Origin of the sequence: Mycobacterium sp. 852013-51886_SCH5428379 (assembly GCF_001665575.1) — a bacterium.
Classification (GTDB): Bacteria; Actinomycetota; Actinomycetes; order Mycobacteriales; family Mycobacteriaceae; genus Mycobacterium.
This window is the reverse complement of record NZ_LZSU01000022.1, coordinates 1-56,099: the sequence shown is the minus strand read 5'-3', so window position 1 is coordinate 56,099 and position 56,099 is coordinate 1. Positions and strand designations below refer to the sequence as shown.

The 56,099-nt window shown below is 68.4% G+C and carries 57 protein-coding genes and 1 pseudogene (1 of these 58 running past the window's edge); 35 read left to right on the top strand and 23 right to left on the bottom strand.

Features of this window, described 5'->3' with window-relative positions; translation table 11 throughout:
- The 3 genes in view from A5757_RS10770 to A5757_RS10760 are tightly spaced (each overlapping or abutting the next) and all read left to right on the top strand, a layout consistent with a single transcriptional unit that may run on beyond the window.
- Positions 1–902, top strand: partial view of an acyl-CoA dehydrogenase family protein gene (locus A5757_RS10770; RefSeq protein ID WP_066833124.1) — the 3' portion only. 337 nt of this gene lie to the left of the window's left edge; the window shows 902 of its 1,239 coding nt (coding positions 338–1,239); its start codon lies off the left edge, out of view; the stop codon is at positions 900–902.
- Complete coding sequence (locus tag A5757_RS10765) at positions 899–1,867, top strand: phosphotransferase family protein (protein ID WP_066833123.1); 969 nt, start codon at positions 899–901, stop codon at positions 1,865–1,867. Before A5757_RS10770 ends, A5757_RS10765 begins: the two co-directional genes overlap by 4 nt.
- A complete protein-coding gene (locus A5757_RS10760) occupies positions 1,864–2,214 on the top strand; it encodes a DUF6285 domain-containing protein (RefSeq protein ID WP_066833122.1) in 351 nt (116 codons plus the stop codon). The genes A5757_RS10765 and A5757_RS10760 overlap by 4 nt, the downstream gene beginning before the upstream one ends.
- Before the next feature lie 11 nt (positions 2,215–2,225).
- Here A5757_RS10760 and A5757_RS10755 read toward each other — a convergent pair whose 3' ends face one another.
- On the bottom strand, positions 2,226–2,873 hold the full coding sequence (locus A5757_RS10755; protein ID WP_066833121.1) for a class I SAM-dependent methyltransferase: 648 nt from the start codon (positions 2,871–2,873) through the stop codon (positions 2,226–2,228).
- Between the two features lie 53 nt (positions 2,874–2,926).
- Here A5757_RS10755 and A5757_RS10750 point away from each other — a divergent pair, with 53 nt between their 5' ends.
- The 17 genes from A5757_RS10750 (at position 2,927) to A5757_RS10670 (ending at position 20,302) form a co-directional block, all read left to right on the top strand.
- Positions 2,927–3,328 (top strand): nuclear transport factor 2 family protein, encoded by a 402-nt coding sequence (locus A5757_RS10750; protein WP_066833120.1) that lies wholly within the window; start codon positions 2,927–2,929, stop codon positions 3,326–3,328.
- Positions 3,329–3,393: 65 nt separating this feature from the next.
- Complete coding sequence (locus A5757_RS10745) at positions 3,394–3,795, top strand: response regulator transcription factor (RefSeq protein ID WP_066833119.1); 402 nt, start codon at positions 3,394–3,396, stop codon at positions 3,793–3,795.
- Between the two features lie 167 nt (positions 3,796–3,962).
- The gene (locus A5757_RS10740; RefSeq protein WP_066833118.1) at positions 3,963–4,337 is read left to right on the top strand and encodes an NADH-quinone oxidoreductase subunit A; all 375 of its coding nucleotides are present in this window, start codon (positions 3,963–3,965) and stop codon (positions 4,335–4,337) included.
- Positions 4,328–4,882 carry an NADH-quinone oxidoreductase subunit B family protein gene (locus A5757_RS10735; protein ID WP_066833111.1) on the top strand — a complete coding sequence of 185 codons (555 nt, stop codon included), beginning with the start codon at positions 4,328–4,330 and terminating at the stop codon, positions 4,880–4,882. Before A5757_RS10740 ends, A5757_RS10735 begins: the two co-directional genes overlap by 10 nt.
- Entirely contained in the window at positions 4,879–5,586 is a 708-nt protein-coding gene (locus A5757_RS10730) for an NADH-quinone oxidoreductase subunit C (protein ID WP_066833110.1), read from the top strand. The genes A5757_RS10735 and A5757_RS10730 overlap by 4 nt, the downstream gene beginning before the upstream one ends.
- A complete protein-coding gene (gene nuoD, locus A5757_RS10725) occupies positions 5,586–6,926 on the top strand; it encodes an NADH dehydrogenase (quinone) subunit D (protein ID WP_066833108.1) in 1,341 nt (446 codons plus the stop codon). The genes A5757_RS10730 and nuoD overlap by 1 nt, the downstream gene beginning before the upstream one ends.
- A 28-nt stretch (positions 6,927–6,954) precedes the next feature.
- Positions 6,955–7,821 (top strand): NADH-quinone oxidoreductase subunit NuoE, encoded by an 867-nt coding sequence (nuoE, locus tag A5757_RS10720; protein WP_197497312.1) that lies wholly within the window; start codon positions 6,955–6,957, stop codon positions 7,819–7,821.
- Positions 7,818–9,137, top strand: a complete 1,320-nt coding sequence (nuoF, locus tag A5757_RS10715; protein ID WP_066833102.1) for an NADH-quinone oxidoreductase subunit NuoF — start codon at positions 7,818–7,820, stop codon at positions 9,135–9,137. Before nuoE ends, nuoF begins: the two co-directional genes overlap by 4 nt.
- The gene (locus A5757_RS10710; protein WP_066833099.1) at positions 9,134–11,521 is read left to right on the top strand and encodes an NADH-quinone oxidoreductase subunit G; all 2,388 of its coding nucleotides are present in this window, start codon (positions 9,134–9,136) and stop codon (positions 11,519–11,521) included. Before nuoF ends, A5757_RS10710 begins: the two co-directional genes overlap by 4 nt.
- Positions 11,518–12,771 (top strand): NADH-quinone oxidoreductase subunit NuoH, encoded by a 1,254-nt coding sequence (gene nuoH, locus A5757_RS10705; RefSeq protein ID WP_066833096.1) that lies wholly within the window; start codon positions 11,518–11,520, stop codon positions 12,769–12,771. Before A5757_RS10710 ends, nuoH begins: the two co-directional genes overlap by 4 nt.
- Positions 12,764–13,288: an NADH-quinone oxidoreductase subunit NuoI gene (gene nuoI / locus A5757_RS10700; protein WP_066833093.1), complete on the top strand. Its 525-nt coding sequence runs from the start codon at positions 12,764–12,766 to the stop codon at positions 13,286–13,288. The genes nuoH and nuoI overlap by 8 nt, the downstream gene beginning before the upstream one ends.
- A gap of 11 nt (positions 13,289–13,299) precedes the next feature.
- Entirely contained in the window at positions 13,300–14,055 is a 756-nt protein-coding gene (locus A5757_RS10695) for an NADH-quinone oxidoreductase subunit J (protein ID WP_066833254.1), read from the top strand.
- Positions 14,052–14,351 carry an NADH-quinone oxidoreductase subunit NuoK gene (gene nuoK / locus A5757_RS10690; protein ID WP_066833091.1) on the top strand — a complete coding sequence of 100 codons (300 nt, stop codon included), beginning with the start codon at positions 14,052–14,054 and terminating at the stop codon, positions 14,349–14,351. Before A5757_RS10695 ends, nuoK begins: the two co-directional genes overlap by 4 nt.
- 42 nt (positions 14,352–14,393) lie before the next feature.
- A complete protein-coding gene (nuoL, locus tag A5757_RS10685) occupies positions 14,394–16,307 on the top strand; it encodes an NADH-quinone oxidoreductase subunit L (RefSeq protein ID WP_066833089.1) in 1,914 nt (637 codons plus the stop codon).
- A complete protein-coding gene (locus tag A5757_RS10680) occupies positions 16,301–17,872 on the top strand; it encodes an NADH-quinone oxidoreductase subunit M (RefSeq protein ID WP_066833086.1) in 1,572 nt (523 codons plus the stop codon). The genes nuoL and A5757_RS10680 overlap by 7 nt, the downstream gene beginning before the upstream one ends.
- Complete coding sequence (gene nuoN, locus A5757_RS10675) at positions 17,869–19,443, top strand: NADH-quinone oxidoreductase subunit NuoN (protein ID WP_066833082.1); 1,575 nt, start codon at positions 17,869–17,871, stop codon at positions 19,441–19,443. Before A5757_RS10680 ends, nuoN begins: the two co-directional genes overlap by 4 nt.
- Positions 19,444–19,528: 85 nt before the next feature.
- Positions 19,529–20,302, top strand: a complete 774-nt coding sequence (locus A5757_RS10670; RefSeq protein ID WP_066833079.1) for an enoyl-CoA hydratase — start codon at positions 19,529–19,531, stop codon at positions 20,300–20,302.
- On the opposite strand, the gene A5757_RS10665 is transcribed toward A5757_RS10670, so the two are convergent.
- The 3 genes from A5757_RS10665 to A5757_RS10655 all read right to left on the bottom strand — a co-directional run bounded on the left by A5757_RS10665 (position 20,299) and on the right by A5757_RS10655 (position 22,529).
- The gene (locus tag A5757_RS10665; RefSeq protein ID WP_066833073.1) at positions 20,299–21,090 is read right to left on the bottom strand and encodes an ABC transporter ATP-binding protein; all 792 of its coding nucleotides are present in this window, start codon (positions 21,088–21,090) and stop codon (positions 20,299–20,301) included. The genes A5757_RS10670 and A5757_RS10665 overlap by 4 nt on opposite strands.
- Complete coding sequence (locus A5757_RS10660; RefSeq protein WP_066833070.1) at positions 21,087–21,773, bottom strand: PIG-L deacetylase family protein; 687 nt, start codon at positions 21,771–21,773, stop codon at positions 21,087–21,089. Before A5757_RS10660 ends, A5757_RS10665 begins: the two co-directional genes overlap by 4 nt.
- Positions 21,774–21,926: 153 nt before the next feature.
- Positions 21,927–22,529: a TetR/AcrR family transcriptional regulator gene (locus tag A5757_RS10655; protein WP_066833068.1), complete on the bottom strand. Its 603-nt coding sequence runs from the start codon at positions 22,527–22,529 to the stop codon at positions 21,927–21,929.
- 44 nt (positions 22,530–22,573) lie between these two features.
- Between A5757_RS10655 and A5757_RS10650 the strand changes: the two genes are divergently transcribed.
- Both A5757_RS10650 and A5757_RS10645 read left to right on the top strand, forming a co-directional pair.
- Positions 22,574–23,695 (top strand): phosphotransferase family protein, encoded by a 1,122-nt coding sequence (locus A5757_RS10650; protein WP_066833066.1) that lies wholly within the window; start codon positions 22,574–22,576, stop codon positions 23,693–23,695.
- Positions 23,695–24,834: a hypothetical protein gene (locus tag A5757_RS10645; RefSeq protein WP_066833063.1), complete on the top strand. Its 1,140-nt coding sequence runs from the start codon at positions 23,695–23,697 to the stop codon at positions 24,832–24,834. Before A5757_RS10650 ends, A5757_RS10645 begins: the two co-directional genes overlap by 1 nt.
- Before the next feature lie 22 nt (positions 24,835–24,856).
- Here A5757_RS10645 and A5757_RS10640 read toward each other — a convergent pair whose 3' ends face one another.
- Positions 24,857–26,362, bottom strand: a complete 1,506-nt coding sequence (locus A5757_RS10640; RefSeq protein ID WP_066833061.1) for an NAD(P)/FAD-dependent oxidoreductase — start codon at positions 26,360–26,362, stop codon at positions 24,857–24,859.
- A gap of 123 nt (positions 26,363–26,485) precedes the next feature.
- Between A5757_RS10640 and A5757_RS10635 the strand changes: the two genes are divergently transcribed.
- A complete protein-coding gene (locus A5757_RS10635) occupies positions 26,486–27,844 on the top strand; it encodes a flavin monoamine oxidase family protein (RefSeq protein WP_066833058.1) in 1,359 nt (452 codons plus the stop codon).
- A gap of 3 nt (positions 27,845–27,847) precedes the next feature.
- Here the strand turns inward: A5757_RS10635 and A5757_RS10630 are convergent, their stop codons facing one another.
- Together A5757_RS10630 and A5757_RS10625 are read right to left on the bottom strand one after the other, a co-directional pair.
- Positions 27,848–28,795, bottom strand: a complete 948-nt coding sequence (locus A5757_RS10630; RefSeq protein WP_066833055.1) for an alpha/beta fold hydrolase — start codon at positions 28,793–28,795, stop codon at positions 27,848–27,850.
- A gap of 94 nt (positions 28,796–28,889) precedes the next feature.
- Positions 28,890–29,984, bottom strand: a complete 1,095-nt coding sequence (locus tag A5757_RS10625; RefSeq protein WP_066833052.1) for an NAD(P)-dependent alcohol dehydrogenase — start codon at positions 29,982–29,984, stop codon at positions 28,890–28,892.
- A 42-nt stretch (positions 29,985–30,026) separates the two neighbouring features.
- On the opposite strand from A5757_RS10625, the gene A5757_RS10620 reads away from it, so the two are divergent.
- Entirely contained in the window at positions 30,027–30,998 is a 972-nt protein-coding gene (locus tag A5757_RS10620; RefSeq protein WP_066833049.1) for an NADPH:quinone oxidoreductase family protein, read from the top strand.
- A 2-nt stretch (positions 30,999–31,000) separates the two neighbouring features.
- On the opposite strand, the gene A5757_RS10615 is transcribed toward A5757_RS10620, so the two are convergent.
- Positions 31,001–31,390, bottom strand: a complete 390-nt coding sequence (locus A5757_RS10615) for a hypothetical protein (RefSeq protein WP_231983946.1) — start codon at positions 31,388–31,390, stop codon at positions 31,001–31,003.
- Between the two features lie 293 nt (positions 31,391–31,683).
- Here A5757_RS10615 and A5757_RS10610 point away from each other — a divergent pair, with 293 nt between their 5' ends.
- The gene (locus A5757_RS10610; protein ID WP_066833045.1) at positions 31,684–32,139 is read left to right on the top strand and encodes a Rieske 2Fe-2S domain-containing protein; all 456 of its coding nucleotides are present in this window, start codon (positions 31,684–31,686) and stop codon (positions 32,137–32,139) included.
- On the opposite strand, the gene A5757_RS10605 is transcribed toward A5757_RS10610, so the two are convergent.
- On the bottom strand, positions 32,060–33,307 hold the full coding sequence (locus tag A5757_RS10605; RefSeq protein WP_231983945.1) for an MFS transporter: 1,248 nt from the start codon (positions 33,305–33,307) through the stop codon (positions 32,060–32,062). The genes A5757_RS10610 and A5757_RS10605 overlap by 80 nt on opposite strands.
- Positions 33,308–33,366: 59 nt before the next feature.
- Between A5757_RS10605 and A5757_RS10600 the strand changes: the two genes are divergently transcribed.
- Positions 33,367–34,281, top strand: a complete 915-nt coding sequence (locus A5757_RS10600; protein WP_066833040.1) for a LysR family transcriptional regulator — start codon at positions 33,367–33,369, stop codon at positions 34,279–34,281.
- Here the strand turns inward: A5757_RS10600 and A5757_RS10595 are convergent.
- Entirely contained in the window at positions 34,248–35,216 is a 969-nt protein-coding gene (locus tag A5757_RS10595; RefSeq protein WP_066833037.1) for a GlxA family transcriptional regulator, read from the bottom strand. The genes A5757_RS10600 and A5757_RS10595 overlap by 34 nt on opposite strands.
- 109 nt (positions 35,217–35,325) lie before the next feature.
- Here A5757_RS10595 and A5757_RS10590 point away from each other — a divergent pair, with 109 nt between their 5' ends.
- From A5757_RS10590 to A5757_RS10580, 3 genes and pseudogenes are all read left to right on the top strand, one after another.
- Positions 35,326–35,979 (top strand): HD domain-containing protein, encoded by a 654-nt coding sequence (locus A5757_RS10590; protein WP_066833034.1) that lies wholly within the window; start codon positions 35,326–35,328, stop codon positions 35,977–35,979.
- A gap of 9 nt (positions 35,980–35,988) precedes the next feature.
- Positions 35,989–36,441, top strand: a complete 453-nt coding sequence (locus A5757_RS10585) for a universal stress protein (protein WP_066833031.1) — start codon at positions 35,989–35,991, stop codon at positions 36,439–36,441.
- A gap of 17 nt (positions 36,442–36,458) precedes the next feature.
- Positions 36,459–37,335, top strand: a pseudogene (locus tag A5757_RS10580) (adenylate/guanylate cyclase domain-containing protein).
- A gap of 48 nt (positions 37,336–37,383) precedes the next feature.
- Here A5757_RS10580 and A5757_RS10575 read toward each other — a convergent pair.
- The 10 genes from A5757_RS10575 to A5757_RS10530 form a co-directional block, all read right to left on the bottom strand.
- Positions 37,384–38,370, bottom strand: a complete 987-nt coding sequence (locus tag A5757_RS10575) for a xanthine dehydrogenase family protein subunit M (RefSeq protein WP_066833028.1) — start codon at positions 38,368–38,370, stop codon at positions 37,384–37,386.
- Entirely contained in the window at positions 38,367–38,912 is a 546-nt protein-coding gene (locus A5757_RS10570) for a (2Fe-2S)-binding protein (protein ID WP_066833025.1), read from the bottom strand. The genes A5757_RS10575 and A5757_RS10570 overlap by 4 nt, the downstream gene beginning before the upstream one ends.
- Positions 38,912–41,113 (bottom strand): xanthine dehydrogenase family protein molybdopterin-binding subunit, encoded by a 2,202-nt coding sequence (locus tag A5757_RS10565; protein WP_066833022.1) that lies wholly within the window; start codon positions 41,111–41,113, stop codon positions 38,912–38,914. Before A5757_RS10565 ends, A5757_RS10570 begins: the two co-directional genes overlap by 1 nt.
- A 77-nt stretch (positions 41,114–41,190) precedes the next feature.
- On the bottom strand, positions 41,191–41,631 hold the full coding sequence (locus A5757_RS10560) for a hypothetical protein (RefSeq protein ID WP_066833019.1): 441 nt from the start codon (positions 41,629–41,631) through the stop codon (positions 41,191–41,193).
- Positions 41,632–41,642: 11 nt separating this feature from the next.
- Positions 41,643–42,854 (bottom strand): FAD-dependent monooxygenase, encoded by a 1,212-nt coding sequence (locus A5757_RS10555; RefSeq protein ID WP_066833016.1) that lies wholly within the window; start codon positions 42,852–42,854, stop codon positions 41,643–41,645.
- Positions 42,847–43,833, bottom strand: coding sequence for an amidohydrolase family protein (locus A5757_RS10550; RefSeq protein WP_066833013.1), 987 nt, complete (start codon positions 43,831–43,833; stop codon positions 42,847–42,849). The genes A5757_RS10555 and A5757_RS10550 overlap by 8 nt, the downstream gene beginning before the upstream one ends.
- Positions 43,830–44,582: an ABC transporter ATP-binding protein gene (locus A5757_RS10545; protein WP_066833010.1), complete on the bottom strand. Its 753-nt coding sequence runs from the start codon at positions 44,580–44,582 to the stop codon at positions 43,830–43,832. The genes A5757_RS10550 and A5757_RS10545 overlap by 4 nt, the downstream gene beginning before the upstream one ends.
- Positions 44,583–44,636: 54 nt before the next feature.
- On the bottom strand, positions 44,637–45,434 hold the full coding sequence (locus tag A5757_RS10540) for an ABC transporter permease (RefSeq protein ID WP_066833006.1): 798 nt from the start codon (positions 45,432–45,434) through the stop codon (positions 44,637–44,639).
- Positions 45,431–46,270, bottom strand: a complete 840-nt coding sequence (locus A5757_RS10535) for an ABC transporter permease (RefSeq protein WP_231983944.1) — start codon at positions 46,268–46,270, stop codon at positions 45,431–45,433. The genes A5757_RS10540 and A5757_RS10535 overlap by 4 nt, the downstream gene beginning before the upstream one ends.
- Positions 46,267–47,313: an ABC transporter substrate-binding protein gene (locus tag A5757_RS10530; protein ID WP_231983943.1), complete on the bottom strand. Its 1,047-nt coding sequence runs from the start codon at positions 47,311–47,313 to the stop codon at positions 46,267–46,269. Before A5757_RS10530 ends, A5757_RS10535 begins: the two co-directional genes overlap by 4 nt.
- 105 nt (positions 47,314–47,418) lie before the next feature.
- Here A5757_RS10530 and A5757_RS10525 point away from each other — a divergent pair, with 105 nt between their 5' ends.
- On the top strand, positions 47,419–49,131 hold the full coding sequence (locus A5757_RS10525; protein WP_066833002.1) for a GAF domain-containing protein: 1,713 nt from the start codon (positions 47,419–47,421) through the stop codon (positions 49,129–49,131).
- Positions 49,132–49,139: 8 nt separating this feature from the next.
- Here A5757_RS10525 and A5757_RS10520 read toward each other — a convergent pair whose 3' ends face one another.
- Positions 49,140–50,780 carry a peptide chain release factor 3 gene (locus tag A5757_RS10520; protein WP_066833000.1) on the bottom strand — a complete coding sequence of 547 codons (1,641 nt, stop codon included), beginning with the start codon at positions 50,778–50,780 and terminating at the stop codon, positions 49,140–49,142.
- A 120-nt stretch (positions 50,781–50,900) separates the two neighbouring features.
- Between A5757_RS10520 and A5757_RS10515 the strand changes: the two genes are divergently transcribed.
- Entirely contained in the window at positions 50,901–51,314 is a 414-nt protein-coding gene (locus A5757_RS10515) for a PPOX class F420-dependent oxidoreductase (protein ID WP_066832998.1), read from the top strand.
- Here A5757_RS10515 and A5757_RS10510 read toward each other — a convergent pair.
- Positions 51,302–52,183 carry a carbon-nitrogen hydrolase family protein gene (locus tag A5757_RS10510; RefSeq protein WP_082929404.1) on the bottom strand — a complete coding sequence of 294 codons (882 nt, stop codon included), beginning with the start codon at positions 52,181–52,183 and terminating at the stop codon, positions 51,302–51,304. The genes A5757_RS10515 and A5757_RS10510 overlap by 13 nt on opposite strands.
- A gap of 116 nt (positions 52,184–52,299) precedes the next feature.
- Between A5757_RS10510 and A5757_RS10505 the strand changes: the two genes are divergently transcribed.
- From A5757_RS10505 to A5757_RS10490, 4 genes are read left to right on the top strand one after another with little or no spacing between them, the layout of a single operon-like run.
- Entirely contained in the window at positions 52,300–52,704 is a 405-nt protein-coding gene (locus A5757_RS10505) for a molybdopterin-binding protein (RefSeq protein ID WP_066832995.1), read from the top strand.
- A complete protein-coding gene (modA, locus tag A5757_RS10500) occupies positions 52,701–53,450 on the top strand; it encodes a molybdate ABC transporter substrate-binding protein (RefSeq protein WP_066832992.1) in 750 nt (249 codons plus the stop codon). Before A5757_RS10505 ends, modA begins: the two co-directional genes overlap by 4 nt.
- Positions 53,447–54,259, top strand: a complete 813-nt coding sequence (locus A5757_RS10495) for an ABC transporter permease (RefSeq protein WP_066832989.1) — start codon at positions 53,447–53,449, stop codon at positions 54,257–54,259. The genes modA and A5757_RS10495 overlap by 4 nt, the downstream gene beginning before the upstream one ends.
- On the top strand, positions 54,256–55,335 hold the full coding sequence (locus A5757_RS10490; protein ID WP_066832986.1) for a sulfate/molybdate ABC transporter ATP-binding protein: 1,080 nt from the start codon (positions 54,256–54,258) through the stop codon (positions 55,333–55,335). Before A5757_RS10495 ends, A5757_RS10490 begins: the two co-directional genes overlap by 4 nt.
- A 5-nt stretch (positions 55,336–55,340) precedes the next feature.
- Here the strand turns inward: A5757_RS10490 and A5757_RS10485 are convergent, their stop codons facing one another.
- Positions 55,341–55,958, bottom strand: a complete 618-nt coding sequence (locus A5757_RS10485) for a YigZ family protein (protein WP_066832983.1) — start codon at positions 55,956–55,958, stop codon at positions 55,341–55,343.
- Positions 55,959–56,099 lie beyond the last annotated feature (141 nt).

Genomic DNA, 56,099 nt, shown 5'->3' with positions numbered 1-56,099 from the left:
CATCGATCGTCGGCAACTTCCCGCAGGTCATCATGATGGACCGGTTCGGCACCGACGCGCAGAAGGCCGAGTGGATCGAGGCGATGCTCACCGGGCAGCGCTCGATGGCGTTCGGTCTGACCGAACCCGCCCACGGTTCGGACGCCACCTGGCTGGAGACCACGGCCCGACGCGACGGTGACGGCTGGGTCATCAACGGCACCAAACGTTGGAACACCGGCGTACACCGCGCCACCCACGACCTGATCTTCGCGCGCACGTCCGGCGAACCCGGTCAGGCCCGCGGCATCACGGCCTTCCTGGTACCCACGGACACACCGGGTTTTGAGGTGCCGTACTACTGGTGGACGTTCAACATGCCCACCGATCACGGCGAGGTCGTGCTGACTGATGTGCGAGTGCCCGACGACGCCGTACTCGGCGAGGTCGACCGTGGACTCGACGTCGGCCAGACGTTCCTGCACGAGAACCGGATCCGGCAGGCTGCCAGCAGCCTGGGCGCCGCGCAGTACTGCATCGACCGCGCCGTGACCTACGCCGGTGAACGGAACGTGTTCGGCAAGCCGCTCGCGGTCAACCAGGCCGTGCAGTGGCCACTGGTCGAGTTGCAGACCGAAGCGCAAATGGTGCGCCTGCTGGTGTACTACGCCGCCACCGAACTGGACCGCAGCCACCACATGGAGGTCTCGGACAAGGTGTCGATGGCCAACTACCGCGCCAACCGGCTGGTGTGCGACGCCGCCGACCGGGCCATGCAGGTCTACGGCGGTATCGGCTACAGCCGGCACGAACCGTTCGAACACATCTACCGCCACCACCGCCGCTACCGGATCACCGAGGGCGCCGAGGAGATCCAGATCCGTCGGGTCGCGCAGCGGCTGTTCGGATTCGGCCGCCGGTGAGGGAACAGCTGGAGACGGTGCTGCGCCCGGTGCTCGGGCCGGTCGCCGTGGAGAACCTGCATCAGCTGACCGGCGGCGCCAGCCGGACCACGTGGGCGTTCGACGCGGTCGGCGGAAATGCCGGCGCCACCCGCACGGCACTCATCCTCCGCACCGGGCCGCCCGAGGAAGCGCATGCGTCGATGGAGCTGGAGGCCCGCGCGCAGCAGCGGGCAGCAGCCGTCGGCGCCCCGGTCCCCCATATCCTGACGGCTGACAATTCGGTTGCAGCGCTGGGCAATCCGTATCTGATCTGCGAGACGATCGCCGGTGAGACGATCGTCCGCCGCATCTACCGCAGTCTCGACGACGCCGGCAGCACCCGGCTGCTGACGCAGTGCGCGCAGGCACTGGCCGCGATCCACCGCGCGGACCCGGTCGGCATCGGGCTCAGCGAATCCGATCAGCTCACCGAGTGGCACGGCCAGCTCGACGGGATGAACGACACCACCGCCACCTTCGAGTGGGCGTTCCGCTGGCTCGCCGCCCACCGTCCGGACCCGTCGCCACGCGTGCTCGTGCACGGCGACTTCCGGATGGGCAATCTGATCGTCGACGATCGAGGCCTGGCCGCCGTCCTGGACTGGGAGCTCGTCCACGTCGGCGAGTTCTACGAGGACCTCGCCTGGTTCTGCATCCGGGCCTGGCGCTTCGGGGCGCCCGAGGCCATGGGTGCCGGTGGGCTCGGCAGCGTCGAAGACTTCCTGCGCGCCTACGAGGCAGCGGCCGGCCGCGCCGTCGACCGGTCGGCCTTCCGGTGGTGGCTCGTCGTGGCGACGCTGCGCTGGGGTGTCATCTGTCGTTATCAGGCGGAGCGGCACCTGAGCGGCCAGCATCCGTCGGTCGAACTCGCCGCGATCGGACGACGGGTCTGTGAGACGGAGTGGGATCTGCTCGACCTCCTGGAGGGAGGGGGTCCACGATGAGCGGACCGGACTGGCTGTACGGCAGGCCCACGGCGGCCGAACTCGTCGCGGCGGTCGCCGATTTCCTCGACGTCGACGTCCGGGGCGCGACGGAGGGTCAGGTGAACTTTCACGCCCGGGTCGCGGCCAACGTGTTGCGCACCGTGGAACGCGAACTCCACGACGCCGCGTCCCCCGACGCCGTCGCGGCGCTGACCTCCCTCGGGTTCGACGACGAGATGCAGCTGGCGGCGGCGATCCGCGCGGGCGAGCTCGACGATCGCGACGCAGAGTTGCTTCCGGCGTTGAGGGCGGTGGTCCGACACCGGCTCGGCGTGGCACATCCGGGCTATGACAGGTCGAAGTGAGCGCGGTGGGCTCAGCTGCGCCGAACGCGGGCCAGCCACGCGGGCTCGTCGATGCGCTCACCGACCGGCAGCCCCAGCGCATCGGCGTGGGCGGGGCCGACCACGCCGGGGTAGGTGGCGGTGTCGACCGCTTCGACCCGCCAGCCCTCGGTGAACGCGGTACGGATATCGGCCTCGCTGACCTGCGGTCCGAATCCGCGTCCGGCGTCGGACAGCGCCAGGATGTGCAGCACGGCGCCGGGACGGCACACCGTGGCCAGGCTGTCGACGTAGCGCCGCCGGTCGACGTCGTCGAAGACGTGGAACAACGCGCTGTCGAGCACTGTGTCGAACCGCGGGCCGCCGTCCAGGCGGGTGGCGTCGGCGACTTCGAAACGGGCGCTCACCCCGCGGGCGGCAGCGTTGCCCCTGGCCAGTTCGACCGCTCGGGCGGAGAAGTCGATGCCCAGCACGTCGTAGCCGAGGCCGGCGAGCAGGATGGTGTGTTCCCCGGCGCCACAACCGGCGTCGAGAACCGCGCCGCCGATGGCGCCGCGGCGTTCGAGTTCGACGATCGCCCGTTGCGGCTCGCCGATCACCCAGGGCGCGGCACCACCGGCGTAGGCATCGTCGAACAGGGTCTTGGGAGGTGTGGATCTGGAAGGCGGGGTCTCAGGCATGTCGGCAGTGTCATCCCTCAACTGGACTTCAGGTCAAGCGGAAAGGAATCCACATGGTCGAGCCGTCGCGTGACACCGTGAACGAGGTGGCCGATCGGCTCTTCGGCGCCATCGAGCGCGGCGACGCCACTGCGGTCGCCGCGATGTGGGCCGACGACGTGCTGGTCTGGCATTCCGGCGACCGGCGGGACAATGAACGGGCCCGGGCGTTGCGCGTGATCGACTGGTTCATCGGCAGCACCGCGCAACGACGCTATGAGATTCTCGACCGTCGCATGTTCGGCGGCGGCTTCGTCCAGCAGCATGTCCTGCACGCCGTGGGCACGAACGGGAACGCCATCGCGTTGCGGGTGTGCATCGTGATCATCGTCGGCGACGACGGCCTGATCACCCGCATCGACGAGTACTTCGACCCCGCCGACATGGCCCCACTGCTGAGCGACACGCCCGAGTAGGACAGCGCAACAGTCATATCGCCGGAGTCCTCCGGCGCGGCGGGCGCAGCCGCTAGCATTCGGGCATGTCAGCTCCGCCCCGTGCGCTGCGGATCCTCGTCTACAGCGACAACCCGCAGACGCGGGAGGCGGTGCGGTTGGCGCTGGGCAGGCGGGTCCACCCGGAGTTGCCCGAGCTCGAGTACCTGGACGTGGCAACCGCACCGATGGTGATCAAACAGCTTGACGCAGGCGGTTTCGATCTGGCGATCCTCGACGGCGAAGCCGCCCCGGCAGGCGGTATGGGTGTGGCGAAACAGGTCAAGGACGAGATCGACGACGCACCGCCGATCCTGGTGCTGACCGGCAGGCCGGACGACGCCTGGCTGGCCACCTGGTCGCGCGCCGAAGCTGCCGTCCCGCACCCGATCGACCCGATCCGCCTCGGGGATGCGGTCGTGCCGCTGCTACGGCTCTCCGCCCAGTAGCAGAACCTGAAACCATCTGTCGCGCTGCGCCATTGACGCATGCGGGGCCGCGCCGCCGCGGCGCGTCACATTGGTGAACGATACTAATCAAAAGTGTGGCGTAGATCGCAAACATGGTTAGGCTGTGTGGCAGCTCACATCGACAGCCCGAGGGAGCGTTGGCCGGTATGGACCTGTACACGCCGATCCTGGTACTCGGCGCCATCGCGGCGGTGTTCGCGGTGGTGTCGGTCGTGATCGCCGGCGTGATCGGGCCGACCCGCTTCAACCGCGCCAAACTCGAGGCCTACGAATGCGGCATCGAACCGCTGTCACCGACGGGGGCCAACGCCCATGCGACCGGTCAGCGGTTCCCGATCAAGTACTACCTGACGGCGATGCTGTTCATCGTCTTCGACATCGAGATCGTGTTCCTCTATCCGTGGGCGGTCGCCTTCGACAGCCTGGGGCTGTTCGCCCTGGTCGAGATGCTGCTGTTCATGCTCACCGTGTTCGTGGCCTACGCCTACGTGTGGCGCCGGGGAGGGCTCAATTGGGACTAGAGGAACGCCTGCCGGGCGGCATCCTGCTGTCGACGGTCGAGAAGGTCGCGGGCTACGTCCGCGCCGGTTCGCTGTGGCCGGCTACGTTCGGGTTGGCCTGCTGCGCGATAGAGATGATGTCCACCGCCGGACCGCGGTTCGACATCTCCCGATTCGGTATGGAGCGCTTCTCGGCGACACCACGCCAGGCTGATCTGATGATCGTCGCCGGCCGCGTGAGCCAGAAGATGGCACCGGTGCTGCGGCAGATCTACGACCAGATGGCCGAACCGAAATGGGTGCTCGCCATGGGGGTGTGCGCCTCCTCGGGCGGCATGTTCAACAACTACGCGATCGTGCAGGGCGTCGATCACGTCGTCCCGGTGGACATCTACCTGCCCGGCTGCCCGCCGCGGCCGGAGATGCTGCTCCACGCAATCATCAAGTTGCACGAGAAGATTCAGCAGATGCCCTTGGGCGTCAACCGCGACGAGGCCGTCCGGGAAGCCGAACAGGCGGCGCTGGCGGTACCGTCCACGATTGAGCTGAAGGGTCTGCTGCGGTGACGGAGGGCAGCGACGTCACCCGCAGCGTCACCGACCCGCGCGCGCACGACCCGGAGATCATCGGCGTGCGCCGAGGGATGTTCGGCACCAGGGGCTCTGGTGACACCTCGGGTTACGGCGGTCTGATCCGACCGGTCGCTCTGCCCGGCGGTTCACCGCGGCCCTACGGCGGCTACTTCGACGCGGTCGTCGACGCCCTGGCCGCCGCACTGGGCCGCGACGGCTACGACGCGTCCGTCGAGCGCGTCGTCGTCTACCGCGACCAACTGACCCTGGAGATCGCCCGGGCCCAGCTACCCACCGTCGCCCAGGCATTGCGCGACGACGCGGCACTGCGATTCGAGCTGTGTCTGGGAGTCAGCGGCGTGCACTATCCCGGCGACGCGGGGCGGGAACTGCACGCGGTCTACCCGCTGATGTCGATCACGCACAACCGACGACTCCAGCTGGAAGTGACTGCACCGGACGAGGATCCGCACATCCCGTCGCTGTTCGCGGTGTATCCGACCACCGACTGGCATGAGCGGGAGACCTACGACTTCTTCGGCATCGTCTTCGACGGCCACCCGTCGCTCACCCGCATCGAGATGCCCGACGACTGGATCGGGCACCCGCAGCGCAAGGACTACCCGCTGGGCGGCATCCCGGTCGAGTACCACGGTGCCCGCATACCGCCGCCCGACGAGCGGAGGGCATACAACTGATGAACGCTCCCCCCAACCCGCCGGTAGCGGGCGGTGACGCGCGCAACGGCACGGAGACCGTGATCGTCGTCGGCGGTGAGGACTGGGAGCAGGTCGTGGCCGCCGCCGAACAGGCACAGGCCGGTGAACGCATCGTCGTCAACATGGGGCCGCAGCACCCCTCCACGCACGGGGTGCTGCGGTTGATCCTCGAGATCGAAGGCGAAACGATCACCGAAGCTCGTTGCGGTATCGGCTATCTACACACGGGCATCGAGAAGAACCTGGAGTACCGGAACTGGACGCAAGGCGTCACCTTCGTCACCCGGATGGACTATCTGTCCCCGTTCTTCAACGAGACCGCCTACTGCCTGGGCGTCGAGAAACTGCTCGGTGTCACCGACGCCATCCCTGAGCGCGCCAACGTGATCCGCGTGATGCTGATGGAGCTCAATCGCATCTCCTCGCACCTGGTCGCGCTGGCGACCGGCGGCATGGAACTCGGGGCGATGAGCGCGATGTTCTACGGCTTCCGGGAACGTGAAGAGATCCTGTCGGTGTTCGAGATGATCACCGGACTGCGGATGAACCACGCGTACATCAGGCCCGGTGGGCTGGCCGCCGACCTCCCCGACGGCGCCGAACAGCGCCTTCGCGAACTGCTCGCGCTGTTGCCCGGCCGACTGCGCGATCTGGAGAATCTGCTCAACGAGAACTACATCTGGAAGGCCCGCACGCAGGGAATCGGCTACCTCGACCTGGCCGGCTGCATGGCTCTCGGCATCACCGGGCCGGTGCTGCGCTCGACCGGACTGCCGCACGATCTGCGCCGAGCGCAACCGTACTGCGGTTACGAGAATTATGAATTCGACGTGATTACCGATGACGGCTGTGATGCCTACGGCCGCTACCTCATCCGGGTCAAGGAGATGCGCGAGTCGCTCAAGATCGTGGAACAGTGTGTGGACCGGCTCGCCCCCGGCCCGGTGATGATCGAGGACAAGAAGTTGGCCTGGCCGGCCGATCTCGAGCTGGGCCCCGACGGTCTGGGTAATTCTCCTGCTCACATCGCCCGCATCATGGGGCATTCGATGGAGGGGCTGATCCATCACTTCAAGCTGGTGACCGAGGGCATCCGGGTGCCGGCCGGGCAGGTGTACACCGCTGTCGAGTCGCCGCGCGGCGAACTGGGGGTGCACATGGTCTCTGACGGCGGGACGCGGCCCTACCGCGTCCACTACCGCGACCCGTCCTTCACGAATTTGCAGGCGGTGGCGGCGATGTGCGAGGGCGGGATGGTCGCCGACGCCATCTCGGCGGTGGCGTCGATCGACCCGGTCATGGGCGGGGTGGATCGCTGATGAGCGCTTGCGCGAAGAAGAAACAATCATGACGGAGACGGTGTTCCTGAACCTCGGCCAGCGCCCGGAGGAGCCCGGCCCGCCGGTCGGCGGACCCACGACCTACCCACCCGACGTCGCGGCCCGCCTGGCCGAGGACGCCGCCCAGATCGTCGCGCGCTATCCGCAAGCCAGGTCGGCGCTGCTGCCGCTGCTGCACCTGGTGCAGGCCGAGGACGGCTGCCTCACGTCGGCCGGAATCGCGTTCTGCGCCAGAAGACTCGGGTTGACCGACGCCGAGGTGACAGCGGTCGCCACGTTCTACTCGATGTACCGGCGCACGCCGACCGGCGACTACCTGGTCGGGGTCTGCACCAACACCCTCTGCGCGATCATGGGCGGCGACGAGATCCTCGACGCCCTGGAAGACCACCTCGGTGTGTCGGCCGGACAGACCACCGACCCCGCCGACGGACAGGCCGCGATCACTCTCGAGCACATCGAATGCAACGCCGCGTGCGACTACGCCCCGGTGGTGATGGTGAACTGGGAATTCTTCGACAACCAGACTCCCTCGTCAGCACGGGATCTCGTCGACTCGCTGCGCGCGGGTACGCCGACCACGCCCACCCGAGGCGCACCGCTGTGCACGTTCCGCGACACCGCGCGCACACTCGCCGGACTGGCCGATCGGCGCACGGCCACCAACCCCGGCGGCACGGGTGACGCGACACTGGCGGGTCTGCGGGTGGCACGGGCCAACGGTATGTCCGCACCCGATCCCGCGCAGACCGAAGGTGAGGGCACACAACCGGATCCGGACCTCACCGAGGCGGCCGACTCCACCAGGGACGAACCCGCGCCCGCTCCCACCGAGGACGTGCCGAACAAACCCGTGAACGGATCGGCGCCGTGACCGCGCTGACCCCGGTGCTCAGCCGATTCTGGGACGAGCCGGAACCGTGGACGCTGCAGACGTATCGGCGCCACGACGGATACCGCGCACTGGAGAAGGCCCTCAGCACAACCCCGGACGACGTCATCGCCACCGTCAAGGATTCGGGCCTGCGCGGTCGCGGTGGGGCAGGATTTCCGACGGGGACGAAGTGGTCGTTCATCCCGCAAGGTGAGGACGGGGCCGGCGCGAAGCCGCACTACCTCGTCGTCAACGCCGACGAGTCCGAACCCGGGACGTGCAAAGACATCCCACTGATGATGACCACACCGCACTTCCTGGTGGAGGGCGCGATCATCGCCGCGTACGCGATCCGCGCCCATCATGCGTTCATCTACGTCCGCGGTGAGGTCGTGCCGGTGCTGCGACGCCTGCAGGCTGCAGTCGCCGAAGCCTACGACGCCGGCTATCTCGGAACCGACATCCTCGGCTCCGGTTTCGACCTCGACCTGATCGTGCACGCCGGCGCCGGGGCCTATATCTGCGGTGAGGAGACGGCGCTGCTGGATTCGCTGGAAGGACGTCGCGGTCAGCCGCGGTTGCGTCCACCGTTTCCCGCCGTCGCCGGTCTGTACGCCTGCCCGACGGTGGTCAACAACGTCGAATCGATCGCGAGTGTGCCGCCGATTCTGCTCAACGGAATCGACTGGTTCCGGTCGATGGGGTCCGAGAAGTCGCCTGGCTTCACGCTGTATTCGCTGTCCGGTCACGTCACCCGCCCGGGGCAGTACGAGGCCCCGCTGGGCATCACGCTGCGCGAACTGCTGGAGTACGCCGGCGGGGTCCGTGCCGGTCACGAGCTGAAATTCTGGACGCCCGGCGGGTCGTCGACGCCGCTGCTGACCGGCGAACACCTCGACGTGCCACTGGATTACGAGGGGATGGCTTCGGTGGGGTCGATGCTCGGCACCAAGGCGCTGCAGATCTTCGACGAGACCACCTGCGTGGTGCGCGCCGTACGCCGGTGGACGCAGTTCTACGCCCACGAATCGTGCGGCAAATGCACCCCCTGCCGCGAAGGAACGTACTGGCTCGCGCAGATCTACGCGCGCCTCGAACGCGGTGACGCCACCGAGGCCGACGTCGGCAATTTGCTCGACATCTCCGACACAATCCTCGGAAAGTCGTTCTGCGCGTTGGGAGACGGTGCCGCCAGTCCGATCATCTCGTCGATCAGATTCTTCCGCGACGAATACCTCGCCCATCTCGGTGACGGGTGTCCGTTCGACCCGCACGCCTCGACCCTGATGGCAGGACAGGAGGTGGGCGCGCCATGACACAAACCGCGCAGCCGGCCGATCAGGCACCGCCGGTCGACATGGTCGACCTCACCATCGACGGCGTCACGGTCAGCGTGCCGAAGGGCACGTTGGTGATCCGGGCCGCCGAACTGATCGGCGTCCAGATCCCCCGCTTCTGTGACCACCCGCTTCTCGACCCGGTCGGGGCGTGCCGGCAATGCCTCGTCGACGTCGAGGGGCAACGTAAACCGATGGCGTCGTGCACCACCTCGGTGACCCAGGACATGGTGGTGCGCACGCAGTTCACCTCCGAAGCGGCCGACAAGGCGCAGCGCGGCGTGATGGAACTCCTGCTGATCAACCATCCGCTGGACTGCCCGGTCTGCGACAAGGGCGGCGAGTGCCCGCTGCAGAACCAGGCGATGTCCAACGGCCGCGCCGAAACCCGGTTCACCGACGTCAAACGCACGTTCCCGAAGCCCATCAACATCAGCGCCCAGGTGCTGCTGGACCGGGAACGCTGCGTGCTGTGCGCCCGGTGCACGCGGTTCTCCCAGCAGATCGCCGGTGACCCGTTCATCGAACTCTTGGAACGGGGTGCGTTGCAACAGGTCGGCATTGCCCCCGGCGAACCGTTCCAGTCGTATTTCTCCGGTAACACCGTGCAGATCTGTCCGGTCGGCGCGCTGACCGGGACGGCGTACCGGTTCCGCGCGCGGCCATTCGACCTGGTGTCCACTCCGAGCGTGTGCGAACACTGTGCGTCGGGGTGCGCGCAGCGCACCGATCATCGCCGCGGAAAGGTGTTGCGCCGCTTGGCCGGCGACGATCCTCAGGTCAACGAGGAGTGGAACTGCGACAAGGGCCGCTGGGCGTTCACTTACCCGACCGTCGGTGACCGCATCACCACACCGCTCGTCCGTGACACCGACGGTGCCCAGCGCGCGGCGTCGTGGTCGGAGGCGCTGGCCGTCGCGGCCGCCGGACTGGCCGCGGCCGATCAGGCAGGAGTCATCGTCGGCGGGCGGTCCACCATCGAAGACGCCTACGCCTACGCGAAGTTCGCGCGGATGGTGCTCGGCACCAACGACGTGGACTTCCGGGTGCGGCCGCACAGCGGCGAGGAAGCCGATTTCCTCACCGCCCACGTGGCGGGCAGGCCGATGCAGGTCACCTATACCGACCTGGAGAACGCGCCCGCGGTGCTGCTGGCGGGCCTCGAACCCGAGGACGAGTCACCGATCGTGTTCCTGCGGCTACGCAAAGCCGTACGAAAACGGGGACTGCAGGTGCTCGCGGTCGCGCCGTTCGCCGGCCGCGGGTTGGCGAAGTTGTCGGGCCGCCTGGTCACCGCCGTCCCGGGCGGTGAGGCCGCCGCCCTCGACGCACTGGCCGACGAGCCGCTCCTGCGCCTGCCCGGCGCGGTCATCCTGGTCGGTGAACGCCTCGCCACCGCTCCGGGCGCCCTGACGTCGGCCGCGCGGCTGGCCGCGGTCACCGGTGCGCGGCTCGCTTGGATCCCGCGGCGCGCCGGCGAACGCGGGGCCCTGGAGTCGGGCGCACTGCCGACCGTGCTGCCCGGCGGCCGCCCGGTCGCTGACGCGTCCGCCCGCGATCAACTGGCCGCCTCGTGGCACGTCGACGAACTGCCCGACACCCCAGGCCGCGACACCGGCGCGATCATCGACGCGGCACGCTCCGGGGCGTTAGGCGCACTGGTCGTCGGCGGTGTCGAGGTGGGCGACCTGCCGGATCCGGACGCCGCGCTCGCCGCTCTGGCGGCCGTACCGTTCGTGGTCAGCCTCGAACTGCGCGAAAGCGACGTCACCCGCGCCGCCGACGTCGTGTTCCCCGTCGCGCCGGTCGCCGAGAAGACGGGGGCGTTCCTCGACTGGGAGGGCAGGTTGCGGCCGTTCGGGAAGGCGTTGCAGAGCAACGCGATACCCGATCTGCGGGTGCTGAACTTCCTGGCCGACGAGATGGGCGTCCACCTCGGCGTGCCGGATGCCCAGACCGCCGGGGAGGAACTCGCCCGGCTGGGGTGGTGGGACGGCGCCCGGCCGCAGTGCGCCCACGAGGCGTCCGCACCGCCGCACGTCGGGCCGGGGCAGGCGGTCCTGGCGGGCTGGCGCATGCTCCTCGACCTCGGGCGGATGCAGGACGGCGAACCGCATCTGGCGGCCACCGCACCGCCCGCCGTCGTCCGGCTGTCCGCCGCAACCGCGGCCGGCATGGGTGCCGCGGCCGGTGAACTCGTCACCGTGAGCACCGACCGCGGGCAGGTGACGCTTCCCCTGACCATCACCGACATGCCCGACGGTGTCGTCTGGCTGCCGCTGAACTCCCCGGGCTCGCAGGTGCACCGCCAACTCGGCGTCAGCACCGGCGGGGTCGTGTCGATCGGGCGGGCAGACCCGTGACCCATCCCGACCCCACCCTGTTCGGCCACGACCCGTGGTGGCTGATCCTCGCGAAGGCCGTCGGCGTATTCGTGTTCCTGCTGCTCACGGTGCTCGCCGCGATCCTGATCGAACGGAAGGTGCTGGGCCGCATGCAGATGCGGTTCGGTCCCAACCGGCTCGGCCCCAAGGGTCTGTTGCAATCCCTGGCCGACGGCATCAAGCTGGCACTCAAGGAGGGCCTCACCCCGGCCGCCGTCGACAAACCCATTTACATACTGGCCCCGGTGATCTCGGTGATCCCTGCGTTCCTGGCGTTCGCGGTGATCCCGATGGGTGGGGAGGTCTCGATCTTCGGGCACCGCACCGCGCTGCAACTGACCGATCTCGCGGTGGCGGTGCTCTACATCCTCGCTGTCACCTCCGTCGGGGTGTACGGCATCGTGCTTGCGGGCTGGGCGTCGGGTTCGACCTATCCGCTGCTGGGCGGCCTGCGATCCAGCGCCCAGGTGGTCTCCTACGAGATCGCGATGGCGCTGTCGTTCGTGACGGTGTTCCTCTATGCGGGCACGATGTCGACGTCGGGAATCGTTGCGGCGCAGAACCGGACCTGGTTCGTGTTCCTGCTGCTGCCCTCGTTCCTGGTCTATGTCGTCTCGATGGTGGGCGAAACCAACCGCGCCCCGTTCGACCTGCCCGAGGCCGAAGGTGAGCTGGTCGGCGGGTTCCACACCGAGTACTCGTCACTGAAATTCGCGATGTTCATGCTCGCCGAGTACGTCAACATGACCACCGTGTCGGCGTTGGCCACCACCATGTTCCTGGGCGGCTGGCATGCCCCGTGGCCGATCAGCCTGTGGGACGGCGCCAACTCCGGGTGGTGGCCCCTGCTGTGGTTCACCGGCAAGGTGTGGGCGTTCATGTTCCTCTACATCTGGTTGCGGGGCACGCTGCCGCGACTGCGTTACGACCAGTTCATGGCGATCGGGTGGAAGCTGCTGATCCCGGTGTCGCTGGCGTGGATCATGATCCTGTCAACCTCGCAGAGCCTGCGCGCCCACGGTTCGGACCTCTGGGCCACTGTGATGGTGGTCGGCGGCACGCTGGTCACGTTGCTGCTCGCCGTGGTGCTCTGGCGCAACCTGCGATTCCGTGATCCCGGGGCAGCCGAGCGCCCACTTCCCGACACCGTTCCCGGCACGGGCACCTTCCCCGTGCCGCCGCTGCCGGATCGCGCCACCACCAAGCCCAGGGAGACCACCGATGCCTAAACTGTGGGACGCCATCGCCGGCTTCGCTGTTACGTTCGGCACGATGTTCAAGAAGCCGATCACCGAGGAGTATCCGGAGAAACCCGGTCCGGTCGCTCCCCGCTATCACGGCCGCCACCAATTGAATCGGTATGACGACGGTCTCGAGAAGTGCATCGGCTGCGAATTGTGCGCCTGGGCCTGTCCGGCCGATGCGATCTACGTCGAGGGCGACGACAACACCGCCGATGAGCGCTACTCGCCCGGCGAACGTTACGGCCGCGTCTACCAGATCAACTACCTGCGCTGTATCGGCTGCGGTCTGTGCATCGAGGCCTGCCCCACGCGCGCGCTGACTATGACCAACGACTACGAGATGGCCGACGACAACCGGGCCGATCTCATCTGGGGGAAGGACAAGCTGCTCGCGCCCCTTCGTGACGGCATGTTGGCCCCGCCCCACGCGATGGCGCCCGGCGCCACCGACGACGACTACTACCTCGGCCGGATCGGACCCGTCACCGAGGACATCAGGTGAACCCGGACATCATGGTGCTCGCCGCAGACACCGCGGGGCGTACCTCCACCAGCGAGGCCGTCGTGTTCTGGATCCTCGGCGGCATCGCGGTGATCGGGGCGCTCGGCGTGGTCTGCGCCCCCAAAGCGGTGTACTCGGCGATCTTCCTCGCCGGCGCCATGATCGCGCTTGCGGTGCTCTATATCGCCCAGGAAGCCCTGTTTCTCGGGGTGGTGCAGGTGGTGGTCTATACCGGCGCGGTGATGATGGTGTTCCTGTTCGTGCTGATGCTCGTCGGCGTCGATTCGTCCGAATCCCTGGTGGAAACGATTCGCGGACAACGCGTTGCGGCCATCGGCATCGGCGTCGGATTCGGTGTGCTGCTGATCGCGGGCATCGGCACCGTGTCGACGGCAGGTTTCGCCGGACTGGCCCAGGCCAACAGCGGCGGCAACGTCGAAGGTCTGGCAACGCTGATCTTCACGCGATACCTGTGGGCGTTCGAGCTGACCGGCGCCCTGCTGATCACCGCGGCGCTCGGCGCCATGGTGCTCGCACACCGGGAGCGTTTCGGACACCGCAAGACCCAGCGGGAGTTGTCGATCGAACGCTTTCAGGACGGAGGTCATGCGACCCCGATGCCCAATCCCGGTGTCTACGCGCGCCACAACGCTGTCGACATGCCCGGGCGGCTGCCGGATGGCAGCGCGGCGAAGCCGTCGGTCAGCACGATCCTGCAGCCCCGCCCGGTCCCCCCTCAGCGCGACGAAAGGGACGGGCACCGGTGAACCCCGACAACTACCTGTATCTGTCCGCGCTGCTGTTCACGATCGGCGCCTCCGGAGTCCTGTTGCGCCGCAACGCCATCGTCATGTTCATGTGCGTGGAACTGATGCTCAACGCCGCCAACCTGGCGTTCGTCGGCTTCTCCCGGATGCACGGGAGTCTCGACGGTCAGGTGGTCGCCTTCTTCACCATGGTGGTGGCGGCGTGCGAAGTGGTGATCGGCCTGGCCATCATCATGACGCTCTACCGGACGCGCCGCTCGGCCTCGGTCGACGACGCCAACCTCCTGAGGCACTGATGAGCGCTTGCGCGAAGAAGAGCGCGACCTGATGGGGGCGCGATGACGACTGCGGTGTGGCCGCTGATCGCGTTCCCGTTGGCGGGTGCGCTCATCCTGCTGTTGGCCGGCCGGCGCTCGGACCGCTGGGGCCATCTGCTCGGAACCGCAGCCGCTCTGGCGTCTTTCGTGGTGGCCGTATTGCTGTTCGCCGGCATGCTGGGCCGCTCCGCCGAGGACCGTGCGGTGCACGAAACCCTGTTCTCCTGGGTCCCGGTGGCCGAACTGCAGGTCGACTTCGGGCTGCAGCTCGATCAGCTCTCGATCTGCTTCGCGCTGCTGATCACCGGTGTCGGCTCGCTGATCCACATCTACTCCATCGGATACATGAAAGATGACGCCGGTCGGAGGCGTTTCTTCGCCTACCTCAACCTGTTCCTCGCCGCGATGCTGCTGCTCGTGCTGGCCGACAACTACCTGGGCCTCTACTTCGGCTGGGAGGGCGTCGGTCTGGCGTCATATCTGCTGATCGGCTTCTGGTCGCACAAACCGTCGGCCGCCACCGCCGCCAAGAAGGCGTTCGTCGTCAACCGGGTCGGCGACATGGGACTGGCGATCGCCCTGATGGTCATGTTCGCCACCGTCGGATCGGTGTCGTATGCCGAAGTGTTCGGCGCGGCACCGCAACTCGGCGAAGGCACCCTGACCGCGATCGGACTGCTCCTGCTGCTCGGCGCCTGCGGGAAGTCCGCGCAGGTGCCGCTGCAGTCGTGGCTGGGCGATGCGATGGAGGGTCCGACACCGGTGTCGGCGCTGATCCACGCCGCGACGATGGTGACCGCCGGCGTGTACCTGATCGTGCGCTCCGGGCCGGTGTTCGACCTGGCGCCGACCGCACAGCTCGCCGTCGTCACCGTCGGCGCCGTGACGCTGTTGTTCGGGGCGATCATCGGCTGCGCGAAGGACGACATCAAGAAGGCGCTCGCCGCGTCGACGATGAGCCAGATCGGCTACATGGTGCTCGCCGCTGGTCTCGGCCCCGCCGGATACGCCTTCGCGATCATGCATCTGCTGACGCACGGGTTCTTCAAAGCCGGTCTGTTCCTCGGCGCGGGTTCGGTGATGCACGCCATGAACGACGAGGTGAACATGCGCCGCTACGGCGGCCTGCGCAAAGCCCTGCCGATCACCTTCGTCACTTTCGGGCTGGGATACCTCGCCATCATCGGGGTCCCGCCGCTGGCCGGCTTCTTCTCCAAGGACGGCATCATCGAGGCCGCGCTGAACGCCGGTGGGGTGAAGGGCTGGGTCCTCGGCGGCGTCGCGATACTCGGCGCCGGGATCACCGCGTTCTACATGACCCGGGTGATGCTGATGACGTTCTTCGGCGAGAAGCGCTGGGCGGAAACCGGGGCGAGCGGAGCGACGGGGGAAGAGGCCGGAGTACATCCCCACGAGGCGCCGGCGGTGATGACCGTGCCGATGATCCTGCTGGCCGTCGGTTCGGTGGCTTCGGGCGGACTGCTGGCGATCGGGGGCACGTTGTCGCACTGGCTCGAACCGGTCGTCGGCAGCCATGAAGAGACCCACGCGGTACCGGTCGCCGTCGCCACCGCCGTGATCCTGGCGGTGGTCGCCGTCGGCATCGGCATCGCCTACCGGATGTACGCGCGGCGTGAGATCCCGAAGGAGGTGCCGGCTGGTTCGGTGCTGACCGTCGCCGCCCGCCGCGACCTCTACAGCGACGCATTCAACGAGCAGGTGTTCATGCGTCCCGGGCAGACTGTGACCGCATGGACGGTCCGCGTCGACGACAGGGCCGTCGACGGCGCCGCCACCGGTCTGGCCGCGGTGGTCGCGGCGACATCGGACCGGTTGCGGGAACTGCAGACCGGATACGTTCGGAACTATGCGCTGTCGATGCTCGGCGGCGCGACGCTCGTCGTCGCGGTGATCCTGGCGGTGAACCTGTGGTGACGTCGGTGCCGTGGCTGAGCGTGCTGTGGGCGGCGCCGATCGTCGGCGCCGGCGCGGTGATGCTCGCACCGCGACGCGCTGTGGCGAAGTGGGTGGCACTCGGGGTGTCGCTGCTCGCGCTGGCGGTCACCGCCGTCGTCGCGATGGGATTCGAGCCGGACGGCGAGCAGTACCAATTCGTCGAATCCCGGCGCTGGATACCGTCATTCGGTACCGGCTACATCCTCGGAGTCGACGGCATCGCGTTGGCACTGATCGTCCTGACCGCCGTCCTCGTCCCGCTGCTGATCATCGCCGGGTGGAACGACGCCGACAGCGCACCGCAGGCCCGTTCGGTGCACACCTACCTCGCCCTGACCCTCGTCGTCGAGGGCATGGTGTTCATGTCGCTGGTGGCGCTCGACGTCCTGCTGTTCTACGTCTTCTTCGAGGCGATGCTCATCCCGATGTACTTCCTCATCGGTGGTTTCGGCGCCGACCGCGCAGCATCGTCGAAGGCGGCGGTGAAGTTCCTGTTGTACAACCTCTTCGGCGGGCTCGTCATGTTGGCCGCCGTGATCGGGCTGTACGTCGTCACCGCCGGCAGCGACGCGTTCGACGCTGGCACCTTCGACTTCCGCGCGATCGTCGCTGCAGTCTCCGCCGGCGACTTCGTCGTCGACCCCGCCGTACTGAACCTGCTGTTCCTGGGCTTCATGTTCGCGTTCGCCGTCAAAGCGCCGCTATGGCCGTTCCACCGCTGGCTGCCCGACGCCGCGGTCGAGGCCACTCCGGCCAGCGCCGTGCTGATGATGGCGGTGATGGACAAGGTCGGCACGTTCGGCATGCTTCGGTACTGCTTGCAGCTCTTCCCCGACGCGTCGACGCTGTTCCGCCCGTTCGTGATCGCGCTGGCCGTCGTGGGCATCATCTACGGCGCGGTGGTGGCGATTGGGCAGACCGATGTCATGCGGCTGATCGCCTATACGTCGATCTCGCACTTCGGGTTCATCATCCTCGGCATCTTCGTGATGACCAGCCAGGGTCAGACCGGCTCGACGCTCTACATGATCAACCACGGCATCTCCACCGCCGCGCTGTTCCTCATCGCCGGATTCCTGGTGTCCCGTCGCGGATCCCGGCTCATCTCCTCCTACGGCGGGGTGCAGAAGGTGGCCCCTGTGCTGGCGGGGACGTTCCTCGTCGCCGGCCTGGCGACGCTGTCACTGCCCGGGTTGGCTCCGTTCGTCAGCGAATTCCTGGTCCTCATCGGCACATTCACCCGCTATCCGGTGTTCGCGGTCCTTGCCAGCACGGCGTTGGTGCTGTCGGCGGTGTATGTGCTGTGGATGTACCAGCGCATGATGACCGGACCGGTGGCCGACGATCTCGTCGACGGCCCCAGGCGGGTGCGTGACCTGGTGCCGCGGGAACTCGTCGTCGTCACACCGCTCATCGCGCTGCTGCTGGTGCTCGGCGTGTATCCCAAACCGGTGCTCGACGTGATCGATCCGGCCGTCAGCCACACGCTGACCACGATCGACCAACAGGATCCAGCGCCGATCGCCGAGGGGGCAGGTCGATGATCCCCACTCCGTCCGTCGAATACGGCGTGCTGTCGCCGATGCTCATCGTCCTGGGCGCCGCCGTCCTGGGTGTCCTGATCGAGGCGTTCGCGCCACGGCGCAGCCGATACGCCGCCCAGGTCGGCCTCGCGCTGGCCGCGACGGGCGCCGCCCTGGTCGCGGTGTTCGTGGTGGCCCGTGACATGGCGGGCGAAATCGGCCGCGCCGCGGTCGGCGGATCGGTCGTCGTCGACCGGCCCGCGCTGTTCCTGCAGGGCACCATCCTGCTTGTCGCCGTGCTGGGCATCCTGCTGATGGCCGAACGCCAAATCGGCGCCAGTGCCGAAACCGCCGGCGGCGGCAGGGGTCTCGACGCCTTCACGCCCCAGGGCTCCGCGGTGGCGGGCAGTGTGGCCGAGCTGCAGGCGACCAGGGCGGCGGCCATGCAGACCGAGATCTTCCCACTGACGATGTTCGCCGTCGGCGGCATGTTGCTCTTCCCGGCATCCGACGACCTGTTGACGATGTTCATCGCGCTCGAGGTGCTGTCCCTGCCGCTGTACCTGCTGTGCGGGTTGGCCCGCCGCCGGCGCCTGCTGTCCCAGGAGGCCGCGCTCAAGTACTTCCTCCTCGGCGCGTTCTCCTCGGCGATCTTCCTCTACGGCGCCGCCATGCTCTACGGCTACGCGGGCACCATGGACCTCCGCGGTATCGCCGCGGCGGTGGCCGATGGATCGGGCAAGACGTCCCTGGCGCTGATCGGCACCGCGCTGGTCCTCGTCGGCGTGTTGTTCAAAGTGGGTGCGGTGCCGTTCCACACCTGGATCCCGGACGTGTACCAGGGGGCGCCGACGCCGGTCACGGCGTTCATGGCGGCGGCGACCAAGATCGCCGCGTTCGGGGCGCTGCTGCGGATCTTCTACGTCGCGCTGCCGGAACTGCGGGACGACTGGCGTCCGGTGCTGTGGGCCGTCGCCATCCTGACGATGACGGTCGGCACCGTGACGGCAGTGACCCAGACCGACGTCAAGCGGATGCTGGCGTACTCGGCGGTCGCGCACACCGGGTTCATCCTCGTCGGCGTCGTCGCCGAGAACCGGCCGGGACTGTCGTCGACGTTGTTCTATCTGTTCGCGTACGGCTTCTCCACGCTCGGGGCGTTCGCGGTGGTGAGCCTGGTCCGCGACGGGAACGGCGACGAGGATACGGCGATGGCGCGATGGGCGGGGCTGGGTCGGCGCCACCCGCTCGTCGGTGCGGTGTTCGCGCTCTTCCTGCTCGCATTCGCCGGAATCCCGCTCACCAGCGGCTTCGTCAGCAAGTTCGCGGTGTTCAAGGCCGCGGGTGAAGGTGGGGCGATGCCCCTGGTGGTGGTCGGTGTCGTCGCCAGCGCCATCGCCGCCTACTTCTACGTGCGGGTGATCGTGCTGATGTTCTTCACCGAGCCGCCCGCCGACCCGCCGCAGGTCGTGGCGCCCAGCGGGATGACGACCGCCGCCGTCACCGTCACCGCGGCGGTGACATTTGCCCTCGGCGCGCTGCCGCAGCCGCTGCTCGACCTGGCGAATAACGCGGACCTCTTCCTCCGCTGAACTTCTTTCCGCCCAGATGAACAATTGGGCGCAGAAGTGCGAGTGGATGCGGGCAGAACGTCGATCTCGGCGCGAGGATGGTGCCATGACGTCCCTCGTGCTGACTGCCGATGTAGGCCCGGTCCGGCTGCTGACCATGAACCGGCCGGAGGCGCGCAACGCGCTGAGCCGCGATCTGATCCGCACGCTCTACACGGCACTGGACACCGCCGACGCCGACGAAGCGGTGCGGGCGGTCGTGCTCACCGGCGCCGACCCGGCGTTCTGCGCCGGCGTCGATCTCAAAGAGGCCGCGCGCGACGGCACCGACTACTTCGACGAGTTCCGGACGCAGAGCTGCATCACCCGGGTCGCCGAGATGCGCACACCGATCATCGGTGCGGTCAACGGCGCGGTGTTCACCGGCGGATTGGAGATGGCGTTGGGTTGCGACTTCCTCGTCGCGTCCGACCGCGCGGTGTTCGCCGACACCCACGCCCGCGTCGGCATCCTGCCCGGCGGCGGGATGACGGCCCGGCTCCCCCAGGTGGTGGGCGCGGCGATGGCCCGCCGGTTGTCGATGACCGGCGAGGTGGTCTCCGCGGCACGCGCCGAGCAGATCGGCCTGGTCACCGAGGTGGTGCCGCACGACGAATTGGTCTCCCGCGCAATCGCTCTCGCGGCCCAGATCGCCGAAGTCCCCGGACCGACGATGGCCGGTCTCAAGGAGATCTACGCGCGCGGACTCGATCCGATCATCTCCCCGGCCCTGGCCGCCGAACAGGACATCGCCGGCTCACAGGGGCGCGACTTCGACGGTCTGAACACCCGCTTCGACGACGTCGCCGCCCGCAACCGCGCACAGATCGCACCGGATTAAGCCGGCGCCGCCTGCGCGAACCAGCGGCCGTTGCTCGTGTTGATGTTGATGGGGTGGTCGAAGCACGCGCTGATCGCCTCGGAGGTGAGCACCTCGGGGGCCGGACCCTGCGCAACGACCCTGCCCGCACGCAGCAACAACGCGTGCGACGTCGTCGCCGGGATCTCCTCGATGTGGTGGGTGACCAGGACTGTGGCCAGCTGCGGATCACTGTGACGCAACCCGTCCATCGCGGCCAGGAGTTGTTCTCGCGCAGCCAGATCCAGCCCGGTAGCCGGTTCGTCGAGGATGAGCAGATGCGGTTCGCCGATCAACGCGCGGGCGATCAGGGTGCGGCCACGCTCCCCCTGAGACATCACCTGCCACGGCGTGTCCGCACGGTCGGCGAGCCCGAGCGAGCCGATGAGCTCCTCGGCGCGCCGCACCTGCGCGCCCGTCGGAGCCCAGCGGGGGATGAAATCCGGTGTGTTGGTAAGACCGGTCAGCACTACTTGGCGGGCGGTCAGCGGACTGTCCACCCGGTGGCGCGGGTTGACGTGGCCGATGTGGGTGCGCAGTTCCCGCATGTCGACCCGACCCAGCTGATGCCCCAGCACGTGCACCGTCCCGCTGGTCGGGTGGGCGATCGCCCCGAACAGGTTGAGCAGCGTGCTCTTTCCCGCGCCGTTCGGGCCGAGCACCACCCAACTCTGTCCGGCCTCGATCGCCACCGAGACGTCGGCCAACAAATACCGGCCGCCACGGACGAACGCGATGTCCTGGGCGTGCAGCAGCACCGGGTCGCTCACCGCTTCCCCTTCTCCCGGACGAGGATGAACTCCACGGTCGGACGGCCTCCGAACTCCGGTCGCTGGGCGGCGGTCTCGGCCACCTGTCGGCGCGCCTGTTCGCGCACGGGTACCTCGGGATCGAGCACCTGCAGATAACGCTCGTGAGCAGCAAGGGACTCCACCGCCAGGTCGAGGAATCCGTCGACGGTTTCGCCGTGTGTGCCGTGCGGTCCGTTCTCGAACAGCCACTCCGGCGGGTCCGTCATCGAGTCGTAGGCGGCAGCGACGGCCGTCGCGAACTCGATGTGGTCGCTCTGGTTCGGCGCTCCTGGCGCCCATTCGGATCCGCTGTAGATGGTGACGACGACGTCGGGGTGCAGCGCCTCGATGGTCTCGGCGATCCGACCGCGCAGTTCAGCAGTGTCGCGGATGCGGCTGTCGGGGAAATCCCAGAAGGCGGGCTCGGCGACGCCCACGATGGCGGCGGCGCGCCGCTGTTCGCGTTCGCGTAGCGGGCCCGCCTCGTCGGGCGGCATTCCGGCGATACCGGCCTCGCCGCGCGATGCCAGCGCGTAGTGCACGGTGCGGCCGGCGGCGGTCCATTTCGCGACGGCGGCGCCGATGCCGTACTCCGGGTCATCGGGGTGCGGTACCAGCACCAGCGCGGTACGCCAGTCCGATGGGAACGGCTCGAACGTCATGGATCCATGGCATCACATCGCGATTCGGCGTGGGCGGTGAGGCGGGCCTGCGGCGTGTCCCGGGTGGTGGACCGGAGCGCCGCAGGCCCGCTGGAAAGAAGGATGCGTCGGGGCCCTCCGAAGATCCTTGGCGGATCCTTGATCCCGCGACCGCTACGCCACCACACCGCGGGTGACGATGGCGCAGGTCTGATCGACCCACTCCTCGCCGAGTTTCACACCGGGCCACAACAACATTCGCAGCATGGTGGCGCCACCGATGACCTCCACCAGTCGGTCGGGGTCGACGTCGGCATGCACCTCACCGCGCGACACCCCTTCGGCAAGCCGGCCGCGCACCGCGGCGAACAGTCCGGTGAACCGCTGCATCACCCGGGCGTTGAGGTCCGGATCGTCAGTCATGTCGGCGAGCAGGCCGGGCAACCCAGCGCGCACGGGCGGGCTGACGAACACGTCCCGCGCGGCGGCGATCATGGCCCTGATGTCTGCGGCGATATCGCCGCCGGGACCGGTGAGCGCGCTGGGCGACGCCGGGAAGACAGCCTCGTGGACGAGTTCGGCCTTACTCGACCACCGGCGGTAGAGAGCGGTCTTGGTGGTGCCCGCGCGTTGGGCCACGGCGGCCATCGTCAGATTCGAATACCCGATTTCCACAAGCAGATCCGTCGCGGCCTGCAGTATGGCAGCGTCGATACGCGGATCGCGGGGCCGTCCCGCGGCCGGGGCCTTGTCAACCGATGACGGGTCTGATTTCATAACGCTACTCACCGTATCGTAATTGCCGGCTGAAGGAACACCGCATGCCACACGAACCGGCCGTCGAAGACGTCAGCCGCCTGCAGCGCGCCAGCAGAGATGTCACCACCCTGCCCGCCGTCATGTCGGGCTGGCTGGCCGGCCACCTGCCTGGAAACGCCGCCCCGGAGGTGCTCGTCGAGAGCGGCATCGACGCAAACGGGATGAGCTCGGAGACCATCGTTCTGACGGTGCGCCACGGCGGAGACGAGAATCGCTTCGTCACGCGGATCGCCCCGAACACCCGGGACGTCCCCGTCTTCTCCGAGTACCGGTTGGACCACCAGTTCGAGGTGATCCGCCTCGTCGGAGAACTCACCGATGTTCCCGTGCCCCCGGTGCGCTGGCTCGAACCATCCGGTGACGTGCTCGGCACCCCGTTCTTCCTGATGGATCACGTCGAGGGCGTCGTGCCGCCGGATGTCATGCCGTACACCTTCGGCGGCAACTGGCTCTACGATGCGTCCGCCGAACAGCAGCGCACGCTGCAGGACAGCACCGTCGACGTGCTGGCCCAGCTGCACTCCATCCCCGACCCGGCGAGCACCTTCGGTTTCCTCGACGACGGCTCGGATGCGAATGCGCTGCGACGAAACCTGAATTGGCTCAAGGCCTGGTACGAGTTCGCCGTCCCGGACATCGGGCGTTCGACCCTGGTCGAGGAGGCGCTGGGCTGGCTCGACGCGCACTGGCCCACCGAAGCCGCCGACTCCGAGGCGGTCCTCGTGTGGGGCGACGCCCGGGTGGGCAACGTGCTCTATCGCGACTTCCGGCCGGTGGCCGTGCTGGACTGGGAAATGGCCACGCTCGGCCCCCGGGAGATGGACGCCGGGTGGATGATATTCGCGCACATGGTGTTTCAGGAACTGACCGGCCTTGCGGGCATGGAGGGGATGCCGCAGTTCATGCGCGAGGAGGACGTCCGCGCCACGTACGCACAGCGGACCGGAGTCGAACTGGGCGACCTGCACTGGTTCTACGTGTACTCCGGGGTGATCTGGGCGTGTGTGTTCATGCGCACCGGCGCCCGGCGGGTGCACTTCGGGGAGATGGACCCACCCACCGATGTGGAATCGCTGTTCTACCACGGCGCGCTGCTGCGCCGCCTGATCGGAGGAGACGCCTGATGCTCGGTCCCATGGACGAATTCCCGGTCCACCAGGTCCCGCAACCGATCGCGTGGCCGGGATCCTCCGATCGCAATTTCTACGACCGCTCGTACTTCAACGCACACGACCGCAGCGGCGATATCTTCCTGATCACCGGAATCGGCTACTACCCCAACCTCGGGGTCAAGGACGCCTTCGTCCTGGTGTCCCGGCGCGGCGAGGGTGAACGAGGACTGCTGGGCGATACGCACACCGCCGTGCACCTGTCCGACGGGATCGACCAGGACCGGCTTAACCAGCGCGTCGGCGCCTACCGCGTCGAGGTATCGGAACCGCTGCGGCGGTTGCGGATCGTCATGGACGAAACCGACGGCATCGCCGTCGATCTCACGTGGGAGGGGCTGTTCGACGCCGTGCAGGAACAGCCGCACATCCTGCGTACCGGTAACCGCGTGACGCTCAACGCGCAGCGGTTCGCCCAGGTCGGTTCCTGGAGCGGCCGGATCGCGATCGACGGCGAAGAGATCGCGGTCGATCCGGAGACCTGGATCGGATCACGCGACCGGTCGTGGGGCATCCGCCCGATCGGTGAGGCCGAGCCCGCGGGTCGCCCCGCCGACCCGCCGTTCGAGGGTATGTGGTGGCTCTACGTGCCGATGGCGTTCGACGACTTCGCCCTCGTGCTGATCATCCAGGAGGAACCCGACGGGTTCCGGTCCCTCAACGATTGCACCCGCGTCTGGCGCGACGGACGCGTGGAACAACTGGGCTGGCCTAGGGTGAAGATCCACTACGCCTCCGGTACCCGAATCCCCTACGGCGCCACCATCGACGCCACGGCGGCGGACGGGACGCCGCTGCGCTTCGACGTGGAGTCGAAGCTTCCGGTACCGATCCACATCGGCGGCGGATACGGCGGCGACAGCGATTGGGTCCACGGCGTGTGGCGCGGCGAGAAATTCACGGAGCGGCTGACTTACGACCTGAGCGATCCGTCGGTGTCGGGCCGCGCGATGTTCGGCGTCATCGACCACGTCGGCCGGGCCACCTGCGAGATCGACGCCCGCACCGTCGAGGGCTGGGGGTTGTTCGAGCACGGCGCGCTGGGCAGGCACGATCCGTCGGGCTTCACCGACTGGCTGACGCTCGCCCCGTAGCGAACTCCGTCGCCCCGACCGGTCAGGCCGGTTGAGTCTGGACCGCGGGCACCCGACCGAAGACCATGTCCTCCTCGATTCGGTCGAAGCGGTGGTCGATCGCATCGAGCACGTAGTTGTGCCGCACGTGCCACGGCCGCCGCGTCCCGGACCGCGGGAGCGCGTGCGGTGCCCGTTGCACATACCCCGCCGCCAGATCCCACGCCGGCTTCTCCTGCATCGTCGTCTGCCCGATGTGCGGATAGGCATGGGTGTAGCCGTGCTCCACAGTGAACGCGATGAGCTTCGCGAACGCCCGCGCCGTCATATCGGCGCGCAGCGTCCAGGACGCGTTGGTGTAGCCGATGCACCACGCCAGGTTGGGTACGTCCTCGAGCAGGTACTCCTTGTAGACGAAACGGTCCGTCGGCTTGATCTCGTCTCCGTCGAGGCAGATCCTGATGCCGCCCAGCGCCTGCAACTGCAATCCGGTGGCGGTCACGATGACGTCGGCGTCCAGACGCCTCCCCGACGCCAGCACGATGCCCGACGCGTCCACGTGGTCGATGTGGTCGGTCACCACCTCCGCCCGCCCCGCGGAGATGTGTTCGTAGAGATCACCGTCGAGCACCAGGCACATCCGCTGGTCCCACGGGTTGTAGCGCGGTTTGAAGTGCACGTCGACGTCGTAGCCCGGCGGCAACGCGGCGACGGTCCGGTTGCGGATCAGCCACCGGCCGAACCGTGGGGCCTTGCGGAACATCGCATAGGTCAGCACGTGCACCATCGCGTTGCGCATCCGCACGACGGCGTGGGACAAGCGCTGCGGCAACAACTTCCGGATGAACTGCACCATCGGGTCGAACCGCGACATCGACATCATGTACGTGGGCGAGCGCTGCAGCATCGTCACGTGCCCGGCACGCTGGGCCAGCGCCGGGATCAGGCTGATCGCGGTGGCGCCGCTGCCGATCACCACGACGCGCTTACCGCTGTAGTCGAGTGATTCCGGCCAGAACTGCGGATGGACGACGTCCCCGTCGAACTCCTCGATGCCCGGGAACTCCGGGGTGTAGGGGGCGTCGTAGTTGTAGTAGCCGGTTCCGCAGAACAGGAACCGGCCGCGGTAGAGCGCCTCGCGTTCACCGTCGGGCCCTGACACCACCGTCCGTACGGTCCAGGTGTCGGTGGTGGAGTCCCAGTCCGCCGAGACGACGCGGGTGTCGAACCGGATGTGGGAGTCGATGCCGTACTTGTGCGCGGTGTGGGTGAGGTAGCCGCGGATGTCGGCCCCGTCGGCGACGTTCTCCGGCCGGGTCCACGGTTCGTAGGGGTAGCTCAGCGTGAAGATGTCGCTGTCGGAGCGGATACCCGGGTAGCGGAAGAGGTCCCAGGTGCCGCCGATGCGAGACCTGCGCTCCAGCACGGTGTAGCTGAGCTGCGGGTTTCTCTCCCGGATGCGGTAGGCGGCCCCGATCCCCGAAATCCCCGCGCCGATGATCAGCACGTCGGCGTATTCGCCCGGCTGCTCACTGATTTCGCTGCTCATCGATCGAACCTCCGTTGGTCCCGTCCCGTACCAACCCCACCATAGGTCTCCCGAATGGGACCCGTCGACGATCTCGCGGAGCGAGTGGCTGTCAGGGCCTGCGCGTCATGAGACTCTGGTCAGATGAGCGCACCCGACACCGCCGTCGTCGCCGTCGTGGGCGCCGGTTTCGCCGGGCTGACGGCGGCCCGCGAACTGCGGAAGTTCGGCCACGACGTCGTGGTCTTCGAGGGCCGCGACCGCGTCGGCGGCCGTGCGTACACCGGCAGTGTCGCGGACACCCCGGTGGACCTCGGCGCCACGTTCGTCGGCCCGACCCAGGACGCCGTCACCGCTCTGGCCGCTGACCTGGGCTGTCACACCGTGCCCACCTACCGCCACGGTAAGAACCTGATCCGCTGGCGCGGCCGGGTGCGCAGCTATCGCAGCACCGTCCCCCGTCTGTCGATCATCGAACTGCTCGACGTCTCGCGCATCCAGTGGCGCTTCGAGCGGCTGTGCAAGCAGGTGCCCGTCGACCGGCCGTGGACCGGACCGACTGCGCACCGGCTCGACGACATCACGCTGGAGGCCTGGTTGCGGTCGGTGCGCGCCAGCGCCTCCACCCGCGACCTGATGGCGATCATGTCCCGCGTGACCTGGGGATGCGAACCGGATGCGGTGTCGATGCTGCACGCCGTTCGCTACGTCAAGGCCGCCGGCGGCATCGGGCGCATGCTCGACGTCGAGGGCGGCGCTCAGCAGGACCGATTCCCCAGCGGCACCCAGGACATCGCGCAGCGGATCGCCACCGAACTCGGCGACCGGGTGCTGCTCGACGCTCCGGTGCGCCGGGTCGAACGGCTCGACGACGGCACCCTGCGCGTCGACACCGCAGCGGGCACAACCACGGTGCGCGCCGTGATTGTCGCGGTGGCCCCCGCGCACCGGCAGGCCATCGCGTTCGAACCGCCGCTGCCGCGCGGCCACATCGAGTTGGCGAAGCAGTGGCCGCAGGGCCGGCTCAGCAAGGCCTACGCCGCCTATCCCACCCCGTTCTGGCGCGACGGCGGCTGTTCGGGTGAGGCGCTGTCCGACGAGGGTCCGGTGTTCATCACCTTCGACGTCAGCCCGTCCGGCGAGGGCCCGGGGATCCTCCTCGGCTTCACCGACGCCGCGGCGTTCGATGCACTGCCGCCCGACCAGCGGCGCGAGCAGGCGCTGGCCGGATTCGTCGCACTATTCGGCGACGCGGCCGCCGAACCCATCGACTACATCGATCATTGCTGGGGCGCAGAAGAATTCGCGCCGGGCGGACCCACCGCGGCCGTGCCGCCCGGAGCCTGGACGAGCTACGGCCAATGGCTACGCGCACCCGTCGACGGCATCCACTGGGCCGGTACCGAGACCGCGGACACGTGGACCGGTTTCCTCGACGGCGCCGTGCGCTCGGGGCAGCGGGCCGCGGCCGAGGTGCACCGCGCACTGTCGGCGACCCCCTGAAGCTCAGGAGCTCGCGCGTGCCGCGCCGACGGCCGATGCGGCCAGGCTCCGCAACGCACCGTTCACCTCGTCCGGGTGTTCCAGGATCGCGCAATGGCCACCCGGCAGCTCGAGGAAGTCGGCGAGATCCGGTACCTGCTCGGCGATCCGTCGTGACGCCGTGATCGGCAGCAGCCGATCGTGCCGGCTGCCGACCACCAGCGTCGGCACCGCCAGGTTGTCCAGACCGATGTGCTCGGGCCCGAGCCGGTCGACCAGGACCGAGGCCCAGCCGCCGCGTCCCGCCGGCGGGGTTGCGGCGAACAGTTCGTAGACGAACCCGGCGACCGCCGGGTCGGCGGTACGGCCGACGGCCAGCGCGGACACGAAACGCCGGTTCGCGCGATGCGCCGCCGACGGCAGCGGCGTGGCGCCGAACCGTTTGAGCATCGTTCCTGCCGCCAGCACCCGGGTGGCCGAGAGTCGTTGCGGCACAGGAAGGAACTGCACGTCGCGCAGCAGGTCCCCCGTGGTGGTGTTGATCAGCGCGACCGCGGCAGCACGCTGCCGGACCCGGGCCGGATAGCGCCGGGCCCAGGACGTGATCGCGATACCGCCCATGGAGTGGCCGGCGACCACCGCGCGCTCGCCGGGGGCGACGGTGGCGGCCAGCACCGCATCGAGATCGGCGGCAAGCAGGTCCAGGCTGTAGCCGGTGCGACGGGGCGGCACGCCGCTGCGTCCGTGCCCTCGGTGATCGAACGCGATGACTCGATGATCGCGGGCCAGATCGGCGATCTGATACGCCCACACCCGGAGCGCACAGGTGATGCCGTGGGCCAGTACGACCGGAGGGGCGTCCTCGGGGCCGAAGACCTCGGTGTGCAGTCGCACGCCGTCCGCCGACCGGACGGGCACCACCCGACGCGGGGGCAACGCCTTCGCGGCGTCGAAGGTGGCAACTCGGCTCATGGGCCGCTCCGATCACTCCGGCAACACTGACGGGGACGTCAGCTTAACTGCCGATGAACGTGCCGGGTCGGCATTGTCCCGCCTGCCGGGCGGTTCATGTCATCGCCAGCACCGGCTTGACCGCGGTGCCGGTGCGGGCGGCGGTCCAGGCCTGGTCGAACTGGCTGAACGGGTATCGGGTGACCATGCGCTCGATCGGCAGGTCACCGGTGCTCACCATGGCCACCAGCCGGGGGATGAAGGTCTGCGGCTCGCTGTCGCCCTCCACCACACCGCGCACGGTCAGCCCTTTGCCCATGATCGAACCCACCGGCAGGGACGCCATCGGCGCTCCGAGGCCCACGACGGCCAGCGCGCCGCGCGACCGCAGCGCTGTGATCGCCGTGGTCAGCACCTCGGGCAGCGCGGTGGTGTCGACCGCGGCATGGGCGCCGCCGGCCGTCAGCTCCACGATGCGCGCGGCGACGTCACCGTCCGCGGGATCGATGGTGGCGGTCGCGCCGAAGTCCGCGGCCAGGTGCCGTCGCTCGGCGACCGGATCGACTGCGACGATTGTCCGGCAGCGCGCGATTCGTGCTCCCATCACCGCAGACAGTCCGACCGCCCCGGCGCCGAAGATCGCCATCGACTCGCCGGGCCGGGTGGCGAGCGCGTTGAGGACCGTGCCGACACCGGTCTGCACGCTGCAGCCCAGCGGTGCGGCCAATACCGGATCGACGTCGTCGGGGATCACCACCGCATTGCGGCGGCGGACGATCGCGAACGTGGCGTGACTGGATTGCCCGAAGAATCCGCCGCCGACGGCGTGGCCCTCGGTCTGCAGCGCACTGCCGTCCCCGCCGCCGTCTCCGCGTAGGTTCAGCGCCGTGGAGTCCGCGCAGTAGGCGGGGTGTCCCGCCGCGCAGAATGCGCACCGGCCGCAGCTGGCGAAGGTGAGTACGACCCGCCGGCCTGGGCGCAGGTCGGCCGTGGGACCGGCCTCGACCACGGTGCCGCAGCCTTCGTGACCGAAAACCATCGGCGTGCGGCGTTGCGGCCAGCGCGCGGCGACGCTGATGTCGGTGTGGCAGATCCCGGCCGCGTCGATGCGGACGAGGACCTCGTCGGCCACCGGCGCGCGCACCGTCACGTCGGTCAGGACGGGATCTGCTCCTGGGGCCAGCAGCACCGCGGCACGGGCGTCGATCACTCCGGGATGTTAAATGGTTCCGTCGACGACAGAAAGGCCGCCATGCGCGCGATCCATGTAACCCGGCTCGACGGTCCCGGCGCGGTGGAGCTCGTCGACGTCGACGAACCGCATGCCGACGATCAGGTGATCATCGACGTGCACGCGGCCGGGGTGGCCTTCCCCGACGCCCTGCTCACCCGGGGCCTCTACCAATACAAACCCGATCTGCCGTTCAGCCCGGGCGCCGAGATCGCCGGCGTGGTGCGCAGCGCGCCAGGCGGCTGCGGATTCGCTGCGGGAGACCGCGTGGCCGGCCTGACGATGCTGTCCGGCGGTATGGCCGAAGTCGTTGCGCTGCCGCCCGATCGGGTGTTCCCGCTGCCGGATGCGGTGACGTTCGAAGCCGGCGCCGGCCTGTTGTTCAACGATCTGACGGTGCACTGCGCGTTGCGGACCCGCGGCCGTCTCGCGGCTGGTGAGACCGTGCTGGTGCACGGGGCCGCCGGCGGGATCGGCACCTCCACCCTGCGGCTGGCTCCAGCCTTCGGTGCGGCCCGCACCATCGCGGTGGTCAGTACCGAGGCGAAGAAAGAGGTGGCGCGGAACGCCGGCGCGTCGGACGTCGTGTTGGCCGACGGCTTCAAGGATGCGGTCAAGGAGTTGACCGGCGGACGCGGTGTCGACGTGGTGGTCGATCCGGTCGGCGGCGATCGGTTCACCGATTCGATCCGCTCACTGGCGCCCGGCGGACGCCTGCTGGTGATCGGCTTCACCGGCGGCGACATCCCCACGGTCAAGGTCAACCGGCTACTGCTCAACAACGTCGACGTCGTCGGCGTGGGCTGGGGCGCTTGGACTTTCGCCCATCCCGGATATGTGCGGGAGCAGTGGGCGGAGATCGAACCGATGCTGGCCTCGGGGACGCTCACGGCTCCGCAACCGGAGGTTTATCCTTTTGCGCGGGCCGCGGATGCGATTGCGGCGCTGGAGAATCGCTCGGCACGCGGCAAGGTGGTCATCGCCGTCCGCTGAGATTACGGCGACGCGAGATAGTCCATCGGCGGACCGTTCGGGCCGACGGCCTGCTGGTCGGCGACCGCGGTTGCGACATGCTGGCCCGCGTCGAAGGTGGCGAACACCGACACGCGATCGTCCACGGCGAAGTTGGCCGCGGGACTGGCCGCCTGTTGACGGTCGAACGTCACGGCGGTGGTGTCCGGGGTGATGCGGTATGTCTGGATCGCGCCGTTGTCGCTGCGGGTGGTGACCGAATCCGACGTCACCGCGATGACGGTGCCGTTCTGGGTCACCGGCGCACTGCTGGCCGCCTGCGGCATCGGAGTCGTGGCTTCGATGGGGGCGGGCGCGGCGAAGTACACGAAGGCTCCTGCCAGGACACCGGCGGACGCGACCGTGAAGGACATGGAACCGCCGATGATGACGGGCCACGACAGGGTCCGGCCTTGTTTCGCCGAAGCGGACATACGATGCTTGGAAGCCATACCTCTCAACCTCATACGAGTTTGGTTGCTGCGGAACATTTACCCGGCGCCCCGCGAACCAAAACCGGTCTGACCCGCGCATATACCGCAGCATTCGCGCTGACCAGGGCAAACGTCGGGAAGATTCCAGCGTCGAATCCCCCATCGAGCATGATCAGCGCCCGCCCGCCGGCCTGGCTCGTTTCACTCCTGGTGGGGGCGGGTAACGCCGAGGAATGACGAAGCTTCGCAGCGACCCGCACGGACGCGGAGTCGACACCCCCGGTCTCCTACCGCCCCTGCGGAACGATCACCCGCTACCCGCCGAGGGCGCTCGGCTTATTCGACTCGACCAACTCGGCGACCGGCGCGTCAGGGAGGTCAGCACGGAGCGACACGGCGTCCTCGCCGTCGGTCAACTCCCCGACGGCACCCCGTTCGCCGTCAGCAACGTCTGCCGCCACCAGGCCGCCAAACTGGGCCGCGGCCGGGTCACCGACGACGGCTGCCTGCAGTGCCCGTGGCACCGCGCGGACTACGACGTGGCCGACGGCACGATGCGCAACGGGCCCAAGGGCCGCATCTTCGGGTTCAAGCCCTACTCGTCGGCGATCAAACTGTTCGGCAACGTCGCGAAACTGCGCCGGTTTCCCGTCGAGGTGCGCGACGGTTCGATCTGGTTGACCGACTGAGACCCATGGGCCGGGATGCGCCGGTCGCCTTGCCGACCAACGCGCCCGCCGCCACCCCCAGCGCGACGACGAACGCCACCACCGTCGTCCAGTGCCCGTGCACCCACGCGAGGCCGCCGACGAAGCCGAAGACGCTCGAACCGGCGTAATAGCTGATGTTGTAGAGCGCCATCGCCTGATTGCGGGCATGCCGAGCGCGCTCCGCCACCATGCTCGAGGCCACCGCATGCCCGACGAACAGACCTGCGGTCAGGACGACGACGCCGGTCAGGATCAGTGGCAGCGGACCGGCCAGGGTGATCAGTGCGCCGACGCCCATCAGCACGCACGCCGCGACGAGGACGGGCCGCCGGCCCGCGCGGCCGGTCAGCAGCCCGGAGACGCGTGACCCGACCGTTCCCGCCAGATACGCCAGGAAGATCAGCGAGATCACCGTCGGCGATAGCAGATACGGCCGTTCCTCCAGTCGGAACGGCAGGTAGTTGAACACGACCACCATTCCGCCGATGAGCAGTCCGCCGATGCCGAAGAGGCACAGCATCGCCGGGTCACGCAGATGACCGTGGTGTCGCTGACCGTCGGCTCGCGCGGCGCGCGGCGTGGGGGGCGTCATCACCGAGAGAGCCGCCATCAGCGCCGCCACCAGGCATCCGAGGAGGAAAAGCGCTGTGCGCCAACCCCATTGCTCGGCGATCGGGACGACGAGGAGCCGGCCGCTCAGCCCACCGAGCGATGTTGCGGCGATGTAGCTGCCACCGAGGACGGCGGCCCGCTTCGCAGGGACGAACTGATGCGGCAGGGCCATCACCAACGCCGGAATGCCGCCTAGGGCGACGCCCTGAACGAGTCGACCCGCCACCATCGCCTCGAACGAGGGCAGCCACGGTACGGCCACCGAGGTGACAGCGGCTCCGACCCCCGCGACCCGGAGTGGCACACTCGTCCCGAAACGGTTGGCGAGCTTCGCCCACCCCAGAACCGACACCGCCAGCCCCAAGGTGGCAGCCGACACCAGCAGCGAGGCGCGCGACGCGTCGACACCGGTGTCGCGGCAGATCTCGGTCAGCAGCCCCTGGGGCGCGTACATCACCGAGAACACCGCCAGCCCCGCGCACCACAGGGTGACGGCGACACGACGTTCGGTGACCTGCACTCGGCCAGTGAACACCGGCGAACTTATAGTGTGAAATACCGAATGGGGCTGTCAGCGAGAGGCGGGGGCTATCAATGGTGGAGGTCCGGGAAGCCCGCTACTTCATCGCCGTGGCCGAACAGCTGAACTTCGGGAGAGCCGCCGAACTGCTGCACATGTCGCAGCCACCGCTGTCGGCGGCGATCAAGACGCTGGAAGGCCGCCTGGGCGTGCAGCTCCTGCATCGCACCACGCGAGAAGTGCGGTTGACCTCCGCGGGCGCGGTGTTCCTCGACCAGTGCCGGATCCTGGTCGCGGCCGCCCAGACCGCAGACTCCGCCGCCCGCCAGGCCGCGGAAGGGCAGGCCGGCGAACTGCGCCTCGGGGCGGTCACCAGTGCGTTCACCGATCCACTGCCTGCTGCGTTGGGGTCGTACGACCGGTCTCACCCCGGTGTCGACGTGCACGTCCGGGAGGTCGACACCCACGTGGGTGTCGAGATGGTGCAGCGGGGGGAATTGGACATCGTCCTCGTGCGGCAGATGTCGACGCCGCGGGACTGCGAGAGACGCTCCCTGCGCCGGGAATCATTCGTCCTTGCCGCCCCTGCCGACTGGGAGCTTCCCGACGGTGTGGGCTCGGATCTTGTTCTGGCAGCCGAGCTTCCGTGGGTCTGGATCCCACGAGGCCGCACCCCGGACTACCACGATCAGGTGGCGGCCTCCTGCCGCGCAGCGGGTTTCACGCCGCGGGCCCAACACCTGGCGCAATCCATGGAGAGCCAGTTGGCCATGGTCGCCGCCGGCCTCGGAGTCGCCCTCGTCCCGGAGACCTCGGCGAATGCGGCGGCGTCCCGTAGCAGAATCCAGACGGTGCGGCTCCGCAATTCCGTCACCGTGGAACTGACGGCGGTCTGGCGTGCGCCCGGCAACCGCCTGGTGGCCGGCTTTCTCGAGGAACTGGGCCCGGCCGGTCTTCACGCCGAGGCGGACCGGAAGCGGTCGCGGTAGACCTTCGGCGATACCCCGAGGTGGCTGACGAACACCCTGCGGAATGTCTCCGGGCTCTTGAAGCCGGCACGTCGCGCGCTCTCCCCCACCGTATGCCCGGCATCCAACGCTGCGCGGCCGATGTCGATGCGCACCGCCTCCACATACCGGGCCGGGGTGGTGCCGAACTCCGCATGGAAGAGCCGGGTGAGCTGTCGCGTACTCAAAGCGGCCTGCGCGGCAAGCGATTTCACGGTATGGTCGCCGCCCGGGTCAGCCGTGACGGCATCGGCGACCGCCCGTAGCGCCGACTCGGATGGTGGATCCTTCTCCAGCAGTACCGAGAACTGAGACTGGCCGCCCGCACGCTTGAGATAGACGACAAGAGACCGAGCCACCTCGCGCACGAGATCGGCGCCGTGATCCTTCTCCACCAGGGCAAGGGCCAGGTCGATTCCGGCGGAGACGCCCGCGGAGGTGAACACGTCGCCGTCCTGGACGAAGATGGCGTCGGGTTCCACGCGGACGTCGGGATACGCCTTGGCCAGCAGCCGGGTGTGACGCCAGTCCGTGGTGGCCCTGCGACCGTCGAGCACTCCGGCCCGCGCGAGGACGAAGGCGCCGGTACATATCGACGCCAGCCGTCGTGTCCGCCGGGCCAATTGCCGTACGGCGTCGACCAGCTGCGGATCGATGGGCCGGCCCACCAGTTCGTCGCCGCCGGCGACCAGCACCGTGTCGACGCGATCCACCGATGCGACCGCCGCGGTCACCGCGAACCTGGTCCCCACCGACGTCGTCACGTCCCGGCCGTCCGGGGACACGAAGTCCAACCGATACGCGGCACCGAACCGGTTCGCCTCGGCGAACACCTCGGCAGGCCCCACCACGTCGAGCAGTTTCACCCCGTCGAACACGACCAGCAGGATCTCGCGCTGCGCACCCGCCTCGGCCATCCGCCGATTATGTCCCAATCTGTGGCCTGAACGGCACACGCGGACCGGCACCGCGGCACCGTGCGGTCGCAGGCTGGGACCAGCAACCACGACGACGCAAGGAGCCGTTATGACCACCTCATTCCCCCAGACCGTCGCAGGTATCGAAATCCCCGACACCGCGCTGGTGCGGGCGACCACGGAGTTCATCCGCGACGTGGAAGACGACCTGCTGTTCGACCATTCGCGGCGGGTGTTCCTGTTCGGCGCGCTGCAGGGCCGTCGGCTCGGCTTGAACCCGAATCTCGAACTGCTCTACGTCGGGGCGATGTTCCACGACGTCGGGCTGACCGAGCCGTACCGCACATCCTCGACGGTGCGCTTCGAGGTCGATGGCGCCAACGCCGCACGGGACTTCCTGCTGGAGCACGGCGTCGACGAATCCGATGCCCGCAAGGTCTGGCTCGGCATAGCCCTGCACACCACGCCCGGCGTGCCGGAATTCCTCGACCCCGAAACCGCTTTGGTCACCGCCGGCGTCGAAACCGACGTCCTGGGTATCGGTCGGGACGATCTACCCGCTGACGTGCGTGACGCCGTCACCGCGGCCCACCCGAGACCGGATTTCAAGCGCCGCATCCTGCAGGCCTTCACCGACGGGGTCCGCAACCGTCCGGACAGCACCTTCGGCACGGTGAACGCCGACGTGCTGGCACATTTCGACCCGTCTTTCGTCCGAGGTGATTTCGTGGAGGTGATCCGCGGCAACGGGTGGCCCGAGTAGCGTCGAAGAATGGCGGAGTACCGAACGATCATCGTGGGCACCGACGGGTCGGAGTCGTCCCTACGGGCGGTGCGTAAAGCCGCGGAAATCGCCGCGGAGTCGAACGCGAAACTCATTGTGGCGAGCGCTTTTCTACCCGAAGAGCGAAACGCGGGCGGGCCCGATCCCGACCAGTTGTCCGGGGAGGGCTTCAAGACCCAGGGCGACGCCGCCGTCTACGACATGCTCCGCGAGGCCGCCTCGCTGGCGAGATCGCTGGGTGCGGGCGACGTCGAGGAACGGGCGATCCCCGGCGCGGCGGTCGAGGCGTTGGTGAGCCTCGTCGACGACGTGCAGGCCGACCTGCTGGTGGTCGGGAACGTCGGCGTCAACACGGTGACCGGAAAACTGTTCGGATCGGTCCCCGGCACGGTCTCCAAGCGGGCCGGCACCGAGGTCATGGTGGTCGATACCACTGAGTGACCCGCGAGCGCGCGGCGCTGCTGGATGATCGACCCGTGACCGTTGCACTGTGGGTGATCGCGGCGATCGAATTCGCCGGTCTCGTGGCGTTGGGCATCCTGCTGCTGCTGTCCCGGCGGGCGCTGCGCACCGCGCGGCGCGAACTTCAGCAGCGCACTGCCGCCGAGGCAGCACCGCGTCGCAGACGCAAACCGGTCGGCATCGCGCCGCTGGCCGTCCGGGCGGTGGCGAACACGGTACAGACGGCCGACGCGATCCTGCGCCGGCAGATCGGCGGCTCGGTGCGCAGTTCGATCGAGGACCTTGCCGGCTGGGCACGGGTCGAACGGCCAGACCTCGCCCGCATCACCGCGGACGGCCGCGTCGTCCTCGTCTTCTCCGATATCGAGGGGTCGACCGAGCGCAACGCGTCACTCGGTGACCGCGAATGGGTGAGCCTGCTCGATCATCACGAAAAACTCGTGCGCCGTCTGGTCGGCGACCACCGGGGGGTCGTGGTCAAGAACCAGGGCGACGGGTTCATGATCGCCTTCACCGAACCTGTCGACGCGGTCCGCTGCTGTATTGCTGTGCAACAGAGCCTGTCTGACGACGAACGGCTCGACGGTGTGCTGGTGCGGATGGGCGTGCACACCGGTACATCGGTTCGCCGCGGCGAGGATCTGTTCGGTCTGGACGTCGCCACCGCGGCGCGGGTGGCCGATCTCGCCCGACGGCGGCGAGATCCTCGTCAGCGATGCGGCGCGTCAGGAGATCACCACGGCCGACGGCATCGTCTTCGGTGAGTCGCGCGAGGTGGAACTGAAGGGCCTACCCGGCACGCAAATGGTGCATCCCGTGCGGATCGATCTTGCGGAAGGTCGTCCGACGTCGTCCCCACGCCGCCGGCCATGAGTTGACCGACCCGCAGCGCCCTCGGCGACGGCGATGCCGACCGCCGCGCTAACGTACGGCGGCCGCCATCGTCAGTGCCCGCACCACGCTGTGCCGTCCCAGATCGATCTTGAACGCGTTCTGCGGCATTGGTTCGGCACCGTCCATCGCGAGGACTGCGGCGGTGTGGAACGCCGCCGCACCGGGTGGCTGCCCGACCAAGCTGGCTTCTGCCGCGCGCAACCGCCACGGCTTGGCGGCCACGCCCCCGAACGCGAGGGCGGCCGATTCGATCACGCCGTCGGCCAAACGGAGTCCCGCGGCCACCGACACCAGCGCGAAGGCGTAGCTGTGCCGATCGCGTACCTTCAGATACCACGAGTGGTCGGCGAAATCCGACAATGGAAGCTCGATGCCGAGAATCAGTTCGCCCTGCCCCAGAGTGTTGTCGACATCGGGCGTGCTGCCCGGCAACGCGAAGAACTCCTCGATCGGGATCGCGCGTCGCCCCTCGGGACCTTGGACGTGCACGACGGCGTCGAGGATCGCCAGGGCCACCGCCATGTCCGACGGGTGGACCGCCACACATTCGCCGCGTGCCCCGAACACGGCGTGCTCACGATGGAACCCGTGTCGCGCCGCGCAGCCGCTGCCGGGGATCCGCTTGTTGCACGACGAGAACGTCGTTTGCATGAAGTACGGACAACGAGTGCGCTGCAACAAATTTCCGCCGGCGGTCGCCATGTTGCGCAGCTGTGTGGTGGCTCCGCTGAGGATGGCGTGCGACAAGACCGGGTACTGGGTGCGGACCAATGGGTGGTTGGCGATCGCGGTGTTGGTGACGCCCGCTTCGATGAACACGCCACCGCCGGCGGTCGGGATGATCGTCGTCAGTCCGAGCCGCCGCAGGTCGACCAGCGCGTCGGGTTGCTCGACGCCATCCTTCATCAGGTCGATGAGGTTGGTGCCGCCTGCGAGATACTTGGCGCCCGGCACCGTGCCGGCGGCGATGGCGTCGTCGACGGTGGCGGCGTGCCGAAGTTCGAAGGTCTTCATGCGGTGTGGTCCCCGACCGCTGCCGCGGCCTCGATCGCGGCGACGATGTTGGCGTAGGCACCGCAGCGACAGATGTTGCCTGCCATCCGTTCCCGGATCTCCGCGGCCGTCAGTCGAATGGACCCCGTCACGATGTCCGCGCGGGATCCCTCGAACGACGCCGTGCTCAGATCGCCGCGGGCGTACTCGGCCAGCATCGCGTGTGCCGACGAAATCTGGCCGGGAGTGCAGAAGCCGCACTGGAACCCGTCGCACTCCACGAAGGAGCGCTGTAGCGGGTGCAGTTCGTCGCCGTCTGCGATGCCTTCGATGGTGAGAACGTCCGACCCGTCGATCGACGCTGCCAGGGTCAGACAACTCACCACGCGTTCACCGGCGACGGCCACCGTGCAGGCGCCGCACAGACCGTGGTCACACCCCTTCTTGGTGCCGGTCAGGTGCAGCTGTTCCCGCAGCAGGTCGAGAAGCGTGGTTCGGACGTCGATCTCGACCCGACGGGTCTCACCGTTGATGCGTAGTTCCACAACATGGTCTCGGCTCATCACGGCTCCTCGGTGATGGGTGGTCGGTACGGGATCATCAGGTCTTCCACTCTGATCGGCAGATTGCGCAACCGCTTACCGGTGGCGTGGAAGATGGCGTTGGCGATGGCGGCGGGCACGCCGCACGTGCCGATCTCACCGACGCCTCGCACCCCGATCGGATTCAGGTCGAAGTCGGCGCTCTCCACGAAGGAGACATCGAACTCAGGACGGTCGGCGTGGGTGGGCAGGTAGTACTCGCCGATCATCTGCGCGGTGTCGGCGTCGTAGGGCACCTCTTCGAGCATGGCCATGCCGATGCCGAAGGTGATGCCGCCCATCACCTGACTACGGGCGAGCTTTGGGTTGAGCACGCGCCCGCAGTCCATCACCGCGACCCACCGGGTGACGGTCGCCCGGCCAATCTGCTGATCGACCTCGACCTCGCAGAAGTGGGCGCCGAATGACTGGACGGCCCGGCCGCCCTCATCGCCGGCGTCGCTGTCGGCGGTGAAACAGAGCTCTTCATGGTGTGCGCCGGCGATTGCGGCGAGGTCGATGTGGTCGGTGCATTCACCGGCCAGCGAGCGGATTCGCCGCTTCCACTCGGTGGCCGCGGCGTGTACGGCCGCGCCGACCGTCGCGGTGGTCTGCGACGCCCCGCTGTAGGGAGCGGCCGGGAAGTGAGAGTCTCCGGACTCGAAAGTGATGCGGGACGGTGGAAGTCCGGTGATGTCGGCGGCGACCTGGGTCATGACGGTGCGCACACCGTTGCCGATCTCGTGGGTGGCGGAAGCGAATCGCACTGCCCCGTCCGGACCGGTCACCACGCGGCATCCCGCCGGCATGCGGCGTCCCGGGTACGTGGCCGTCGCCATGCCCCAACCGACAGCAACGCCGTTGCGCAGCAGGGCGCGGAGCGCCGGTGGCCGGTCCGCCCAGCCGAACCGCTGCGCTCCGGTGCGGTAGCACTCGAGCAGGTGCTTCCCCGACCAGGGCTTCCCGCTCACCTGCTCGGTGTCGGCGTGGTTGCGTACCCGAAGCTCCAGCGGGTCGAGCCCGGTCTGGTAGGCGAGTTCGTCGATTGCCACCTCGAGGGCGAACAGGCCGGGTGCCTCACCTGGCCCGCGCATGAAGCACGGGGTGGGTGCATTGAGCCGCGCGGTGCGGTGCGACACGTCGAGATGCTGCGACGTGTAGAGGAACCGGGTCGGCAAGCCTGTCGGCTCGCAGAAATGCGCGACCGTGGAGGTCTCGGTCAGGGTGTGGTGTTCGGTGCTGAGGATGCGTCCGTCGTCGTCGGCGAGCAGAGCGAGGTCCTGCTCGGTACGCGGCCGGTGCCCCGTTGAGGAGAACATCTGGTCGCGGGTGAGCACCAGCTTGACCGGCCGGCCCGTCTCACGGGCGGCCACCGCGCACAGCACCACGTGCATCCACAGGAAGCTCTTCGAGCCGAACGCACCTCCGACCAGGGGCGACAGCACCCGGATCCGGTCCTCGGGTATTCCGAGATACGCGGCGAGCGCGGTGCGTTCACCGGTGATCCAGCGGGTGCTGTCGTGGACGGTCAGTCGGTCGTCTGCCCATGCAGCGATGGTGGCGGACAGCTCGATCGGGTAGTGCGCGTTGTGCGGCGTGGTGAACCGCGCGGCCACCCGCTTCGTGGCGCCGGCTGGCGGTACGCCGCGGCGGTCCTGCAGCTTCTCATCCGAAAGCTTGACGAAGTGGTCGGGTGCATAACTGCCGTGGCGGATCGGCCCGACCTGCCCGTCGGCCGCAGGCGGCACCTCTCGAGCGTCGAGCTGCGGCGGATATGTCTCGTAGGACAGATCGAACGTCGCGGCCGCGGCCGTGGCCTCCTCGAGTGTGTCGGCCACCACCAGCGCCATGTGTTGGCCGACATGCTGCACGGTCAGATCCGACAGCGGTGGGCGCCGCTCGAGCGGCAGGTCCCAGGTGAGTACTTCCGGCAGTACATTCAGGTGCGGGCAGTTCAGCGGGGTCAGGACATACCGCACCCCCGGGGCGGAGGAAACACGCTCGGCGCTGTGCCTCATCGATTCCTCGGTGACCCGGCCGTGCGGGATCTCCGATTGGACGAGCACGGCGTGCACCTGACCGGGCAGCGTCAGGTCGGCGGTGTAGCGGGCGGTGCCGGTCACCTTCTGAGAGCCTTCGACGCGGTCGACCGACCGGTCCGTCCGATCGACGGATGCCGTCATCGTGGTGTCCTCCCGCGCGGTGGGTCATCAGCATGGTGCCGGGGTCGCCTCATGTCCACTCGAACGCCGCCCACCGATCACGTTCCCAGGGAGAGGGGCGCATTCGCCGAATCGAGGTGCTCGACCGTGGTGAACACCAGCTCGGTGCCGCCGGCGTTCTCGATGTCGTGCAGCAGGAATTCTCCTGCGGCGAAGGTGAAATGACGCGTCTCACCGGCGGCGTACGCCACCTCCCGGGTGGTGCCGTCGGCGGTGTGCTGCCTGCTGCGGCCCGCGTTGACGGCGGTCCAGAAATAGTCCAGGACGTGCCGGTGGGCGTGGAACCGCTCGCCCGGCGCAAGCCGTATCTCCCACACCCGCACTCGGCTGTTCTCGCTGAGCAGCCGTGACCCCACGTGTCCGTCGTGGGCATGTTCGTCGAACTCGGCGCGCAGCGCGTCGGTCCAGCCGTCGAAGTCGGTGCCGACAAGCGTGCCCGCAAGCGGTGCGTCGGTGAGGAATTCCGGTGTCGTGGTCATGTCGCTCTCCTTCAGTGTCCGGGGCCGTAGAGGCCGAAACGGTTCTCGGGGTGGCCTGGGATCCAGGTGCAGTCGAACTGCGACCTGGCGCCCATGTCCTTGACGCGCTGCACGAGTCGCTGCCCGAGTTCGAGCTGGCCGGGTTCCCACTTCGCGAGCGCCTCCGCGATATCGCCGCTGTCGGACAGCGCGTCGTAGAGGGCCCACGCGTTGGCCGCGGCTTTGGCGGTACCGGCCGCGGCATGCGGTCGCGCAGCACTCGCGGCGTCACCGATCAGGGCCACCCGGCCCAGCGCCATGCGGTGGGCGACGGCGTCGTACACCGCCTGCAGATAGGGCTGTTCGGTGCGCACCACCACCTCGGCGGCCGCCGGGGCGAGCACGGACGGTGCCGCCCGGCGCATCTCGTCGACGAACCGGTCCTGGACCGCGCCCGGATGCAGCGACACACCAGCCAGGAAACCGCGCTTGTCGGTCATCAGCTCGTCGAGTTCGTGCCCCTCGGGCACGTTGCGGTACCAGACGTAGTTCAGCAGGCGCTCGCCCACCGCCAGACCTCCGTCGGGCGACGGGATCGGGTAGACGTTGATGTGCGTGTGCGGCGCGACGCTGTAGGTGATCGAATCGTGCAGCAGTTCGAACGTCTCGGCCGACACCTCGCGTTCGGGCACGGTGCCGCGCCAGCCCACGTAGCCGGAGTACTCGAGCCTGGTCTCCGGTGAGATGCGCCGTCTGCTCGGTGAACTGATGCCGTCGGCGAACACCACCAGGTCGGCCCGCTCGCGGCGGCCCGAGGTGAACCGCACCTCGACGCCACTGTCGTCTTCGTCGAACCCGGACGCGTACTCACCGAGGTGATAGCCGTCGATCCCGAAGTCGGCCAGCAGCGCGCGGTAGAACGTGCCCCACGACGTGTAGCGCCACGGTGCGTCCTCGCGGTGGACGAGCTCGTTGTCAGCACCCAGGTACTGCACGTAATGCGTTGAGGTGCTCACCTGTTCGGGATGCTGGTCGCTGCACTCGACGAACCAGCGCAGTGTGTCGGGCTGCAGCACTATCCCCCCACCGCGACCGTCGAGGTTGGTCGGCGTGCGTTCGTACACCGACACGTCGAATCCGAGGCGGCGTAACAGCAGCGCGGCGGTGAGCCCCCCGATCGAGCCGCCGACCACCAGCGCGCGGTGTCCGCTCCAGTCGTGCCGCGGGTTGATGTTCTCAGTCATCACGTTCTCCTTTCAGCCCCAGGAAGCGGTGGGCGTTGTGTTCGAGGGCCGCGTCGGTGATGCCCGCAGCGTGCGGTAGATCCAGCGGACGGCTGACCCCCATGTCGAACGGGTAGTCGCTACCGCACATCAGGCGCGCCGGGTCGGCGTGCGCCCGCAGCAGCTCCAGAGCCGGACCGTCGTGGGTCAGCGTGTCGAACCATAATCTGGCGAAACCCTCACGTGGCGACCGAGTCTCGGCGCTGCGCACATCGGCACGCTGGTTCCAGCCGTGCTGCCACCGACCGACGAGCGCGGGGGCGCAGCCGCCGCCGTGCAGCAGGCAGATCCGCAGACCGGGCAGCTCCTCGAGCACCCCGCCGAGCACCAGAGCCGCTGCCGCGGTGGAGGTTTCGACGGGATTGCCGATGAGGTTGGCCAAGTAGTAGGACGACCATTCCGGGCGCGGCAGCTGCATCGGATGCACCAACACCGCCAGCTCGAATTCGGCGGCGACGCGGAGCACGTCACGCATGGGGGCCACGTCGAACGATGTGGCCCCCAGCAGTGGAGGCACCGCGATTCCGCGCACCACACCGGAGGCGGCGATCGCGTCCATCTGCTTGCGGGCCGCATCGGCGTCGTGCAGCGACACCAACCCCAGTCCGAGCAGTCGGCCGCCGCTGTCGCGGCACGTCCTGGCGAGTGCGTCGTTGAAGCGGCCCACGTAGTCGTCGACGCCGGGCGCATCGGCGACGGGAAAGGCGAACGGCGGCGCGGAGATCACCCGCGAGCCCAGACCGGCGGCATCGGTGTCGGCGAGCACGCGGTCGGCGTCGCTCATGGCCGCGGTTTCGATCGACAGCGGCAGGTCGCCCAGGTGCAGCTGACCGTCGCGGCCGTTCAGCGGCGGTACCGGCGATCCGGGCGGGAGACCGAACAGGTCTTCGGGCAGCCAGTGGGCGTGGACGTCGACGGGGCCCGGTCGCAGCGCTGTCACGCCGGGCTCCCCACCGTCGCCGCTTCGAGGGCCTCGAACCGCTGGAGGACCTCGGCCTGCAGCACGGCGACGGCCGGGTCGGATGCGCGGCGGGGCCGAGGCAGATCCACGTCGATGATCTCGTGGATGCGGCCGCCGGGGGCCAGGACCACGATGCGGTCTGACAGCTGCACGGCCTCGGTCACGTCGTGGGTCACGAACATGACGGTGCGACGGGATTCGAGCCAGATGCGTTCGAGATGTTCGCGCAGGGTGCGCGAGGTCATCGCGTCGAGATGGCTGAACGGCTCGTCCATCAGCAGCACGTCGGGCTCGACGGCGAAGGCCCTGGCGATGCCGATGCGTTGCTGCTGGCCGCCGGACAGCTGGGCCGGAAAGCGGTCGGCGCAGTGGCTCAGTCCGACCAGGTCGAGGTAGTGGCGGGCGCGCTCCTCCCAGCCGGAGCGTTCGTGCTGGACGAAGCCGAGGTTGGCCATCACGGTCCGCCACGGCAGCAGCCGCGGATCCTGGAAGACGTAGCCCACGCGGGCGTTCTCACCGCCGGCGCGCAGCGCCACCGTGCCGGAGGTGTGCGTCTCGATGCCGGACACGATGTTGAGCAGCGTGGTCTTACCGCTGCCCGACGGCCCGACGATCGAGACGAACGTCTCGCCCGAGATGGTGAGGTCGATACCGTCGATCACCCGGGTGGTGGTGCCGTCGCGGCCGTGGAACTCCTTGACGAGTTCGCGGATTTCGATGGAGGCCATGGTTTCTCGATTCTTGGCGGTGTCAGGGGCGGGGGTCGGGGGCTGGGGTCTGGGTCACGCCGAGCGCCAGCGGGTGATGCGGCGTTCGAGGGGACCGAGGATCAACAGGTCGGCGATGACGAGCAGGAGGATGAACACCAGCACCCACGCGAAGAAGCCGTCGAGCTGGTTCGCGTCGTACCAGTACCGCGACCGCCAGCCCACTCCGGAGGTCGCACCGAACCACTCGGCCAGCAGGAGTCCGTTCCAGGCGCTCATGATGGCGAACCGGACGGCCGCGACGGTCGAGCCGGCGACCGCGGGGGCCACGATGTGCCGCAACACCTTCGTCCGCGGCACCCCGAACGACCGCGCCATCAGCACCAGGTCTGCGGGCACCGCCCTGGTCGCCTTCGCGATGTTCACCACGACGAACGGCAGACCGGACAGGAAGACGGTCACCACCGGGGTCAACCAGCCGAAGCCGAACCACATGGTGGTCAACAGCGCCCAGATGACCGCGGGGATCGCCAGCGCCGCGGCGTTGACGTCGGAGAAGGCCAGATCGGCGATCTTGGACAGGCCCATCCAGACGCCGAGCGCCGCGCCCACGATCAGCGCCGCGGCGAGCCCGAGCAGGAACCGGTTCATGCTGATGGCCAGGTTGTGCCACAGCTCGCCGATGGCGGCCTCGGAGACCAGGCTGTCGACGGCGTCGGCCGGCGAGGGGATGCGGTTGCCGACCACGACCGCCAGCTGCCAAGCACCGAGAATCGTCAGCAGTGCGGCCAGGACGGCCGCGGCCGACATGGACTGTCCGCGCAGGTGACGTCGCCATGTAGAGGCGGGTGCGGAAAGTGCTCCGGTGGTCATGCGATTTCCTTCCGCCAGGCGAAGAAGCGGTTCTCCAGATAGGCCAGGCCGCGCTCGATGAGCACCATGGCGACGATGAACAGGGTGGTCCAGGCGAGCATGTCGGCGACCTGGAACTCTTGGTAGGCCTTGCGGATCATGAACCCGACGCCGTCGCTGGCGCCGAACACCTCGGTGAGCGCCTCGACCTTCCAGGCCATCGCGAATCCGTAACGGACTCCGGCGAATACGAACGTGGTCAGGGCGGGCAGGTAGAGATGGCGCAGAATGTCTCTGCGGTTGCGCCCGAACGCGTGGCACATCGAAAGCAGGGTGCCGTCGACGGACCGGACCCCCTCGGCGACGTTCATCGCGATGAACGGACACGTCACCAGCGCCGACACCACGATCGGTCCGCCGGCGCCGACACCGAAGATCAGCAACCCGAACACCGCGTAGGTCAAGCCGGGCATGTTGCCGAGCACGAACAGCGGCAGCGAGAAGTAGGACGTCATGAATCTGCTGCGGCCCATGACGAATCCGATCACCAGCCCGCCCACCATCGCGATGGCGAATCCGGCGGCGATCTTGCCGATGCTCGAGGCGAAGTTCGTGAACGCCTCCCCTGACACCGTGATCGCGATGACCCGATCGAGGACCGCAGCCGGACGGGGCAGGATCGGATCGTCCACGACCGCCGCGACGACGGCCCAGCCGCCGATCACCGCGATCAGCCCGATCAGCGATACCAGCCACCGTCGGGGGCCGGCCGGGCCGCGCATCCGGGGTCTGCGGGTCTGCGGAGCCGGTGTGCGCGGCGTCGGCTGCGCGTCCGGCGGGGTGATGGTCTGGGTCACCGTTGCACTCCTTCGGTGGGCAGGAAGCGCGGGTCGGCGACGTCGTCACCGATGACACCCGCACGCCGCATCAGATCGAATATCGAGCTCTCGTCCTCGGCCCATTGCTGGTCGAACCGGACGTCGTCGACGACCCAGTCATGTTGAGCCACATAGTCCTTCATGAAGGCGATGTCCTCGGGGGTGTCGACCGCGAAGTGCTGGGGATAGCGCTCGATCATCTCGTCGCGATGAGCCGCCCATTCCTGCAGACCGCGGCTCCACAGATCCAGGAACGCCGACACCTCTCCCGGATGGCCGTCGACCCACTCCTTGCGGGCGACGAATACATTGCCCATCGGACCGTCGTGTCCCGGCGCGTCGAGATCGGCGAACACTTCGGCCGAGGACTTCCCGTCGTAGAGCGCACGCACGGTGCCCTCACGCAGGTCCCGGGCCGACAGGTCGGGGTAACAGATGCACGCGTCGATCTCGCCGCGCGCCAACAGGTTCGACAGGTTCTGGATGTCGGCCACAACGATCTCGAAGTCGCCGCCGACCAGGTCGATGTCATGCATCTGCTTGACCAGGCCGCTCCACACCAGGGTGCCCGAGACGGTGGTGAACACGCCGAGCCGTTTGCCGCGCAGATCCGCGAGCGATTGGGCCGGATCCTCGGTGCGGACCAGGATGCGGCTGCGTTCGGCGTTGTACCGCCCGATGATGACGGTCTCGCGCTGGGTCTGCTCCTCCAGGGCGGGTACCTCGAACGACGCCGTGGAAATGATGTCGGCGTGGCCGCCGGCGAAGAGACCGAATTCGTCCCAGGTGGCGCTCGTCTCGATCCGGTAGCCGGTGTCGCGCTGCCACTCGTCGACGATGCCGGTCTCGTTCATGTAGTCCCAGATCGGGTCGGGGGCGAACGTGAACCGGATGACGCCGTCGCGGGCGGCGCGGGATGATGCCGGGCCGCCGAGTCCCGCCGCGCATCCTGCGGTCAGCGTCACCATCGTTGCGGCGGCGACGGCCACCGCAGCCCGCATCGCCCGAGTGCTTCGTCGCACGGGAACCTCCTGCATGTTGTGTGACGGCTGTCACCGTCTGCACAAGACTGGTGGAGGCAGACCATTCCGGGCAATGTCTGGCGAAACACACATATCCTGAATTACATGTCCCTACCGACACTGAAGCCTGATCTAGCCCGCTGGCTCGACGCGCTCGCCGACATCGGCGAGGCGGTAGGCAGCGACGAGCCGGTCACCGACCTCGTAGATCGGGTCGCGCGCACGGCGTGTGATCTCCTGGGATACGACTTCTGCGCGGTGTTCCTGCCGACCGCCGACCGCCGGGCCCTCACCATCGTCGGCTCCCACGGCCTGTCCTCCGACTACGTAGCGCAGGTCAACGCCGACCGGCCGATCCTGCTCGACGTCCGCGGCGCCGAAGAGGCCCCGACCAGCGTTGCATTCCGATCCGGCGAGGTGGTGACGCTCGAGGACATCGAAACGACCCCGGGGATCGGCCCGTGGGGTGGAGTGGCGCAGGAACAGGGATACCGGGCGCTGGTCTCAGTGCCGCTGCGCCGGGGTGGCGTCGTGGTCGGGGCGATCAACGGCTACCGGCGGGCACCGCATCGGTTCGACGCCGTGGAGATCGGCTTGGTTACGACGTTGGCCTCGCAGGTCGCCGTCGCGCTGGGCACCGCTCAGCTGCGGTCACGCGAACAGGACACCATCCGGGAGCTGCGTCGCGCCGAGGAGGTCCACGGACTGCTGACTGCCACCGCGCTGCGCGGCGAGGGTGTGTCGGGAGTGGCGACCGCGCTCGCCGAGCTGCTGGGCAGGCCGGTGTTGATCGACGACGTCTACGGCACCGCGCTGGCCGATGTGGGCTGGCCCTCTGACGGCATCGAAGACACCGGGGACCCCGCAGACGTCACCCTCGACGGGGAGGTGGTGGCCCGCGTTCGGGTCGCCGCCACCGCAGGGGAACTGTCGCCGCTCGACATGCGCGCGGTCGAACACGCGACGGTGGTGACCGCGCTCGAACTGATGCGCGCCCGCACCGCGGCCCAGGTGGAGCAGCGGCTGCGCGGATCTCTGGTGGCCGATCTGTTGAGCACCGACGGCGCTGACATGGCCGCATTGCTCGACCGGGCGCGCCGGCTGGGCTGGGACCTCTCGGGTGAGCAGACGCTGATCGGGGTGCGGTCCGCGAGTGCGCAGGCCGTGGGTGACCGCGCTGCCCCCGAACGGCTGCTGGCCGGCGCAGACAGGTTCGCGATGACCGTGACGCCGCGACCGCTGGTAGCGGTGTATCGCGGCGACCTCGTGCTCATCGTGGCCCCGGAGGCAACGGCGCCAGGGCGAGTCGACGGCGCCGCGGCGGTAGCCGGCCGGCTGGTGGCCTACCTGACGGACACGGGTGCAGTTCAACGCGCGGTGGCCGGGGTCACGCCTGCGGCACCGGCGGTCGAGCTGCCCGACATGCTGCGCACGTTGCGTGGCGCGCTGGATCTGGCCACCGACAGCGCGTCAGAGGTGACAACGACGGTGATCGACCTGCGCGACATCGCCATCGACCACCTGCTGCTGCAACTCGACGATCCGCAGCGCCTGCGCGACTACGCCACAACGGTGCTCGGTCCGGCCCTGAACTATGACCGCGAGCACGGCAGCGAGCTGCTGCACACTGCGCGCATCTTGTTGGAGCGCGACCTGGATCGCCGGGCGGCGGCCGACGCCTTGCACCTGCACCCGAACACCGTGGCTCAGCGGATGCGCCGGCTCGAATCACTCACCGGACTGCGCCCCAGCAGGCCACGCGACCTGCTGCAGCTCACCTCGGCGTTGACCGTGGCGCGGATCGCCGGCCTCGGGTAAGGCCTACGTCAATCCGCGGCGGCCACCAGTGAGCGCAGGCGGACCTCGGGATGGTCGCGCTGGATGTTCTCCAACCGCCACTTGGTGGAGAACACCGCCAACACCACACCGTCGGTCCGGGTGAACACCTCGACCGACGCCTGCTTCTGCAGGATCTCCGCATCGGCGGGATCGACGACGGCCCTGGCCACCGTGTACGGCAGCGGCTCCATCGAGATCGGCGCGCTGAACTCGTTGGCCATGCGGTGGCTGGCGACCTCGAACTGCATGGGTCCGACCGCCGCGAAGACCGGCGCCTGATCGCCTCGCCGATCCGAGCGCAGCACCTGGATGACGCCCTCCTGGTCCAGCTGCTCGATGCCCTTTCGGAACTGCTTGTGCTTACTCGGATCGGTGCCGCGCGCGACGGCGAAGTGCTCGGGCGAGAAGCTCGGGATCGGCGGGTACTCGACCGGCACGTCGCGGTAGAGCGTGTCCCCCGGCCGCAACGCCGCGGCGTTGGCGAGCCCGATGACGTCGCCCGGCCATGCGGTGTCCAGCGTGGACCGCTGCTGCCCGAACACCGACTGGGCGTACTTGGTGACGAACGGCTTGCCGGTCGCTCCATGCGTCAGCACCTCGCCGCGCTCGAAGGTGCCCGAGCACACCCGGGCGTAGGCGATCCGGTCGCGATGCGCCGAATCCATCCCGGCCTGAACCTTGAACACGAAGGCGCTGAACGGCTCGGCCGGGTCGCGCCGATTGCCGTCGACATCGACCTGCCCGGTCGGCGGGGGCGCCAACTGGGCGAGGACGTCGAGCAGCTGGTTCACGCCGAAGTTGAGGATCGCCGAGGTGAACAGCACCGGTGTCGAGGTACACCGCAGGAACGACTCCCGGTCGAAGTCGGCGCCGTCGGCGGACAGCAGCTCGGACTCCTCGACCGCGTTGTCCCAGTCGTCTCCCGCGATCTCGTGGGCGCGGGACGCCTCGATGTGCTCTTCAGGAGCGGCAGTGGCGCCGCCGGCGGTGCGGGTGTACTTGATGTACTTGCCCGACCGCCGGTCGAGGACGCCCTTGAAATCGCCGGCGATGCCGACCGGCCAGGTCAACGGTGTGGTCTGCAGTTGGATGCGTTCGTGGATCTCGTCCATCAACTCCAGTGCGTGGCGTCCCGGCCGGTCCCATTTGTTGACCACCGTGATGATCGGGATGCCGCGGTGGCGGCACACCTGGAAGAGTTTCAGCGTCTGGGGTTCCAGACCCTTCGCGGCGTCGATGAGCATCACCGCGCAGTCGACGGCGGTCAGTACGCGGTAGGTGTCCTCGGAGAAGTCCGCGTGCCCCGGCGTGTCGAGCAAGTTGATGATGCAGGTCTCGCCGTCGTCGGTGCGGTAGGGGAACTGCATCGCGGTGGAGGTGATCGAGATGCCGCGGGCCTTCTCCATCTCCATCCAGTCCGACACCGTGGCGCGGCGGTTGCCCTTGCCGTGCACGGCGCCGGCCTCGGTGATCGCCTTGGCGTGCAGCACGAGCGCTTCGGTGAGGGTGGATTTGCCGGCGTCGGGGTGACTGATCACCGCGAACGTCCGGCGACGTCGCGCTTCGGCGGAGATACGGTCTGCGTGCGGTCCGGAGGCCGCGGGGGCTCCGGTGGTATCGGTTGTCATTGCACCACCGATTTTATGGACCGCAGTGGGCGGAACGTTAATCGTCGTGGATCGCCGTGCTTGAGCGGAACGGAGCGGGGCACTCTCGTGGAGCCCTGCCCCCCAGATCCGGAGGACCACATGTCACCGCTGACCGACGACGCACGGCAGATGCTGGCGAAACCCAACCCGGCCGTCATCGCCACCGTCCGTCGCGACGGGCACCCGGTATCGGCCGCGACGTGGTATCTCCTGCGCGAGGACCACGTGCTGGTCAACATGGACACCGCCCGCAAGCGGCTAGGCCACCTGCGCCGGGATCCGAGGGTTTCGCTCACCGTCATCGACGGAGACGACTGGTACACCCATCTGACCCTCATCGGGCGGATCACCAAGATGTACGACGACGAGGGTCTGGCGGACATCGATGCGCTGGCCCAGCACTACCGGGGCAAGCCGTACCCCAACCGGGAGCGACCGCGCGTCAGTGCGCTGATCGAGGTGGACCGGGTGCACGGGTGGGGTGCGCAGAAGAACAACGATCAGCCCGGGTGAGACCGCGAGGGTTCCCAGCGCGTGGGGTCGATGCGGCCGCCGTAGATCGGCAGATCGATGCGCGGATCGTCGGGCGACATCTGTGACCACATGCGGTTGTAACCCTCGGTTCCGGTGTCGCGGACGCGGGTGACGTCGTCGAGATCGATGGTCAGCGTCATCAGCCCGGTTTCGGCGGTGGGCAGATCCGCGACGACGGCGCCCTCCGGGTCGCTGACGATTGATCCGCCGTAACCGACCGGGCCGGCGGCGTTGACGCTGAGCATGAACACCTGATTGACGATTGCGTTGGCCTGCGCCAGGATTCGCTCCTGCTTCCGGTCGGCGCCGATGGTCTTGACGACGTTCACCACGAACTCCGCACCCATCCAGGCCACGCTGCGCGTGGACTCCGGGAACCACGCGTCGTAACAGATCGACAGTCCCCCACGCCCGATGCCGGGCATGTCGAAGACCACGAACTCATGCCCCGAGGACCACGCCTCGTAAGGGCGCCACGGGAACACCTTGCGGTAGCTCGCGACCAATTCGCCGCTCGGATTGAACACCACCTCGGTGTTGTAGACCCGGCCGTCGTCATCACGTTCGGCGACCGAGCCGGGAATCAGCCACACCCCGAGCTCACGGGCGACCTCGGCAACGGCGCGCAGACGAGGGCCGTCGAGCGGTTCGGCGGCCGCCTCGAGCCATGCGTTGGTGTCCTCCGCGGTGTCGCAGTCACCGAACAGGTGAATCTCCGGAAAGACGATGAGATCAAGATCAGATGTTCCGGACTGGATTTCGGCGGCCTGCCGGTGGAGCGTCGCCATGGGATCCGATCCGGTCACGGGTGGGTATTGCGCGAGGGCGACGGCCAGCGGACGGCTCATGAGCCCAAATTAAACGGTACGCGGTGGTCACGCCGGTTCCGCGCTATCTGACCCGTACTTGCGGATATATTGGCTTTATTAGCCCGCTTCTGCGGATTCACACTGGAGGGAGGCCCATGCCCGACATCCGCATCAAGGATGCCGCCGCGCTTCTCGGCGTCAGCGATGACACCGTGCGCCGCTGGATCGACACCGGCGGGCTCGCCGCGGGCAAAGACGCCGCCGGCCGGAAGGTGATCGCGGGCGAGGTCCTGGCGGAGTTCGCCCGCGACCACGCCGCACCACCGCCGAATCCCCTGGACGTCGCCAGCTCCGCGCGCAACAGACTTGTCGGGCTGGTCACCAAGGTGACCGCGGATCGGGTCATGAGCGAAGTGCAGATGCAGTGCGGACCGTTCACCGTCGTCTCGTTGATGAGCACCGAATCGGCTCGGCAACTCGGGCTGGAGCCCGGCGCGTTGGCGGTGGCCGTGGTCAAGGCGACCAACGTCATCGTCGAAACCCCCGGGGGCGCGTCGTGAGAACGATCCCGGCCGTCCTGGCGATTGCCGCGCTCGCGGCGGCGTGTTCGTCGCCCAACGCGTCGGAGCCGTCGACCGGCATCACGGTGTTCGCAGCAGCGTCGCTGCAGCCGGCGTTCACCGAACTCGGTCGGCGCTTCGAAGCCACCCATCCCGGAACGACCGTCGCATTCAACTTCGCGGGCTCGTCGGATCTCGTCGCGCAGCTGGCGCAGGGCGCGCCGGCTGACGTGTACGCGTCCGCGGACACGACCAACATGTCCAAGGCTGTGGATGCGGGCCTCGTGTCCGGAGCGCCGGTGGCATTCGCGACCAACACGCTGACCATCGCCACCGCGCCGGGTAATCCGAAGGGCATCGCCTCGTTCGCCGATCTGGCTGGATCCGGCATCCAGCTCGTGGTGTGCGCGCCGCAGGTGCCGTGCGGCGCGGCCACCGAGAAGGTCGAAGAGGTCACCGGCGTGACGCTCACGCCGGTGAGCGAGGAGTCCGCCGTCACCGACGTCCTGGGCAAGGTCACCTCCGGGCAAGCCGACGCCGGTCTGGTGTACGTGACGGATGCAGCGGCTGCGGGCGACAAGGTCACCTCGGTGCCGTTTCCCGAGTCGCGCGACGCGGTGAACACGTATCCGATCGCGGTACTCGACAATTCGGGGAATCCCGCGTTGGCACAACAGTTCGTCGACCTCGTCACGGGTCCGGATGGACGGGACGTGTTGGCGGCAGCGGGCTTCGCTGCACCATGACGGCGACGCGACGGGCGGGCCGGCTGGTTCAGGTAGGGCTCCCGCGGTGGTTTTATCTACCCGCCGCGGCAGGGGCCCTGTTCGTCGTCGTCCCGTTGATCGCGATCCTGCTCGAGATCGACTGGGCTGATTTCATACCGCTCGTCACCTCCGAATCCTCGCGCGCAGCCTTGCTTCTGAGTCTGAAGACGGCCGCCGCCAGCACCGCGGTGTGCGTGATGCTCGGAGTGCCGATGGCACTCGTACTGGCGCGTGGGAACTTTCGGGGCCTGTCGGTGTTGCGCGCCCTGGTGCTGCTCCCCCTCGTGTTACCACCGGTGGTGGGCGGTATCGCGCTGCTGTACACCTTCGGGCGGCAGGGATTGCTCGGCCGAGAGCTCGAGTTGATCGGGGTCCGGATCGCGTTCTCGACCGCGGCAGTGGTGCTGGCCCAGTCATTCGTGTCACTGCCGTTCCTGGTCGTCAGCCTCGAAGGTGCCTTGCGCTCAGCGGGATCGGGTTACGAGACCATCGCCGCCACCCTCGGCGCGCGGCCGACGACGGTGCTGCGAACCGTGACGTTGCCGCTCGTGCTGCCGGGCCTGCTGTCCGGGGCAGTGCTGGCCTTCGCCCGCTCGCTCGGGGAATTCGGGGCGACGCTGACCTTCGCCGGATCGCTGCAGGGTGTGACGCGCACGCTTCCGTTGGAGATCTACCTGCAGCGCGAGACCGACGCCGATGCCGCCGTGGCGCTTTCGCTGCTGTTGATCGTGGTTGCGGCGGCGATCGTGATCGCGTCGGCAAGCCGGCGGCTGACGGGACCGCTGTGAGTGGCGTGCGCGTGCAGGCGCGACTGGCGCGGCGTGGTGTCGAGTTCGACGTGTCGCTCGACCACGGGGAGGTGTTGGCTGTGTTGGGCGCCAACGGCGTGGGAAAGTCGACGCTCCTGTCGATGATCGCCGGTCTCCTGGAACCGGATGAGGGCCGGATCGAACTCGGGGGGACGGTCGTCACCGACACGGCCACGGGGACGTTCGTCGCCGCTCACGCCCGCGGTGTCGCGATGCTCAGCCAGCAGGCCATGCTGTTTCCCCACATGACGGTTGCCGCGAATGTTGCCTATGGTCCTCGCTGCAGGGGTCGATCACGTGCTGAGGCGTCGGAAGTGGCGCAGCGCTGGCTGGCGGCGGTCGGTGCGTTGGAGCTGGCCGACCGGAAACCGGCGCAGCTGTCCGGGGGGCAGGCGCAGCGGGTGGCCCTGGCCCGGGCGCTGGCCGCCGAACCGCAGGTGCTGCTGCTCGACGAGCCGATGGCCGCGCTCGACGTGGCCGCCGCCCCGGCGATGCGCAGACTGCTGCGCGAGATCCTCCGGGCGCCGGAGCGCACCGCGATCATCGTCACGCACGACCTCCTCGATGCGTTGGCGATCGCGGACAGGGTGATCGTGGTCGACGGCGGGCACGTGGTCGAGAGTGGAGCCGTCCGGACGGTTCTCACCGCGCCGCGCAGCGACTTCGCCGCCCGCATCGCGGGGATCAACCTGGTGTCCGGAGTGATCTCAGAGCCCGGATTGCTCCAAACAGACTGGGGCTTAGTTGTTTCCGGTGTCGGTGATCCGACCCCGGGATCGGAGGCGGTCGCGCTGTTCGCACCGACTGCCGTCGCTGTTCATCTCGATCCCCCACATGCGAGTCCCCGCAACGTTCTTCCCGTGCGAATCGCCGAAATCGAACTGCACGGGGCGACGGTGCGGCTTCGCGGTCCCGAACAACCGGACGGCGGCACCGGGCTCGCCGCCGACATCACCGCCGCTGCGGCCGCGGACCTCGATCTGCAACCGGGTCGAGAGGTGTTCTTCGTCGTCAAGACCCACGAGGTGGCGCTGCATTCGGCGGCGGGTGGCTGAGTTCCCTACTTCCAGACATGGCCCATCGGCACCAGATCGATGGTGCCCGAGGAGATGTCATTGACCGCCGCCGCAAGCGCTACACCGTCGGGGCTGAGCACGGTCATTTGCACGGATTCTCCGTGTCGTACGTCGGTGACCTCGAACCCACGGCCCCGCAACTCGGCCTCGAGCTTGCCTGCCGAAGCGTGGCTCGCCACGAGCTCGAAGATGTTGGTGCGCACCAACGGACGCAGGTTCGCCAGTTCGATCGCCGAGCTGGCGGCACGCGCATAGGCCCGCGTCAATCCTCCCGCGCCGAGCTTGACGCCGCCGAAATACCGTGACACCACGAGGACGACGTTGCACAGATCGTGGGCCTTCAAAGTGCGCAGGATCGGCGCTCCGGCCGTGCCGCCCGGTTCTCCGTCGTCGGAGGACCGTTCGGTCCGCGCGGTGGGGTCGAAGCCGAGGATGTAGGCGTAGCAATGATGGTTCGCGTTCCGGTCGACCTCGCGGGCGAATGAGAGTAGTTCCGCGACCGGCTTCTCGCCGTCTGCGTAACGCAGCCGGGCGATGAACCGGGACTTTTTGATCGGTATCTCGATGCTCGGTGCGTCCTCGGGATACAGGGTGAACGGCACGACGACATCGTCGCATGTGAGCTCTGATCAGCGGTCCGCTCGACCCCGAAACGTGTCGGACCCTTCTGCTTTGATGGTGATATGTCCTCAGCGGCAGTGTCTTTGGTCGGTCGGGTCAGCCCGAAGGACCGCCTCGAGGTG

What these genes read in the sequence shown, in the direction of transcription:
- A5757_RS10760 (WP_066833122.1), top strand. Translation starts at nt 1,864, where the DNA reads ATGAGCGGACCGGACTGGCTGTACGGCAGGCCCACGGCGGCCGAACTC.
- A5757_RS10755 (WP_066833121.1), bottom strand. Translation starts at nt 2,873, where the DNA reads ATGCCTGAGACCCCGCCTTCCAGATCCACACCTCCCAAGACCCTGTTC.
- A5757_RS10750 (WP_066833120.1), top strand. Translation starts at nt 2,927, where the DNA reads ATGGTCGAGCCGTCGCGTGACACCGTGAACGAGGTGGCCGATCGGCTC.
- A5757_RS10745 (WP_066833119.1), top strand. Translation starts at nt 3,394, where the DNA reads ATGTCAGCTCCGCCCCGTGCGCTGCGGATCCTCGTCTACAGCGACAAC.
- A5757_RS10740 (WP_066833118.1), top strand. Translation starts at nt 3,963, where the DNA reads ATGGACCTGTACACGCCGATCCTGGTACTCGGCGCCATCGCGGCGGTG.
- nuoD (WP_066833108.1), top strand. Translation starts at nt 5,586, where the DNA reads ATGAACGCTCCCCCCAACCCGCCGGTAGCGGGCGGTGACGCGCGCAAC.
- nuoE (WP_197497312.1), top strand. Translation starts at nt 6,955, where the DNA reads ATGACGGAGACGGTGTTCCTGAACCTCGGCCAGCGCCCGGAGGAGCCC.
- A5757_RS10710 (WP_066833099.1), top strand. Translation starts at nt 9,134, where the DNA reads ATGACACAAACCGCGCAGCCGGCCGATCAGGCACCGCCGGTCGACATG.
- nuoI (WP_066833093.1), top strand. Translation starts at nt 12,764, where the DNA reads ATGCCTAAACTGTGGGACGCCATCGCCGGCTTCGCTGTTACGTTCGGC.
- A5757_RS10695 (WP_066833254.1), top strand. Translation starts at nt 13,300, where the DNA reads ATGGTGCTCGCCGCAGACACCGCGGGGCGTACCTCCACCAGCGAGGCC.
- nuoL (WP_066833089.1), top strand. Translation starts at nt 14,394, where the DNA reads ATGACGACTGCGGTGTGGCCGCTGATCGCGTTCCCGTTGGCGGGTGCG.
- nuoN (WP_066833082.1), top strand. Translation starts at nt 17,869, where the DNA reads ATGATCCCCACTCCGTCCGTCGAATACGGCGTGCTGTCGCCGATGCTC.
- A5757_RS10670 (WP_066833079.1), top strand. Translation starts at nt 19,529, where the DNA reads ATGACGTCCCTCGTGCTGACTGCCGATGTAGGCCCGGTCCGGCTGCTG.
- A5757_RS10660 (WP_066833070.1), bottom strand. Translation starts at nt 21,773, where the DNA reads ATGACGTTCGAGCCGTTCCCATCGGACTGGCGTACCGCGCTGGTGCTG.
- A5757_RS10655 (WP_066833068.1), bottom strand. Translation starts at nt 22,529, where the DNA reads ATGAAATCAGACCCGTCATCGGTTGACAAGGCCCCGGCCGCGGGACGG.
- A5757_RS10650 (WP_066833066.1), top strand. Translation starts at nt 22,574, where the DNA reads ATGCCACACGAACCGGCCGTCGAAGACGTCAGCCGCCTGCAGCGCGCC.
- A5757_RS10645 (WP_066833063.1), top strand. Translation starts at nt 23,695, where the DNA reads ATGCTCGGTCCCATGGACGAATTCCCGGTCCACCAGGTCCCGCAACCG.
- A5757_RS10640 (WP_066833061.1), bottom strand. Translation starts at nt 26,362, where the DNA reads ATGAGCAGCGAAATCAGTGAGCAGCCGGGCGAATACGCCGACGTGCTG.
- A5757_RS10635 (WP_066833058.1), top strand. Translation starts at nt 26,486, where the DNA reads ATGAGCGCACCCGACACCGCCGTCGTCGCCGTCGTGGGCGCCGGTTTC.
- A5757_RS10630 (WP_066833055.1), bottom strand. Translation starts at nt 28,795, where the DNA reads ATGAGCCGAGTTGCCACCTTCGACGCCGCGAAGGCGTTGCCCCCGCGT.
- A5757_RS10620 (WP_066833049.1), top strand. Translation starts at nt 30,027, where the DNA reads ATGCGCGCGATCCATGTAACCCGGCTCGACGGTCCCGGCGCGGTGGAG.
- A5757_RS10615 (WP_231983946.1), bottom strand. Translation starts at nt 31,390, where the DNA reads ATGTCCTTCACGGTCGCGTCCGCCGGTGTCCTGGCAGGAGCCTTCGTG.
- A5757_RS10610 (WP_066833045.1), top strand. Translation starts at nt 31,684, where the DNA reads ATGACGAAGCTTCGCAGCGACCCGCACGGACGCGGAGTCGACACCCCC.
- A5757_RS10600 (WP_066833040.1), top strand. Translation starts at nt 33,367, where the DNA reads ATGGTGGAGGTCCGGGAAGCCCGCTACTTCATCGCCGTGGCCGAACAG.
- A5757_RS10595 (WP_066833037.1), bottom strand. Translation starts at nt 35,216, where the DNA reads ATGGCCGAGGCGGGTGCGCAGCGCGAGATCCTGCTGGTCGTGTTCGAC.
- A5757_RS10590 (WP_066833034.1), top strand. Translation starts at nt 35,326, where the DNA reads ATGACCACCTCATTCCCCCAGACCGTCGCAGGTATCGAAATCCCCGAC.
- A5757_RS10585 (WP_066833031.1), top strand. Translation starts at nt 35,989, where the DNA reads ATGGCGGAGTACCGAACGATCATCGTGGGCACCGACGGGTCGGAGTCG.
- A5757_RS10575 (WP_066833028.1), bottom strand. Translation starts at nt 38,370, where the DNA reads ATGAAGACCTTCGAACTTCGGCACGCCGCCACCGTCGACGACGCCATC.
- A5757_RS10570 (WP_066833025.1), bottom strand. Translation starts at nt 38,912, where the DNA reads ATGAGCCGAGACCATGTTGTGGAACTACGCATCAACGGTGAGACCCGT.
- A5757_RS10565 (WP_066833022.1), bottom strand. Translation starts at nt 41,113, where the DNA reads ATGACGGCATCCGTCGATCGGACGGACCGGTCGGTCGACCGCGTCGAA.
- A5757_RS10560 (WP_066833019.1), bottom strand. Translation starts at nt 41,631, where the DNA reads ATGACCACGACACCGGAATTCCTCACCGACGCACCGCTTGCGGGCACG.
- A5757_RS10555 (WP_066833016.1), bottom strand. Translation starts at nt 42,854, where the DNA reads ATGACTGAGAACATCAACCCGCGGCACGACTGGAGCGGACACCGCGCG.
- A5757_RS10545 (WP_066833010.1), bottom strand. Translation starts at nt 44,582, where the DNA reads ATGGCCTCCATCGAAATCCGCGAACTCGTCAAGGAGTTCCACGGCCGC.
- A5757_RS10540 (WP_066833006.1), bottom strand. Translation starts at nt 45,434, where the DNA reads ATGACCACCGGAGCACTTTCCGCACCCGCCTCTACATGGCGACGTCAC.
- A5757_RS10525 (WP_066833002.1), top strand. Translation starts at nt 47,419, where the DNA reads ATGTCCCTACCGACACTGAAGCCTGATCTAGCCCGCTGGCTCGACGCG.
- A5757_RS10520 (WP_066833000.1), bottom strand. Translation starts at nt 50,780, where the DNA reads ATGACAACCGATACCACCGGAGCCCCCGCGGCCTCCGGACCGCACGCA.
- A5757_RS10515 (WP_066832998.1), top strand. Translation starts at nt 50,901, where the DNA reads ATGTCACCGCTGACCGACGACGCACGGCAGATGCTGGCGAAACCCAAC.
- A5757_RS10510 (WP_082929404.1), bottom strand. Translation starts at nt 52,183, where the DNA reads ATGAGCCGTCCGCTGGCCGTCGCCCTCGCGCAATACCCACCCGTGACC.
- A5757_RS10505 (WP_066832995.1), top strand. Translation starts at nt 52,300, where the DNA reads ATGCCCGACATCCGCATCAAGGATGCCGCCGCGCTTCTCGGCGTCAGC.
- A5757_RS10495 (WP_066832989.1), top strand. Translation starts at nt 53,447, where the DNA reads ATGACGGCGACGCGACGGGCGGGCCGGCTGGTTCAGGTAGGGCTCCCG.